The organism is Streptomyces sp. NPDC052299 (genome assembly GCF_040679335.1).
In the GTDB taxonomy this organism is placed as follows: Bacteria; Actinomycetota; Actinomycetes; order Streptomycetales; family Streptomycetaceae; genus Streptomyces.
Genome location: NZ_JBFAUP010000010.1, coordinates 1 through 57517, shown reverse-complemented (window position 1 = coordinate 57517; position 57517 = coordinate 1). Strand labels below are relative to the sequence as shown.

Genomic DNA, 57517 nt, shown 5'->3' with positions numbered 1-57517 from the left:
ACCCCTCGCCCTGGCACGTCTCGCACCGCCCGCCGGCCACGTTGAACGAGAACCGGCCCGCCCGGTACCCCCGCTCCCGGGCCAGGGGAGTGGCCGCGAAGAGCTTGCGCACCACGTCGAAGAGACCGGTGTACGTGGCCAGGTTGGAACGGGGCGTACGCCCGATGGGTCGCTGGTCCACCTGCACCAGCCGGTCCACCGCGTCCAGCCCCTCGGCGCGGGCGTATCCGGCGGCCGGCTGCTCGTCGCCCCGGTCCTCCTCGGCGCCGCGCCGGTCCGCCAGAGCCCCCGCGAGGACCTGCCCCACCAGCGTCGACTTGCCCGAGCCGGAGACCCCGGTCACCGCGGTGAACACCCCCAGCGGGAACGCCGCGTCCACCCCGCGCACGTTGTGCCGCTCCACCCCGTACAGCCGCAGCCACCCCGAGGGTGCGCGGACGCCGCGCGGCGCGGGCGGCGCGTCCGGGAACAGGAAGCGCCGGGTGGCCGACTCCGTGACCCCGGCGAGCCCGGCGGGCGGCCCGCTGTGCAGCACCCGGCCACCGTGCTCACCGGCCAGCGGCCCCACATCCACCAGCCAGTCCGCCCGCCGCACCACGTCCATCTGGTGCTCCACCACGAAGACCGTGTTCCCGGCCTCCTTCAGCCGCCCCAGCACCGCGAGCAGCGCCTCGGTGTCCGCCGGATGCAGACCGGCGGACGGCTCGTCCAGGACGTACACCACACCGAAGAGCCCCGCGCGCAACTGGGTCGCCAGCCGCAGCCGCTGGAGCTCACCGGAGGAAAGCGTGGGAGCCGTGCGGTCCAGGCTCAGGTAGCCGAGGCCCAGTTCGGTGACGGTCCCGATGCGGGCCAGGAGGTCCGCCGTGAGCACCCGGGCGGTTTCGTCACCGCCCGCCGCCGCGAGCACACCGGCGAGCTCGGTGAGCGCCAGGCCCGCGAGCTCCGCGATGGTGTGCCCCGCGAACGTGACGGCCATCGCCTCCGGCCGCAGTCTGCTGCCCCCGCACACCGGGCAGGGTTCGCTGCTCAGGAAGCGTTCGGCCTTCGCCCGCAGGGTGGCGCTCTTCGAGTCCGCGAACGTGTGCATCACATAGCGCCGCGCGCTCATGTACGTGCCCTGGTAGGGCCGTTGGATGCGCCCCGCCTCGCGCACCGGATGGACGGTCACCACCGGCTGCTCGTCGGTGAACAGAATCCATTCCCGGTCGGCCGGGGCCAGCTCCCGCCAGGGCCGGTCCACGTCGTAGCCGAGGGCGTCCAGCACATCGCGCAGGTTCTTGCCCTGCCAGGCGCCCGGCCAGGCGGCGATCGCGCCCTCCCTGACCGACAGCTCCGGGTCCGGGACCAGCAGCTCCTCGCTGGTGCGGTGGACCCGGCCGAGGCCGTGGCAGCGCGGGCACGCCCCGACGGCGGTGTTCGGCGAGAACGCGTCCGAGTCCAGCCGCTCGGCCCCCTCCGGATAGTCCCCGGCCCGCGAGAACAGCATCCGCAGCGAGTTGGACAGCGTCGTCACCGTGCCCACGGACGACCGGGCGCCCGGCGCCGATCTGCGCTGCTCCAGCGAGACGGCCGGCGGCAGCCCGGTGACCTCCCCGACGGCGGGCGCGCCGACCTGGTGGATCAGCCGCCGGGCGTACGGGGCGACGGACTCGAAGTATCGGCGCTGGGCCTCCGCGTAGATCGTGCCGAAGGCCAGCGAGGACTTGCCGGACCCGGAGACGCCGGTGAAGACGGTGAGGGTGTCGCGGGGGATGTCGACGTCGGCGTTCCGCAGATTGTGCTCGCGGGCGCCTCGGACCCGTACGTACGGATCGTGGGGCGAGGTCATGGGGGAGAGGTCTCCGTGCTCGGTGCGGTCTGCCGGGGCCGGCCGGTGGTCGTGCCGGTTGGCCGGACGGGGCGGCCGCTTGGTTTGCTGGCCGCATGACAAACGACGTCCGGCCAGTGGCCGTGTTCGATCTCGACGGTACGCTCGCCGACACCGCGCACCGCCAGCACTTCCTGGAGGGCCGCCGGGACTGGGCCGCCTTCTTCGCCGCCGCCGTGGACGACCCGCCGCTGGACGAAGGCGTGCGGCTGGCGCTGAGCAGCGCCGAGGAGTGCGAGATCGTCTACCTCACCGGCCGGCCGGAGCGGTGCCGCAAGGACACCGTGGCCTGGCTCGCCCGCCAGGGGCTGCCCGAGGGGCGGCTGTACATGCGGCGCAACGACGACCGCAGGCCGGCCCGCCGGACCAAGCTGGAGATCCTGGAGCGGCTCGGCCGTGACCGCACCGTACGCATGCTCGTGGACGACGACGAACTCGTCTGCGACGCCGCCGAGCTGGCCGGATTCACCGTGGTGCGGGCCCGCTGGACGTCGGCCTCGCCGGCGCTGAAGGACGCGCAGGAGCGCGAGGGGCGCACCTGAACGGGCCGCGCACCCGTGGGGCGGCGGGCGGTCGCGTCACTTCGGGTCGTCGAGCCGGAAGCCCACTTTCAGGCCGACCTGGTAGTGCGCGATTCGGCCATCCTCGATCTGCCCGCGCACCTGGGTGATCTCGAACCAGTCGAGATTGTGCAACGTTTCCGAGGCTCTTGCGACGCCGTTTCGGATCGCCTCGTCCACGCCTTCCTGGGAGGTTCCTACGATTTCGGTGACGCGATACGTGTGATTTGACACGGTTTGTCTCCTCTCGTCCCTACCAAGGTGCCCTACCTCGGCCCGGTTCGCGAGGGAACGCGGACATCGCGCATGTCCGTGACGGAGCTTGACCAAAGTATTGGTCCATACCAAAATCCAGCCACGCCCGTGCGAGCGCAGCCCGCAGTCCCCCACACCGGGTCCGCAAATTTCGTCCTGCCGTTCCGCAGAAGGTGAATCGTGAAAAACCGCATGCTCGTCGGAGCTGTCGCCCTTATTTCCACTGCTGCGCTGGGTGGCTGCGGTGTGATCCCCGGGACCGGCGGCTCCGGCGGCGAGAAGGTAACGATCTGGCTGATGAAGGACAGCGTTACCGCCGACTTCCTGGACCGTTTCAAGAAGTCGTACGAGGACGAGCACTCCTCGGTCGATCTGGAGTTCAAGATCCAGGAATGGGGCGGCATCGGCCCCAAGGTCCTGGAGGCGCTGGCCGGCAAGGACACGCCCGACGTCATCGAGGTCGGCAACACCCAGGTCGCCCAGTACGCCGAGAGCGGCAACCTGCGCGACCTCACCCTCGAATCCATGCGTGACCTGGGCAGGGAGGACTGGCTGCCCGGTCTCGCCGAGCCGGGGAGCATCGGCGGCGTCCAGTACGGAATCCCGTGGTACGCGGCCAACCGCGTGGTGATCTACAACAAGGACATCTTCGAGGAAGCGGGCATCAAGAACCCCCCGAAGACGCGTGCGCAGTGGCTCGAGGACACCGGGAAACTGAACCGCGACGGAATCCAGGGCATGTATCTGCCGGGGCAGAACTGGTACGTGCTCGCCGGCTTCATCTGGGACGAGGGCGGGCAACTCGCCAGCGATGGGGAAGGCGACTGGGAGGGCACTCTCGACACGCCCGCCGCGCTCAGGGGCATGGAGTTCTATTCCAAGCTCCAGGCGCTGGGCGACGGACCCAAGGACGCCGACGAGGAAAAGCCCCCGCAGGCCAATGTGTTCGCCAAGGGGAATGTCGCACAGATCATCTCCACCCCCAGCACGGCGACCCTGATCGAGAAGAAGAACCCCGAACTCAAGGGCAAGCTCGGCTACTTCCCCATTCCCGGCAAGACCGCAAAGGCGCCCGGCTCGGTGTTCACCGGCGGCTCCGACCTGATCGTGCCGCAGAAGTCCGACCAGCGCGCCGCCGCCTACGAGGTCATCAAGGCGCTGGCCGGGGCCAAGTGGCAGGAGGACCTGGCCAAGACGATGAGCTACGTGCCCAACAAACCCTCCCTGGCCCATGTCATCGAGGGCGAGGAGAGCACCGCCGCGATGGCCGAGGGCGCGGCGCAGGGCCACGCCACGCCCAACTCCCCGCAGTGGGCGGCGGTCGAGGCCGACAACCCCATCAAGAGCTACATGACCGCGGTTCTCCAGGGCGGTGACCCGGCGACCGAGGCGAAGACCGCCTCCGAGAAGATCACCGCGGTGCTCGCCGGCAGCTGACGCCCGGCGCGGGTACGGGACCGGACACCGCCGGCCCCGTGCCCGTCCCCGGTCAGTTCACCGTCGACAGGGAGAGCGCGAACCGGTCCGCGGAGTCCGTCCACCAGTGGGCCAGCCGGAGACCGGCCGCGGCCAGCTCACCGCGCACCCCGTCCTCGCGGAACTTCGCCGACACCTCGGTGCGCAGCTCCTCACCCGCCTCGAACGGCACCACCAGATCCAGCTCCGGAATCTTCACCGTCAGCGACCTGCGGGCCCGCAGCCGCATCTCGATCCACTCCTCGCGCGGATTCCACCGCGCCACGTGCGCGAAATCCTCCGGCACGAAGTCCGCGCCCAGCTCCCGGTCGACGACCGACAGCACGTTGCGGTTGAACGCCGCCGTCACCCCCGCCGCGTCGTCGTACGCCGCGACCAGCACCTCCTCGTCCTTCACGAGATCCGTGCCGAGCAGCAGAGCGTCCCCGGGCACCAGCAGATCGCGTACCGACTTCAGGAACACCGACCGCTCGCCCGGCAGCAGATTGCCCAGGGTGCCGCCGAGGAACGCCACCAGCCGGGGCCCCGGCGTCTCCGGCAGCGAGAGCCCGGCCGTGAAGTCGGCGATCAGCGCGTGCACGGACAGCCCGGGCCGCTCCGTCAGCAGGGCCTCGGCCGCCCCGCGCAACGCGCTCTCGCTGACGTCGACCGGCACGTAACTGTGCAGGTCCGGCAGCGCGTCCAGCAGATGGCGGGTCTTCTCCGACGAGCCGGACCCCAGCTCCACCAGTGTGCGGGCGCCGGACGCGGCGGCGATCTCGCCCGCCCGGTCGATCAGGATCTCCCGCTCGGCGCGCGTCGGGTAGTACTCGGGGAGCCGGGTGATCTCCTCGAACAGTTCGCTGCCCCGGGCGTCGTAGAACCACTTGGGCGGCAGCGTCTTCGGGCGCCGCGACAGGCCGTGCAGCACATCGGCGCGCAGCGCCGCGTCCGTCGCGTCCTCGGGCAGGGTGCGGGTCAGCAGGAAGGGACTCAACGGCGGGGCTCCTTCAGCGGGGTCAGCAGGACGTCGCCGGCGGTCGCGGTCAGCAGGGTGCGGTCGGGCACCTCGGACCAGCGGGGATCGTCGTCGTACGGCTCCGAGGCGACGACCGTGTGGCGGCCGGGCTCGGTGAGATGCCACAGGGTGTCGCCCCAGGCGGTGGCCACGATGGTGCGGCCGTCGGTGAGCAGCAGGTTGAGCCGGGAGCCCGGCGCGGCCTCCGCCACCTCGGGCACGGTGTCGGCCACGGCCTGCGCGAGTGCGTCGCCGGTCGCGAGCCGGTGCCGCACCAGCGCCCACACCAGGGCGGAGTCGCAGCGCGCCGCGAGCCGCAGCAGCTCGGCCGGGGGCAGGGTCGCCGCCAAGGAGGCCATCGAGCCGGGCCAGCCCCGCACCGCGCCGTTGTGGCTGAACAGCACCCGGTCCGCGGCGAACGGCGCAGCGGCCGCCTCGCCGTCCGGATCGGCGCCGGTCGCGTCCCGGACCGCGGCGAGCAGGGCGTGGCTCCGGACCACCCGGACCAGATCGGCGAAGGTCTGATCGCCCCAGACGGGGCCCTGGCGGCGGTAACGCCCCGGCACGGGGTCGCCCTCCGCGTACCAGCCGACCCCGAAACCGTCGGCGTTGACCGTGCCGTGGCGTTGGCGGCGGGGCGCCCAGGACTGCCGTACCAAGGAGTGCGCCGGGCGCGACAGCAGCTCGCCCAGGGCGACCGGCGGCCCCAGGTAGGCGATGTGCCGGCACATCAGAGGTCCCTCGCGGTGCGGAACCCCGCGAAGATCTGCCGCCGGACCGGCAGGTCCCAGTTGCGGAACGTACCCCGGCAGGCCACCGCGTCCACCGCGAACGAGCCGCCCCGCAGCACCTTGTGCTCCGGGCCGAAGAACACCTCCGAGTACTCGCGGTACGGGAACGGCGCGAACCCCGGGTACGGCAGGAAATCGCTCGCCGTCCACTCCCACACGTCACCGATCAGCTGACCCGCCCCGCACGGCGCACGCCCGGCCGGGTACGCCCCGGCGGGCGCGGGCCGCAGATGGCGCTGGCCCAGATTGGCCCGCTCCGGCGTCGGGTCCTCGTCGCCCCACGGATAGCGGCGCGAGCGCCCGGAGACGGGATCGTGGCGCGCCGCCTTCTCCCACTCCGCCTCGGTCGGCAGCCTGCGGCCCGCCCAGCGCGCGTACGCGTCGGCCTCGTACCAGCTGACGTGCAGCACCGGCTCGTCGTCCGGCACCGGCTCGGTCACCCCGAAACGCCGCCGCAGCCACTGCCCGGCGTCCCGGTGCCAGAACAGCGGGGCGCGCAACTCGTGCTCCCGGACCATCGCCCAGCCCTCGGGCGCCCACCAGCGCCGCTCGCCGTAACCGCCGTCTTCGATGAACGCCCGGTAGGCGCCGCACGTCACCGGAGCCGTGTCGATGACGAACCCGGGGACGTCCCGCCGGTGCGCGGGGCGTTCGTTGTCCAGGGCCCACGGCTCGGCCGACGTGCCCATCGTGAAGGGGCCGCCGGGCACCAGGACCTCGGCGGGCAGCGCGGTGGCGTCGCCCGCCGGGCGCGGCGGCTCCGGGGCCGTCAGCGCGGCCGGCCCCGAACGCAGCTGATGCGTGATCAGCATCGTCTCGTCGTGCTGCTGCTCGTGTTGCGCGATCATCCCGAAGGCGAACCCCGACCTGACCAGCGCGGGCCCGTCACCGAGCGGGGTGGACTCCAGCACGTCCAGCGCCCTGCCGCGCACCTCGGAGGCGTACGAGCGGGCCTCATCGGGCGCCAGCAGCGGCAACGAGGGCCGGGTGGCGCGCGGATGCTCGAAGGCGTCGTACAGCCCGTCGATCTCCGGGCGCATCGCCTCCCGCCCCGCCACACCGCGCAGCAGCCACAGCTCCTCCTGGTTGCCGATGTGCGCCAGGTCCCAGACCAGCGGCGACATCAGCGGCGAGTGCTGGGCGGTCAGCTCGTGGTCGTCCACGCTGTCCGTCAGCAGCGCGGTGCGCCTGCGGGCGGTCAGCAGCGCGGCGAGCGCCCGCTCGCGCAGCGCCTCGGCGTCCCCGGTGTGCGGGGGCGCGGGGGATTCGGTCATGACAGGGTCCCCTTCGGATGGGCGGCGCGGCGCGCCCCGCCCGTGGTGAGCAGGTCCCGCAGGTCGTCGGCCGGGCATCTGCCCCGGGCGACATAGCGGTCGTGGAAGCCGGCGACCGCGTCCCGCACCGCGACGCCCGCGCCCAGCCGGGGCAGCGCCTCCAGGGCGAGCCGGAAGCAGACGTCCGCCGCCTGGCGCAGCTCGGGGTCGGTCAGGCCGTCGCGGGCGGCCGCGGTCCACAGCGGATTGCGTGGTGCGGAGCCCGCCCCGGCCGTCTCGGCGAGCGGCTTCACGGTCCGGTACACGGTCTCGGCGGCCTCCGGGTCGTCGAACAGGGCCGTCGTGACGGCGAGGGGCACGATCCAGCCGTCGTCACCGGACTGCGCGTCGATCATGCGCAGCTCCAGATGCCCGCGCGGCCGGGCCGGCGGGAACAGCGTGGTGAGGTGGTAGTCGAGGTCGCTCCGGTCCGGGGGCCGGGGCACCCCGGACCGGATCCAGTCGCGGAACGTGAGCCCGTCCGGCACCTGCCACGGCCCCTCGCCCCGTACGCACAGCACGGGCGTGTCCAGGACGTGCGCGGCCCAGGCGTCCCGGGGCGGCAGCAGCCCGTCGGGCGCCAGCGTCCGCTTCGGGTCGAGGTCGGCCCACAGCGCCTGGCGGGTGGACCGCCAGGGCGTCGGCGCGCCCGTCCGGAACGGCGAGTTGGCGAAGGCCGCCACCAGGACGGCGCCCAGCAGATGGGCGAGCTGCCAGCGCCGCGCGTAGCCGAGCGGGCCGGGCTCCTCCTCCCCGGCGTCCAGGCAGACCTGGACGGAGGCGGTGGTGCACATCATGGCGCGGCCGGCCGGGCCCCACCGGTCGAGGGCCTTCTCCATGGCCTCGTACCGGGGCTCGCGCAGGAGCCGGCGCGGTGCCTGCCAGGGATCGACGCCCAGACCGGCCGGAGCGAGGCCCAGCGCTCCGAGGGCATCGCGTACGGCGGTGAGATCGGCGGCGGTGTCCTCGACACACGCCATCAGGGAAGCGGCGGGCCGCGAGCTGAGTTCCAGCTGGCCGCCGGGTTCGAAGGTGAGCGCCGCGCTCAGCGGCAGCGCCCGGACGGCCGTCGCGGCCGCCTCCAGCAGGTGGGGCGGGACGGTGCGATGCGGGTGGTCACGGTCCTGCAGGAGCCATTCCAGCTCGACGCCCACCGTGCGCGGCGGCCCCGTCTTGAAGCAGATGCCGCGCAGTAAATCCTCCGCCTCGCCCTCACCGAGGGGCGGGGTCTGACCGGGTGGCGGACCGTGGCCGCCGGGTGTCTCGGATGACATGCCGGGCCTCCTTGTTCCGGTGCGTCCGTCCTACCCAAACCGCTGCCGAGGCATCGCACAAGAGTGCCTTCTTCGCCGGAAATTCGATTGCGTGTCCGGGAGAAGAACGCCGATCATGCCCCGTATGCACCATAAGGGGGAGGGCCCGTGAGCGCCCGGCTGCGCGGAATCGCGCGTGAAACGGAGGCCATCGTCCGGGCGGGTTCCTACCGCGCCGGAAACGGTCGCGACATCAGCATCGAGCAGGGTGTGGCGGCCGCCCTCGCGGGTACGCGGCTGTTCGGCCCCGAGCCGGTGCGGGTCGTGCCCGACCGGGACCGAACCCCGGTCATCGAGGTCACCGGCGAGAGCAGCCTCCAGGCGGCCGCCCGGATGACCCGCGAACGCCCCGGCGAGGTCGCCGTCCTGAACTACGCCTCCGCCCGCAACCCCGGCGGCGGCTTCCTCAACGGCGCCCAGGCGCAGGAAGAGGCCCTGTGCCGGGGCTCCGCGCTGTACGCCACGCTGCTGCGGGCGCCCGGCTTCTACGCCCACCACCGCGGCGAACGCGACGCGTTCTACACCGACCGGGTCATCCACTCGCCCGGGGTGCCGGTCTTCCGCGACGACCGCGGCCGGCTGCTCGACGCCCCGTACGCGGCCGGTTTCCTCACCTCGCCGGCCCCCAACGCCGGGGTCATCCGCACCCGGACCCCGCAGGAGGCGCACCGCATCCCGGCCGCGCTGGCCGCCCGGGCCGAACGGGTGCTGGAGGTCGCGGCGGTGTGCGGCTACCGCAGGCTCGTCCTGGGTGCCTGGGGCTGCGGCGTCTTCCGCAACGACCCGGCGGAGGTGGCGGGCGCCTTCCGCGCGCTGCTCACCGGGGAGGGGCGGTTCGCGGGCCACTTCGAGGAGGTCGTCTTCGGCATCCTCGGCCGCGACGAGAACGCGCCCACCCGGGTGGCGTTCGACCGGGTGTTCGCCGACCGGGGCTCACCCTCACCCTGAAGTCGAGGGTGAGGGCCGGGTGCGCCGTGCGCCCTCACGCCCAGCCGTAGCGCTCCCGCAGCCGCCCGACGACCAGGTCGAACCTGGCCCGGTCCAGGGCGCACGCCTCGCGCCGCATCCCGTCCTCGTGGACCCGCAGGACCCGGTCCAGATCCACCCAGGACGGACGCCCGGAGCTGTCCCAGGGGCCCGCGCCCAGCGACACCCACTCCCGGTCCATGTCGTGCTGCTTGCTGGACAGCTGCACGGCCAGCAGGGTGCCCCTGGCCTCCCGCGCCACGACCAGGACCGGCCGGTCCTTGCCGCGCCCGTCGTTCTCCTCGAACGGCACCCACGTCCAGACGATCTCCCCGGGGTCGGGCGCGCCGTCCCGGTCGGGCGCGTACGAGGTGCGGACCGGGCCCACCTCGCGCGGATCGGCCTCGGCGGTGGCCGCGGAACCGGTCCGGCCCGGGAACGCGGCCGGCTCGTCGTAACTGTCACGGTGCTGGATCGTCATCGGAACACCCTAGGCGGTCCGCCCGTACAGCCTGCGCGCCGGTGCTGCGCGGCGGTCTGGAAGACTGCGCGGAGCCATGAGTCAGTTACCCGATCAGCCCGCAGAAGGCCCCGTCCCGACCAGCGCCGACGTGGCGCGGCTCGCCGGTGTCTCCCGGGCCACCGTGTCCTACGTCCTCAACAACAACGCGCAGGTGCGGATCAGTGATGAGACCCGCCGCCGGGTACGGGAGGCCGCCGACGAACTCGGCTACGTCCCCCACGCCGCGGCCCGCACCCTGCGCGCCGGCCACTCGCGCATGGTGCTGCTGCCCACGGGCAACCTGCCGACCGGCCCGCTGCACCTGCGCTTCCTGCGCGACCTCGAGGCGGGGCTCCGGCGCCTCGACTACACGGTCGTCCAGTACGGCTCGCTCGGCCTCGGCGCCGACGACGCGGCCCGCGCCTGGGCGGAACTCCGCCCCGCCGCCGTCATCGTGCCCGGCTCCGTCCCCCTCGCCCCGCGCGGAACCGCCGTTCTCCGGCGCTCCGGGGCCAAGGCCGTCATCACCCTCGGCCCCCACCCGGTGGAGGGTGCCCACGCCCTGATCATGGATCAGCGGGAGGTCGGCGCCTGCGCGGTGCGCCATCTGCTGGAACGCGGCAGACGCCGCATCGGCGTCGTGATGCCGGAGGACCCCGCCACCGCGCTCTTCGCCGCCCCGCGCCTGGCCGGGGCCCGGGAGGCCGCGCTGAACGGCGGCGCCCGCGTCGAAGTGCTGCCGCTGCGCTACGAGGAGGACTCGGCCGCCGCCCTGGCCGCCCGCTGGCCCGGCCTCGGCCTGGACGCCGTGTTCGCGTACGACGACACCTACGCCATGCTGCTGATGCGGGCGCTCCAGGACGCCGGGATCGGGATACCCGCCGAGACCGCCGTGGTGGGCGCCGACGACTCCATGCTCGGGCGGCTGCTGCGCCCGAGGCTCAGCAGCGTACGGATGGAGCTGGCGACCGCCCAGCCGCTGGCCGACCTGGTGGACCGGCTCGTCCGGCACCCCCGGACCCCGCCGGAACGGCACGACCTGCTGCGCGCCCTCGCCGTACGACGGGAGTCCAGCTGAACGCGGCCCGACGACGTGCGGGGCGCACCACCCGTGCCTAGCGTCATGACCATGAGCCATCCGCAGAGCTACGAAATCCTCATCGTTCCCGAGTTCACCGACGACCGGGCCCCCGCGGCCGGAGAAGGCGCGACGGGGGCCAGTGTCAGGGGCGCGGCCGCCAAGGGCTCCGACGCCGGGGGGCCGGGCGCCGCCATCCGGTCGGCCGTGGTCACCGCCACGGGCGAGACGGGCGAGACGGGCTACCCCCGGTACGCGGGCGACGGCATGGTCGCCGACATCGACCCCAGGACCAAGGCCGTCGAGGGCCTGCTCGTGGACGGCTCGGAACTCCCGTACGGGCTCTCGGCCCGGGTCGCGGAGCGCGCCGCGGAGGCCTGAAGCCCGCTGGGCGGGGGAGGGGCGGTGCTACTGCTGCTGCCCCTCCGCCTTGCCCTTCTGCTCGGCCTCGACGGCCTTGCGGACCTCGTCCATGTCCAGCTTCCTGGCCTGGCCGATGACGTCCTCCAGGGCCGCCTCCGGCAGCGCGCCGGGCTGCGCGAAGACCGCCACGTTGTCCCGGACGATCATCAGCGTGGGGATCGACCGGATGTCGAAGGCCGCCGCCAGTTCCTGCTGCGCCTCCGTGTCGACCTTGGCGAAGACCAGGTCCGTGTGGCGCTCGGACGCCGCGTCGTACACCGGGGCGAACTGCCGGCACGGGCCGCACCAGGAAGCCCAGAAGTCGATCAGGACGAACTCGTTGTCGCTGACGACCTGGTCGAAGTTTTCCTTGGTGAGCTCTACGGTGCTCATGCGTTGCTACCTCTTCCTGTGCCCGTATGAGACGTGTCCGGGTCAACGGTGCCCGATCTCGTGCTATTCCGTGCCTGCCCATGTGGCCGACGCCCACACCCCCCGCCAGAATGGGGCGCATGACACATGCAGCGGAGCCTGTCGCGTACGACGTCGTGGTCATCGGAGCCGGTCCGGTGGGTGAGAACGTGGCCGACCGGGCGCGGGCCGCCGGGCTGACCACCGCCGTGGTCGAATCGGAACTGATTGGCGGCGAGTGCTCCTACTGGGCGTGCATGCCGAGCAAGGCGCTCCTGCGCCCCGTCGTCGCCCGCGCCGACGCCCGCCGTGTCCCCGGACTGAGCGGCGCCGTCCAGGGACCGCTGGACGCGGCCGCCGTCCTCGCCCACCGCGACGAGTACGCCTCGCACTGGAAGGACGACGGCCAGGCCGCCTGGCTCGACGGGATCGGGGCCGACGTCTTCCGCGGCCACGGCCGGCTGACCGGCCCCAAGCAGGTCACCGTCACCGCGCCGGACGGCACGGAACACCGGCTCACCGCCCGGCACGCCGTCGCCGTCTGCACGGGCAGCAGGGCCGTCGTACCCGGCCTCCCCGGCATCGCGGACGCCCGCCCCTGGACGAGCCGCGAGGCGACGAGCGCCAAGGAGGTGCCCGGCCGGCTCGTCGTGGTCGGCGGGGGAGTCGTCGGCGTCGAGATGGCCACCGTGTGGAACGCGCTCGGCGCGAAGGTCACCGTGCTGGTGCGCGGCAAGGGGCTGCTGCCCCGGATGGAGCCGTTCGCCGGCGAGCTGGTAGCCGAGGCGCTGACCGAGGCCGGAGCGGAGATCCGTGCGGGCGTCTCGGCCACCGCCGTGCGCCGCGCGGCCGGCGGAGGACCGGTCACCGTGGAACTCGACAACGGCGAGAGCGTGGAGGCCGACGAGGTCCTCTTCGCCACCGGACGCGCCCCGCGCACCGACGACCTGGGCCTGGAGACGGTCGGCCTGGAACCCGGCTCCTGGCTCACCGTGGACGACACCTGCCGGGTCGAGGGCACGGACTGGCTCTACGCGGCCGGTGACGTCAACCACCGCGCGCTCCTGACCCACCAGGGCAAGTACCAGGCACGCATCACCGGCGACGCGATCGGTGCCCGCGCGCAGGGCAAGCCGCTGGACACCGCCCGCTGGGGCGCCCACGCGGCGACCGCCGACCACGGGGCCGTCCCGCAGGTCGTCTTCACCGACCCGGAGGCCGCGTCGGTGGGCCTCTCCCTGGCCGAGGCGGAACAGGCCGGCCACCGCGTCCGCGCCGTCGACTACGACCTCGCCTCGGTGGCGGGGGCCGGGCTGTACGCGGACGGCTACCGGGGCCGTGCCCGCATGGTCGTGGACCTGGACCGCGAAGTCCTGCTGGGCGTCACCTTCGTCGGCCCCGGCATCGGCGAACTGCTCCACTCGGCGACGATGGCGGTCGTGGGCGAGATCCCCGTCGACCGGCTGTGGCACGTGGTGCCGTCGTACCCGACGATCAGCGAGGTGTGGCTGCGGCTGCTGGAGACGTACCGGGGGTAGGGCCCGCCTCGTCGCTGACCGCCCGGTCGCGGCGGGGGCCCCGGCGATCAATCCGGCTCAGGCCGCGCCCCGGCGTCCGCCTAGCGGCCGCCGGGCCCGTCGGCGAGCGGGCGCCCGGCACGGAGGTTCCAGCGCCCCGCGCGCCCGGTCAGCTCCGTCAGCGTGAGCGGGGCGACGTCGAGGCGCCAGAACGCCTGCGGCGGCAATGCCAGCGCGTGGACCACCGCCGCGCGGACCAGGGACGGTTCGGCGACGGCCAGCACCCGTCCGGCGCCGCTCAGCGAGTCGAGCCAGGACCCCGCCCTGGCGCACAGTCCGAGCAGTGACTCGCCGCCGTGCGGGGCGGCCGACGGGTCGGCCAGCCAGGCCGCGACCCCCTCCGGCTCCCGCGCGCTCACCTCGTCCAGCCGGGCACCCGCCCAGCGACCCAACTCCCAGTCCCGCAGGGCAGGTTCAACTGCCGAGCGCAGACCCAGCTCCTCCGCCGTCCGAGCGCAGCGCTCGGACGGCGCGTGCACCGTCCGGTCCGCGTCCGGAACGTGCGCCGCGGCCAGCCGGGCCGCCCGCGCGCCCGCCGCGTCGAGCGCGGCGTCACCGGCGAACCGGGCCTCGCGCAGCGCCCCGTTCATCGCCGGTGCGACCCACATCACCCGTATCGTCACTACCGCCCTCACCTCCCCGAACATCGGCCCCACGGCCAAGCACACCATGGCATCCGGGACCCGCGGACCGCTGAGACGCGGCATGGCGGTGCCCGGTGTCCAGGGGGTATGGTCGCGGCGACATGACGAGGGTGTGACGGAAGTCCGGTGAGAATCCGGCACGGTCGCGCCACTGTGTACCCGCGAACGCGGGAAGTCAGACCCGGCACCTTCGTCTCAGGCACCACGATCGGGACGCGTGTTCCCACAGGAGGTTCTGCCATGGCACAGAGCGCTGCCCCCACCACCGGCGCATCCGCCATCACCCCCATCTCCCTGAAGGCCATTGCCCCTTGGGCGGTCTTCTTCGGCATCCTCATGCTGGTCCTGCTCTACTTCGTCGGCGCCGAACAGGGCGCCACGGCCGTCATCTCGGGCGAAGGCGTCCACGAGTGGGTCCACGACGGCCGCCACCTCCTCGGCTTCCCCTGCCACTGACCGACCGGCCGATCCAGGGGAATCCCTCATGAACTCCATATCCGTCAGAGCCCTGCTGGTCCGAGGCATGCTGGCCGGACTGGTCGCGGGCGCCCTCGCGCTGCTCGTCGCCTATTTCCTCGGTGAGTCACGGGTCGACGCGGCCATCGCGCTCGAAGAGACGGCGCACCGCGCCCACGGCCACGACCACGGAGCCGCCGAGGAACTGGTCAGTCGCGGCGTGCAGTCCACCGCGGGCCTGGCCACCGGTGTGCTCGTCTTCGGCGTCGCGGCCGGCGGCATCGCCGCGCTCGTCTTCTGTTACGCGCTGGGCCGCATCGGCCGGTTCGGCCCGCGCGCCACGGCCGCGCTGATCGCGGGCGGGGCGCTGGTGAGCGTGTACATCGTGCCGTTCCTGAAGTACCCGGCGAACCCGCCGGCCGTCGGAAACCCCGACACCATCGGCCAACGCACCGCGCTGTTCTTCCTGATGGTCGCCCTGAGCGTGCTGCTCGCCGTCGCCGCGGTCATCGTCGGCAAGCGGCTGGCACCCCGCCTGGGCAACTGGAACGCCACGGTCACGGCTGCGGCCGGCTACGTAGTGCTCATCGCCCTCGCCTATGTGTTCCTGCCCTCGTTCAACGAGGTCGGCAAGGGCTTCCCGGCCACGCTGCTCTGGCAGTTCCGGCTGGCCACGCTCGCCGTGCAGGCCACGCTGTGGACCGCCTTCGGCCTGTTCTTCGGCCACCTCACCGAACGGCTGCTGGTGCCGAGGGCCGGCCTGCTCGCGGGCGGCCGGACGGCCACCGCCACGGGCTGACGCCCGCGCACGCGCCGCAATGCGGCGGAGCCCGCCGGGGATGACACCGGCGGGCTCCGCCCCTTCGCATGTACGCGGTCCACCCGGCCAGGGGCCGGGCCCCTGGAACACGGCGGGTACGCGTACCCGGTTACGCCTGCCCGAGGTCACCGGACAGCGCGGCGGCCAGCCGGAGCTGCGTGTCCGCCTCGGCCTGCCGGCCCTGGCGCTCCAGGGTCCGGCCGAGCATCAGGCGGGCGTAGTGCTCCACCGGGTCGCGCTCCAGCACGGCACGGAGTTCCGTCTCGGCCCGCCCGAGGCTCGCCGAGTGGTAGTAGGCGCGGGCCAGCAGCAGGCGGGGCGCGACCTGCTCCGGGACCTCAGCGACGAGACCGTTCAGGATGCGGGCCGCGGTCGTGTACTCCTTCGCGTCGAAGAAGAACCCCGCGCGCTCCCAGCGCTCGGCCGGGGTGCCGAACTCGTAGTAGGTGTCGCTCATGCCGTCTCCTCGGTCGGGCGGGTGTCCGATCCGCACAACACCCACAGGTGGTTTAACATTCCACTAATTGTCCGGCGTGGGCGTCACCCGCCCCCACCCGCAGCGGAATAGGTTGAGCGCCATGAGCAATCTCGATCGCCAGGCCGTCCCCAGCGTCTGCGGGGGCCGCGGGTTCGTCGTCGCGGAGCCCGTACGTGAGCTGCTGGCCCCGCGCAAGGTGCGGCTCGGTGAATCCACCGAGGTCCGCAGGCTGCTGCCCAACCTGGGCCGCCGGATGGTCGGCGCCTGGGCCTTCGTGGACCACTACGGCCCCGACGACATCGCAGACGAACCCGGCATGCAGGTCCCGCCGCACCCGCACATGGGCCTCCAGACCGTCAGCTGGCTGCACGAGGGCGAGGTCTTGCACCGCGACAGCCTCGGCAGCCTCCGGACGATCCGCCCGCGCGAACTGGGCCTGATGACCTCGGGCCGCGCGATCAGCCACTCCGAGGAGAGCCCCAAGCAGCACGCCGCGCTGCTCCACGGCGCCCAGCTCTGGGTGGCGCTCCCGGACGCGCACCGCTTCACCGAACCCCACTTCCAGCACCACAGCGACCTGCCCACGGTCACCGCTCCCGGCCTCACGGCCACGGTGATCCTGGGCGACCTCGACGGCGCCACCTCGCCCGGCACCGCGTACACCCCGATCGTGGGCGCCGACCTCTCCCTGACCCGGGGCGCCCAGGCGCGGCTCCCCCTGGACCCCGACTTCGAGTACGCCGTGCTCTCGATGTCCGGCGAGGCCGAGGTGGACGGCGTCCCGGTCCTCCCGGGCTCCATGCTCTACCTCGGCTGCGGCCGCACGGAGCTCCCGCTGCGCGCGGAGTCCGACGCGGGCCTGATGCTCCTGGGCGGCGAGCCGTTCGAGGAGGAGCTGATCATGTGGTGGAACTTCGTGGGCAGGACCCAGGACGATATCACGAAGGCCCGCGAGGACTGGATGAACGCTGATCGGTTCGGCACCGTACACGGCTACGACGGCCCGCGGATCCCTGCCCCGGTGCTGCCGGACGTGGCTTTGAAACCTCGTGGTCGCGTGCGCTGAGCTGCGACTCTTCGTTTGCACGGGGTGCGGCCTCCTTCTGGGAGGTGAGCCCTGTGGGGGCAGGCGCGCAAGCAGGGCGAGACCGCTCTGGACGGCGCTTGCTGCTGGGCGGGGCTACCTCATCTATGACAGCGTATTTCCGCGTGTGCCAGGACGGATGCTGACTCAATGCTGACCTTCCTGATGGGGCGTCAGTCGGTTACGTCCGATCGCCGGCCGGGATGCTAGCCCCGGGCGCTCCCCGGTGGGCGTGGCTGCGGCCCAGCAACGTCAGGCGCTTGCTCCTCGGGCTGCCATCGTCGCAACGGGCGCCGTGTTCGAGGGCTGGGCCACCGTTGTGACCATACGCATCGGCTAAGTCGTTGTTCCGCTCGTCAGCGCAGGTCTCAATAAGCTGCCGTATAAACTCGGATTCGAATGCTCCTACGTAAAGCCGTTGTGACCTGCCCAGGAGATGTTCTCCTTGCCTCTTCGGGCGCTGAAGACACTCAAGGACTGCAGCGTCTTGGCCGACCGGCTCGGGCAAGTGGGCTGGCCGCTCACCGAGTAGCTCTGTCAGTGCGGTTCTTCGATTTCCGAGATCGATTGCCCAGTACTACGGCGGCGGTTACCGTCCTGACATGGACGATTCGCTCTCATTCGGCAGTTTCTACAGGGGCGCGGTGAAGGCCGCCCACCGAGCCATGGAAGACCATGGGCGCCGAGAGTACGACGAGTTCGCCCTCCATGGTGGAGTCGCTGCCGAGCGGCTCGCCAAGGCCGTTTTGGTCTCAAAACACCCCACCTACCTTCTTGAGACTCGCAACGCCAGCTCGGACATGCTGCTGTACCTCGGTGGCCACTTGGAACTCGAAAGCAAGAAGGTCCGGACGGTGGGCGCGCTCGACGCCGTTAAGCGGGTTCGGCGCCTGGGCGTACTTGGGGCGGACCAGGACCTGGACCAGTTGATCGAGCTGCGAAACGGTACGGCCCACTCGACTGTGGGGGACGAGGCCAAGGCGCTGTTGCCATCCCTTGCTCAGAACATCGAGACGATGTTGCAGCACCTCGGAAAGCCGGTGGACGCCTTCTGGGGCCGCTGGGCCAGTGCCGTGAATGCAGCCGTCGACAGACAACGGAGCGACGTCGAGCGAGACGTCCAGCTACGCGTCCGACAGGCTCGGCATCTCTTCGAGGACCGGTTCAAGGGGTGGCCGGGAGCCACGCAGTCAAAGGCGAAGATCCTCGGAAGCGGACCCAGTTTCTCCTTCTACCTCGACACGACCGCTCCTGACGCGGACCCGGAGATCGTGACCGTATTTGGGACTGCGGGATGCCCAGGGTGCCGAGGTACAGCAACGGTGATGGTCGCGCCGGATCCGACTGCTAATGCTACGGATGCTGCTCTGGCACTCAGCTCTCTTCGCTGCTCCTGGTGCCAGCTTGAGCTGAATGGGCCAGAGGAGATAAGCGCGTCGGGCCTTGACGTCGAGGGGCTTCTAGAGGTTGCGACCTTTGCTCTTGATGCTCCCCTGAGCCCACTCTTCGAGGTGGACGACGACAAGCAAGTGGGGTGACCCCGTCTCTACCGAAGTCCTGGCGGACCCAGTCGGGGCTTCGGTACCTCTTGGCCCGCGCACACGCACCGTACCGCGTACCCGCGCAAGAAGGCTCCGTGATAAACGAGCTGAACATGGTGCTGCCGGAGAGCGTGCGACTGACGGACACGAGGAGGCCGTCCAGCGGCTGGCGGAATCCCTGGAGGAGCACGACGACGTCGAGGGTGCGACCGCGGCAGGCAGCAGACGAAGGCCGCCCCCACGTCCGGCGAATTCCCAGGCGAGCGAACCCGGTCGATGCACCGTTCGAGGTCGTGGCACCATGTACGGCATGACGACCAACCGAAAGGTCCATGCCGCGTAGACGGCCAGGACGCATCCGGGCCGAAGTCCCGGACCGGCAGCAGCCACAGCATTCAAGCCTGGCCATCGACCGCCTCTCCCCGCGAGCACTGTCTGAGATCGTCCGCCTTGAACGCACGCGGAACTACCTCCAGCCGGGAGACACCAGCGCGGCATTGCGCCTGTGGAGGGACTACGTCCACGGCCCCGAACGCGAGCTTTGGCACGACGACGAGTTCGGCAACGTGCACTGGTATTGCTGCGGCAACCCACTCGAAAGTCGTGCCCTAATCGACGGCGTGATCCAAGCAATGTCGCCTCGCAGAGCCCGCGAACTCCGCAAGATCATCGAAGAGCTTGACGCCTTCATGGGCCCGCCCGACCCAGCCACGGACCGCCGAAGATAAAGAACAAGCTAACCGCATCACCCCGATCGGGCCGGGCTGTTCTCGTCCTTCAGCACGCGTCAGCGTGAGGTTGGAACGGGCCCCGTGGCCTGGGCTCTGTCGTCGCGCCTACTTTCACACTAGATCCGCTGCTGCGTCCGTCGACCCCGAGACGCCGGCTCCGGTGTCGCCTGTCTGCCCTTCACGCGGAGCTGGAATAAGAGCATCTGGAAGGTACGGAAGGTGGGAGTGACGCAGGTAGTCGATTGCCTGCTCCACCGACGGGTCATGGAGCCTTTTCCAACCTCACGCTGACGCGTGGTGAAGGACGAGGATGGCCTGGACGATCGCGTTGATGCGGTTGGTGCTGCAGCGGAGCTTCCGCAGAAGGCGCCAACTCTTCAGAGTGGCCATGGCCTGCTCGCCGAGGCAGCGGATCTTGGCGTGCGTGCTGTTGTGTCGACGCTGCCACTGTTTGAGGCGTCGGCCGCGGAACGGGACGCGTACGGGGTGGCCGGCCCCCTGGTATGCCTTGTCCGCCCAGCACTTCAGCTCGGCCGCGGCGAGCGCGTCGATGATCCCGTGAGTGCGTGCGGCGGTCAGGTCGTGGGCGGAGCCGGGCAGGGCGGGTGACGCCCACAGCAGCCGGCCGGACGGATCGGTGAGGACCTGGACGTTCATGCCGTGGCGCTTGTGTTTCCCGGAGTAGTACGGGGTGTCGGCGGCGATCCGGTCGATCGGCAGGAGGGTGCCGTCCAGGATCACGAACGCCTTGGTCCGGATGGTCTTCATTGCCTCGGTCAGGGTCGGGGCGAGGGCGGCCAGGACGTCGATGACCTCGCGTATCTAGCGGTAGACCGTGGCGATGCCGATGCGGAACCCGGCGGCGAGCTGGGCGTAGGTATCACCGCATCGCAGGTGAGCCAAGGCGAGCAGGGCCTGCCGGCCTGCGGGTAGACGCCGCCAGCGCGTCCCGACCTCCCGCCGCCGAGCATGCAGCCGAGCGCTCAGATAGAGCAGTGTGCGGCTGGACAGATCAATCGACGACGGGTGGACAAGCACGCGAAGCTCCTGGTGGGGCACGGTGGATCTTGGTCGTGACACCTCCTACCAGGAGCTTCATCGCGTTGCAGACCGCCCAACTGGCGGACGCCGCAGACAGGTTGGAATCAGCTCACGATACCGAGTCAGGGCGGGGTGCGGATGGTTCTCCAGCTGTCATCGCAAGATCGATCCTTGCAACTTCTCAAGCCGGAGGGCTGGGGGCACGTCAGCACGTGCTGGCTGTCGTAACTGCTTTCGTTGGCTGGACTGTCAACGTGGTGAAGGCCGGTGAGGGTGCGGAGAGACGTACGCGCGCCTGGTCGGCTGACACACCCGCCATCGTGGCTGGACTGCCGGCGGCTGAGGTTCAGACGGGGTGCATCGAGGGTGTCAGCGTCAAGCGAGTGCTGCAGAGCTGGGCCGTCCCAGGGTCGTCCGACACCGCTCGTAACACACTCAGGGGTGATGGGTGTGGTCGCGCCTTCGGACAGGCAGGCGGCAGGCCCCTACGGTCAAAATCGGTGCGTCCCGACAGCGACCCTGAGGGTCTGGTCCCCGGCGTCAAAAGATCATTGGGTTCGGTGAGTTGATTCGGGCGGCGGCTGCGTCCCAGGCTGCGCTGTTGCCCTGGGGGGTGTAGTGCCGTAGATGCTGGGTGCGGTCCACGAGGCGGCGCATGTCGGAGAGGCCGCCCACCAGGCCAGCTGCCCGGGCTTGGACGAGGATGTTGCCGAGTGCGGTGGCTTCGGTGGGGCCGGCGACGACTGGCAGGCCGGTGGCGTCGGCTGTGAGTTGGCATAGGAGTTCGTTGCGCGCTCCGCCGCCGACGAGGTGGATGCGGGTGATGTCGCGGCCGGCGAGCTCGGCGGCTTGGCGCAGGGTGCGGCGGTGGGCGAGGGCCAGGCTCTCCAGGATGCAGCGGACGGTGGCGCCCTGGCCGCCGGGGAGGTGTTGCCCGGTGCGGGCGCAGTACTCCCGGATGCGGGCGGGCATGTCGCCCGGGGCGAGGAACTCCGGGGTGTCGGGGTCGAGGATCGCGGCGAACGGTTGCGCCTCGGCGGCTTCGGCGAGCAGCGTCGGGATGTGGGTGGGGAGGTCTTCCTTGTCCCAGGTGCGCCGGCATTCTTCCAGGAGCCACATCCCCATGATGTTGCGCAGGTAGCGCACGGTGCCGTCGATGCCGCGTTCGTTGGTGAAGTTCGCCGCTCGGGAGGCGGTGCTGAGGACGGGGGCGTCGAGTTCGAGGCCGGCCAGGGACCACGTTCCGCAGGAGATGTACGCGAAGTCGGGTTCGGTTGCAGGTACGGCGACGACTGCGGAAGCCGTGTCGTGGGAGGCGACCGTTGTTACCGGCGTATGTGTGGGGAGTCCGGTGTAGGCGGCTACGTGGGGGAACAGGGTACCCGCCGCGTCTCCGGCCCTGCGCAAGGGAGGGAAGAGGCCCGCGTCGAGGGAGAGCCGCTTCATGAGGTGGTCGGACCAGGTGCCGGTTCGTGCGTCGAAGAGACCGGTGGTGGAGGCATTGGTCTCCTCGGCGCCGACCGACCCCGTCAGCCAGTAGATCAGGAGATCCGGGATGAGCAGCAGGGTGCGGGCGGCGTCCCTTTGAACGGCACCCGTGTCGGCTGCGAGCTGGAAGACCGTGTTGAAGGGGAGGTGCTGGAGGCCCGTGATGCTGTAGAGCGTCTCGGCGGATACCTCGGCCAAGACGCCCGGGGCGATGCCTTTGGTTCGCGCGTCACGGTAGTGGAAGGGGTTGCCGAGGAGGGCGTTGTCGCTGTCCAGGAGGCCGTAGTCCACGGCCCAGGTGTCGACGCCGATGGAGGCGACGCCGCCGGAGCGGGCGCATGTGCGCAGTCCGTCGAGGATCTCTTGGAACAGGGCCAGGACGTTCCAGCGCAGGCCGTCCGGCAGCCGCACGGGGGTATTGCCGAAGCGGTGCACTTCGGTGAGGTCGAGACGGTCCGGGCCCACACGGCCGACGATCACCCGTCCGCTGGTGGCGCCGAGATCGACCGCGGCGAACGCGGAGGGCGGGGGAGTGTTGGTCACGGGGGTGCAACCTCTGCGATGCGGGGGCTATTCATCGGGAAGTGGAAAGGGCGGACCGGCGGCGCCGTGAGGGCCTGGTGTCAGGGCCGGGCCTTGGCCGGCATCGTGCCGCCGGTCCGCGGTGCACCGGGGCGGGTGCGTCAGTCACTCGCCCCAGGCGATCGAGGGGGTGCTCAGCGGAGGAAGGCCGCGGCGACACCGGCGTCGACAGGGATGTGCAGGCCGGTGGTGTGGGTGAGGTCACCGCCCGTGAGGGCGAACACCGCGTTCGCGACGTGCTCGGGCAGGACCTCCCGCTTCAGCAGCGTGCGCTGGGCATAGAACTCACCGAGCTTGTCCTCCTCGATGCCGTACGTCGCGGCGCGCTGCGCCCCCCATCCCGCCGCGAAGATGCCCGAACCGCGGACGACACCGTCGGGGTTGACCCCGTTGACGCGGATGCCGTGCTCGCCGAGTTCCGCGGCGAGAAGGCGGACTTGGTGGGCCTGGTCTGCCTTGGTGGCGGAATAGGCGATGTTGTTCGGTCCGGCGAAGACGGCGTTCTTGGAGGCGATGTACACGATGTCGCCTCCCAGGCCCTGCTCGATCATGATTCCGGCGGCCGTGCGGGAGACGAGGAAGGATCCCCGGGCCATGATGTCGTGCTGGAGGTCCCAGTCCTTCGCGGTCGTGGCCAGCAGCGGCTTCGAGATTGAGATCCCGGCGTTGTTGACCACGAGATCGACGCCCCCGAACGCGAGGACGGCCTCACGGAACGCGGCGCTGATCTGCTCTTCGGACGTGACGTCCACGGTGGCAGCGACGGCCGTGTCAGGGCCACCCAATTCTTCCGCCACGGCAGCGGCGTTCTCGCCGTTCAGGTCGGCGACGACCACGCAGGCGCCCTCGGCGACCAGCCGGTGCGCGATGGCCTTCCCGATGCCCGAGCCCGCACCCGTCACCAGCGCCACCCGTGTCGCCAGGGGCTTCGGCTTCGGCATACGACGCAGCTTGGCCTCCTCCAGGTCCCAGTACTCGATGCGGAACTTCTCCGCTTCATCGATGGGGGCGTAGGAGGAGACGGCCTCGGCGCCGCGCATGACGTTGATCGCGTTGACGTAGAACTCGCCCGCCACCCGCGCGGTCTGCTTGTCCTTGCCGAAGGAGAACATCCCGACACCCGGCACCAGCACGATCGCGGGATCCGCGCCGCGCATGGCCGGCGAGTCGGCGGTGGCATGCCGCGCGTAGTAGGCGGCGTACTCCTCCCGGTACTCGACATGCAGTTCCTTCAGCCGAGCCACGGCCTCATCCAACGGGGCCGTCGGCGGCAGATCCAGAACGAGCGGGCGGACCTTGGTGCGCAGGAAATGGTCCGGGCACGAGGTGCCCAAAGAGGCGAGACGCGGGTGCTGGTCGTGCGCGAGGAAGTCGAGGACGACCTCAGTGTCCGTGAAGTGGCCGACCTGCGGCCGGTCCTGCGAGGCCAGGGAGCGGATGACAGGCGCGAGCTCGGCGGCCCGTTTCTGACGCGCCATCGGGTTCAGCGCCCCGTAGCCGGCCAGCGGCGCGCCGAACGGCTGTTCCTTACCGTGAACCGTAAGGAAGGTCTCCGCGGTGCGGATCATCCACAGCGCGTTGGCCTCGCACTCCTCCGCGCTGACGCCCCAGGCGGTTATCCCGTGACCACCCAGGACCACCCCGACAGCCTCGGGGTGAGCTTCCTTGATCGCCACGATGTCCAGGCCGAGCTGGAAGCCGGGACGCCGCCACGGCACCCAGGCCACCTTCTCCCCATAACACTGTGCCGTCAGCTTCTCCCCGTCGGCGGCACAGGCGAGCGCTATGCCGGAGTCCGGGTGGAGGTGATCGACGTGAGCGGCGTCCACCAGGCCGTGCATGGCGGTGTCGATGGACGGCGCCGCTCCGCCCTTGCCGTGCAGGCAGTAGTCGAACGCGGCGACCATCTCGTCCTCGCGCCCGATCCCCGGATACACCTCCCGCAACGCACGCAGCCGGTCGAGCCGCAGGACGGCGAGACCGTCCTCGGTGAGGGTGCCGAGGTCGCCTCCCGACCCCTTCACCCACATCAGCTCGGTGTCGGAGCCGGTGACGGGGTCGGTGACGGTGCCCTTGGCGGAGGCGTTGCCGCCTGCGTAGTTGGTGTTGCGCGGGTCGGAGCCCAGCCGGTGAGCACGGGCGAGGAGGGCGGCGACTTCGGGGTGGGTGGCCATAGGAGATCGGTCCTTCAGATGCGGAGTGTGCGGAGAAAGAAGAACAGGGGGACGCTTGCTCGGCGCGGAAACAGGTCGGACCGGCCGGGCCGGACGACCGGCGCGCTCAGGCGCCCCAGCCGGCCTGCCGGCCGCCGACACGCTCGGATGCGATCTGTTCCTGCCAACCGGACGCCGCGTACGCGGCGACGGGGTCGGGGTGGAGCCCTTGTTCCTCGCGCACCTCCCGCAGCAGGGGGCGTACATCGGTGTTGTAGGCGTCCATCAGCACGGCATTCGCGGCGAGGACGTCACCGGAGAGCTGCGCGGCGGCGAGCGCGTCGAGGTTGACGAGGAGAGCCTTGGCGGTGGCCTCCTGGACGTTCATCACGGACCGGATGACAGCGGGGACCTTGGCCTCGATGTTGTGGCACTGGTCGAGCATGAAGGCCACGTTCCCGGAGGCTCCCAGACCGCCGTTCTTGGCGACCTCGTGCATGATCCGGAACAACTGGAAGGGATCGGCGGACCCGACCATCAAGTCGTCGTCGGCATAGAACCGCGAGTTGAAGTCGAAGCCGCCGAGCTTCCCCTCGCGCAGGAGAAAAGCGACGATGAACTCGATGTTGGTGCCCGGCGCGTGGTGGCCGGTGTCCACCACGACCTGTGCCTTGGGGCCCAGCTTGAGGCAGTGGGCGTACGACGTCCCCCAGTCGGGCACATCGGTGGTGTAGAAGGCCGGCTCGAAGAACTTGTACTCCAGCAGGAGCCGCTGGCCTTCGCCGAGCCGCTCGTACACCTCGGCCAGGGACTCCGCGAGCCGGTCCTGGCGGCCGGTGATGTCGTCCTGGCCGGGGTAGTTGGTGCCGTCGGCAAACCACAGCTTCAGATCCGTGGATCCGGTTGCGTCCATGATGCCGACGCACTCCAGGAGGTGATCGACGGCCCTGCGGCGAACCTTCGCCTCCGGGTGACAGACGCTGCCGAGCCGGTAGCCGTCGTCCTGGAAGGTATTGGAGTTGATCGCGCCCAGCTCCAGACCGCGCTCCTTGGCATAGGCGTCAAGGGCCGCGTAGTCATCGACCCGGTCCCACGGGATGTGCAAGGACACCTTCGGCGCGACACCGGTGAACTCGTGCACCTTCGCGGCATCGTCCAGCTTCTCCCACGGCGTTCTCGGGACACCGGGCTGGGCGAACACCTTGAAGCGGGTGCCGGAGTTCCCGTAGCCCCAGGACGGGGTCTCGATTCTCTGGGACTTGAGCGCGGCCTTCACAGCGTCCCGTACGACAGTCATTGGCAACCTCAAAACCAGAGCCGTGCTCTACGCATCAGTATTTGAATCGTTTCATCGACAATGAACCACGGGATCTTCTGGTAGTCAAGAGACTGCGTCTGCAGTGTATGAAAGGATTCAATCCGGCGCGAAGTGCTGGCATAGGATGGCGTCCATACGGACTCGAGGAGAACGGACGTCGTCAGTGGTGGGCATCAAGGAGGTGGCACGCCAGGCAGGCGTTTCTGTGGGGACGGTCTCCAATGTCCTGAATAGGCCCGACCGTGTCTCCCACGAGGTCCGGACCCGCGTCCACGCCGCGATCGACCTGCTGGGGTATGTGCGCAGCGAGTCGGCGCGGCAACTGCGTGCCGGTCGGAGCCGCATGCTCGGACTGCTGGTCATGGACACTGGGAACCCCTTCTTCGCCGTCCTCGCCCGGGGCACCGAGCGCGTCGCCGCCGAGGCGGACCTCGGCGTGATGGTGTGCAACAGCGCCGAGAGCGCGTCGGCCGAACAGGCATACCTGTCGCTCTTCGTGGAGCAGCGCCTCCGCGGGGTCCTGTTCGCGCCCGTTGCCTCACACGGGGAGCCATGGGGGGCGCTGCGGCGTGCGAACATTCCGTTCGTCGTCGTCGACCGGGCGGTCGATGAGCAGACGGCCTGTTCAGTGGCGGCCGACGATGTACTGGGGGGCCTGCTCGCGGGCAGGCATCTGATTGCCGGTGGTCACCGGCGCATCGCCTATGTGTGCGGCCCCGAGCATCTGCAGCAGGTCAGGGACCGGCGACAGGGGCTTGCCCGCGCGGTTGAGGAGGCGGGCCTCGACGCCGACGCGATCGTGGACATCCCGGCCGACAGGCTCGACGTCGCCGCCGGCAGGGACGCAGGGGCCCGTCTCATCGGCCTCGCGCCCCGCCCGACGGCCGTTTTCTGCGTGAATGACCTTATGGCCTTGGGCGTCATGCAGACTGCCTTCGACACGGGCGTGCGCGTCCCGGACGACCTTGCTGTCGTCGGCTACGACGACATCGAGTTCGCCGAGGCGAGCCTGATCCCGCTGACCTCGGTACGCCATCCCGCAGCGGAGATCGGCCGTCTCGCAGCAAAGCTCCTGCTGCAGGAGATCGAGGGGTCCGACGCCGCGCCCGAGCACCAGCACACCGGCATCATGCTTCAGCCGGAGCTGGTCGTACGCAGGTCGAGCACGCCGCGGTCCTGAGCCCACGGGGCGCCCGTGGGCCCGCCGTACGCCCCATGCTTTGCCCTCTTCGTGGACGTGCTGTCGTTGATCGGCCCGGGTCGGAACACTGCTCACGCCCCCTACTCCGCAGGGAAAGGGAGCAGCAGCTCACCACTGACCCATTTGCGGAAGGTACCCGTGATCAGCCGGCCGACTCGTTGGTTGCCTCCCTGGCGGTCCGTCTGCCCTCCGCCGGAGGGTGCCGGTACGGCCAGCGGCAGCGCTGTTCACCAGCGGACGGGGAGACGGAGGCTGAGAGGGCCGGCATGGCTGCGCTCTGCCACCGGCCCCGCGCGGCGACCCTTCGGCGACGTCCTGGGGCCGCCTCGCACGGGGTACGGGCGGGTCAGCCGCGGCGGTGCCCCGGCCGCGACGAGTACGGCGATGCTTGGGATCCGTCCACGCCTACTTCGAGGCGGCCGATCTTCTCGATCTCGACTACGACGCGGTCTCCGTGGCTGAGCGGGCCGACTCCGGCCGGTGTTCCCGTGGCGATCACGTCGCCGGGGTGCAGAGTCATCACGGAGGAGGCGTAGGCGACCAGTTCCCGCACGCCGAAGATGAGGTACTCGGTGTTGGTGTTCTGCCGGGTCTCGCCGGCCACGTGGCAGCGCAGGTCCAGCTGATCGGGGTCGGTGATTTCGTCGGCGGTGACGATCCAGGGGCCGATGGGGGTGAAGGTGTCGAAGGACTTTCGGGTGGAGCGGTCCTCGCCGGAGCGGACGGTGATGTCCAGCAGGCAGGTGTAGCCGAAGACGTGGTCGAGGGCCTTCTCGGCACTGACGTGCGAGGCGGTCCGGCCGATGACGACGGCCAGTTCGCCTTCCTGGTCGGTGCGGATGTCGGAGTAAGGCAGGACGATGTCCTGGTCCGGGCCGATCACGGATGAGTTGGCCTTCAGGAAGACGCCCAGGTCGGCGATGGAGGTGGGGTAGTCCATCTCGGCCTTGTGGTCGAGGTAGTTGACCGGGGCACCGATGATCTTGCCGGGCCGGGGCAGTGGGGCCTGCAACTGCACGTCGGTGAGCGCCACGCGGCGCCCGTCTGCCGGGGCGAGTACGGGGCCGGAGGCGTCGGACAGTGCTTCGATGTACTGCTGAAGTGCGCCGGCCGGGCCGGCGGAGGAGCGGGTGACCTGGTCGGACACGTCGGTGATGGTGTCGCCGTCGACGATGCCGAGGCGCCCCTTGTCGAACAGGGCCAGACGCATCGTGGCCTCCTTGGTGGTGTGGGAAGAGCGGGGGAGTGATCAGGCGTGGGGGTCGGCGCTCTCGCTGCGGTAGAGGCCCAGGGACCGCATCACGGGTTCGTCGCTGTATGAGAACAGGACCGCGTCGCCGGACGTCGAGGTGTTCAGGTGCCGGTAGGAGGCCCAGCCCGGGATGGCGAAGGTGTCGTTCTCCGTCCAGTCCAGGCGCTTGCCGTCCACGATGGTGGCGCCTTCGCCGCGGACGACGCTGAAGATGGTGGAGGCGGTGTGGCGGCGGCCTGCCCCCTTGAAGCCTGGCCGCAGCCGTTGGATCCGGCAGCTGATGGTGGGCATGACCGGGCCGCCGGTCCAGGGGTTGGTGTACTCCAGGACGATCCCTTCGACGTCGCTGCCCTCGGCAGTGTCGGCGATGGCCTCCAGGGCCCGGCTGGTCTCCTGCCAGGTGTAGCGGGTGACGGGCGAGTTCGGCCCGTCGGGGGTGATCCAGGTGGGAGTCAGTCGGCCGTGGAGGAACTGCCGGCTGCCTGCGTCGTCGGGACGGTTCACGGGCTGGAGCCGCTGCGGGTACTTCTCGTAGAAGCCCGCTTCCAAGGCGTTGACCAGGGGATAGTCCAGGGCGTCGAGCCAGATCATCGGCGCGTCACCCTCGTGGGTGTGGTCGTGCCAGTGCCATCCGGGGGTGAGGAGCAGGTCGCCGGGGGCCATGAAGACGCGCTCGCCGTTGACGGTTGTCCAGGCGCCGTCGCCTTCCAGGATGAAACGGAAGGCGTTGGAGGTGTGGCGGTGGGCCTGGGCGGTTTCGCCGGGCAGGATGATCTGCAGGCCGGCGTAGAGGGTGTTGACCGTGGCGGGCGGATCGGTGAGCCCGGGGTTGACCAGCATGAGGACCCGGCGTTCGGCCTCGTCCAGAGACAGCGTCCGGGAGAAGTGCAGCAGGTGAGGCCGCAGCTCCTTCCAGCTCCACCGGTAGGGGAGGGCCCTGCTGCGGGGCTGGGCCGGGAACAGGTTGCCGTAATAACGCCACAGCGGTGCGGCGCCGAGCTCATCGAGAGCCTTGTAAACGGGGTCGTCGGTCATGGTGTCTCCTCGCGGGTGGTTGCTCACAGGGTGGTTGCCGACGGGCGATCGCCGGCGGGGGTCCATACCCAAGCAATGTCGTCGAAGTCCTCGGGAGTGCGGTCGGAAAGGAGCTGGTTACGGAGAAAGGCGCCAGTGCCGTCCATGTGGCAGATCTCGCCGAAGCGTCGCGCGTTCGTCTGGATCGATGCAGCCCGCTCGGTACGCAGGGCGGCATACGACGCGAACGCGTCCTCCGGGCGGTCGTGATCGCGCAGAGCGTGGCCGAGGGCCACAGCGTCCTCCAGCGCCTGACAGGCGCCCTGGGCCAGGTACTGCAGCATCGGGTGGGCGGCGTCGCCCAGCAGCACGATGCGTCCATGCACCCAGTCGGTGATCGGGAGCCGGTCGAACAGTGGCCAGCGCCGGTCCCGGGCGACCAGAGGCAAGGCGTCACGCACGGCGTCGCAGGCCCCGGCGAACCGCTCCTCCAGTTCGGCCTCGGTTCCCCAGTCGTCGGAGTCGGGGTCGTAGTGGTCGCTCTCGAAGACGGCGACCTGGTTGTACAGCTCGCCGCGTCGCACGGGGTACTGAACGAGGTGCATGCGCGGTCCGGCCCACACGATGACCGACTCCGTCGTGGCGTGCTGCGCCATCGCCCCCGTCATGCTGGTGACGGGCAGGGCGCCGCGGTAGGCGACGTACCTGGAGCAGACGGGCGCGCCGTCGTTCACGAGGATCTGCCGGAGCCGGGAATGCAGGCCGTCAGCGGCCACCACTGCGTCCGCAGTGAGCTGTTGGGGCGACTCGGCGAAGTGCAGGCGTACCTTGGCCTGCGTCTGAACCGCGTCGGTGACGGTCCGCCCGGTGTGCAGGGTGATCGACGGGTGTTCCTCGCAGGCGGCCAGGAGGGCGCCGTGGAGGTCGGTGCGGTGGGTGACGAGATAGGGGTGCTTGAAACGGCTGCGGTAGGCGTCGCTGCGCAGGTCGAGAGCGGTGACCTGCTTGCCGGTGAGCGCGTCCATCATGACGAGTTGGGGCGGGGCGACGGCGGAGCGCCGCACGGCATCGAGGACGCCGAGTTCTTCCAGTGCCAGCGAGGCGTTCGGAGCCAGTTGGAGACCGGCTCCGATCTCGCCGAACCGGGCGGCGCGCTCCACCACGCTCACGCGGTGGCCGGAGCGGGCGATGGCGAGGGCGGCGGCCAGGCCGCCGATGCCACCGCCGACGACAGCGATGTGCAGGGGCGAAGTCGTCACGACAGGTGCCTCCTTGGGGCAGGGCCCGTCTCCCGACCTGGGGGTCTGTGTCGGGATCTTGGGTGTACGGGCCATCGGAGCAGGAGCGGGAATTCTCGGCGCGGGCCCACGCGGGGACCGGCGGGGGAGGGAGGGCGGTCAGCAGGCAGCGGCGGTGCTGTCGACGTGAATCAGGGCGCCCGTGCGGGCGCGGAGATGTTCGACGGTGACACCCGGGGCGGTCTCGACCAGGGCAAGGCCGCGGTCGGTGACGTCGAGGACGCCGAGATCGGTGATGATCCGGTCGACGCACCCGCGGCCGGTGAGCGGGAGGGAGCACTCCCGGATGATCTTCGGGGTGCCGTCCTTGGCGGTGTGCTCCGTCAGAACGATGACCCTGCGCGCGCCATGGACGAGGTCCATGGCGCCGCCCATCCCCTTGACCATCTTCCCCGGGATCATCCAGTTCGCCAGATCACCGGTGGCGGAAACCTGCATGGCGCCGAGGACGGCGGTATCGATGTGTCCCCCGCGGATCATGCCGAAGGAGAGGGCGGAGTCGAAGAACGAGGCACCGGGCAGGACGGTGACGGTCTCCTTGCCGGCGTTGATGAGGTCAGGGTCGACCTCGTGTTCCTCGGGGTAGGGGCCGGTGCCGAGGATGCCGTTCTCGGAGTGCAGCACTACGTGCACACCCGCCGGAACGTGGGCGGGGATGAGGGTGGGCAGGCCGATGCCGAGGTTGACGTACGAGCCGTCCGTCAGTTCGGCAGCGGCTCGCGCTGCCATCTGGTTGCGGGTCCAGGCCATCAGGCGCGCACCGTCCTCTTCTCGATGAGCTTGTCGGCCGCTTGGGCGGTGGTCAGGGGTACGACGCGCTGGACGAAGACGCCGGGGAGGTGCACCTCGTCAGGGTCCAGGCTGCCGGGTTCGACGAGTTCCTCGACCTCGGCGACGGTGATGCGCCCGGCCATGGCAGCGAGCGGGTTGAAGTTGGCGGAGGCGCGGCGGAAGACGAGATTGCCGTGCCGGTCGCCCCGCCAGGCCCGTACCAGGGCGAAGTCGGTGGTGATTGCGTGCTCCAGGACGTGGGTCCGGCCCTCGTACTCCCGGGTCTCCTTGACGGGCGAGGCGACGGCGATGGCGCCGTCGGGGGCGTACCTCCAGGGAAGGCCGCCGTTGGCGACCTGGGTGCCGACACCGGCTGGGGTGTAGAAGGCGGGGATGCCGCAGCCGCCGGCGCGGAGCCGTTCGGCGAGTGTGCCCTGGGGGACGAGTTCGACTTCGAGCTCTCCGCTCAGGTACTGGCGGGCGAACTCCTTGTTCTCGCCGACGTAGGAGCCGGTGACTCGGCAGATGCGCCGCGCCGCCAGCAGGATGCCGAGGCCGCGGTCGTCGACGCCACAGTTGTTGGAGACGACCCGCAGGCCGGTCGCACCTTGGGCGTACAGCGCACGGATCAGGGTCTCGGGGATGCCGTTGAGCCCGAAACCGCCGACGGCGAGTGAGGCACCGTCGGGGATGTCGGCGACGGCATCGGCAGGTTTCCGGATGACCTTGTCCACGGTTCCGGGTGTCCTTTCAGGTGAGGGGGCCGGGCAGCACGGAGGACCAGCCGCCGTCGAAGACGAGATGGGCGCCAGAGACGCAGGAGGCTTTCTCGGAGGCGAGGAAGGCCGCGATCCGGGCGATGTCCCGAGGGGTTCCGGGAAGGGTGCGCCGGGCCGCACCGATGCGGGGATGGGCCGCACCCAGCAGGTCCTCGCGAGAACCCTCGGCATCGGCCGGGCCCGGACTGATGCAGTTGGCTCGGATGCCATGCGGGAAGCCCTCGGTGGCGAGCCGGCGGGTCAGTGCACACACCCCTTCCCCTGCGGCGGAAGAGCTGCGGTGGTGGGACAGCGTGTTCCTGACCCCGCCCACTGGAGCGATGGCGACGAGGCATCCGCGGCTGCGGGTCAGATGAGGCCACGCGACACGGGCTACGAGCCGCACCGCATCCAACTCGGAGCGGACGGCGGCACCGGGCTGGTCGGGCAGGCACCCGCACCCCGTCGAGCCGGCGTTGGTGAGGACGATATCCACGCCGCCGAACGCCTCAGCCGCCTCCGCCACCCAGTTCCCGACGGAATCGGGCCGGGTGAGGTCCAAGGGACCCGGAGTGAGGGCGGTGCCGCCCTCGCGGCCGATCTGCCGTTGCGTCTCCACCGCCTCGTCGTGCAGGAGATCGCCGCCGACGACCAGAGCGCCCTCAGCGGCGAAGTGGAGAGCCGCGGCCCTCCCCAGTCCGCGGGCGGTGCCCGAGATCAGGGCGACCTTGCCCTCCAACCGCTTCACCGGTCTGTCCCGTCGAGGAGGGCGTCGGACACTGACTTCACTCCGCCGTGAGAGGTGAGGCCGCCGTCGACCGGGATGTCCGCGCCGGTGATGAAGGACGATTCGTCGGCGAGCAGGAACACCACCAGCGGCGTCACCTCCTCGACCGTGCCCACACGGCCCAGGGGCGTCTCGCGAATGTTGCTCTCCCGGAAGGCGGGAGCAGCGGAGGCCGTCATTTCGGTGTCGATGAACCCGGGATGAATGGTGTTGACCCGGATCCCCCGCCGGCCGAGCTCCAGGGCGGCGGTCTTCGACAGTCCACGCAATGCCCACTTGCTCGTCGTGTACGCCACCGGATAGTGGGCGGTCAGCGCGGCCGAAGAGCCGACGTTCACGACGGAGGAGCCAGGAGGCATCAGCGGGGCCAGGTGCTGCATCCCGAGGAGCGGACCGTTGACGTTGACGGCGTGGACGCGGCTCATGTCCTCGGTGGTGACCTCGTCGAGCCGGGCCCGCCAGGTGATGCCGGCGTTGTTGACCAGGCCGTGGACCGCCCCGTAGGTGTCACGGAGGAAGTCGGCCAAAGCCGCCCAGTCGCCGGCCCGGGTCACGTCGTGCCTCCGGACACCCTCCGCACTGTTCACGTCCGTGGCGATGACCGTGGCACCCTCACCCTCCAGGGCCACCACCTCGGCGGCGCCCTGGCCGCGGGCGGCGCCGGTGACGACGACAACCTTGCCTGCCAGACGTCCGCCGTTCACGGACGCTCCCGATCGCGGCGACGGCCCTGGGGCAGGGCTATGGGCTCGGTGCCGGACACCACACGGGTGGTGAGGGACCCGAGGGCTTCCACGGTGAGAGTGACGGTGTCGCCGGGCTTGAGAGGCGGTGGGACCTGTTCGCCGTTGCGGCCCCACAGCTCGGCGAGGCAGCCGCCGTTGCCGCATGTGCCGGAGCCCAGGACGTCGCCGGCGACGATCCGGGTCCCGCGCGAGGCGTAGGCGGCCATCTCCTCGAATGTCCAGCTCATGTTGGACAGCAGGTCGCTGCCCACACGGTCACCGTTGACCTCGGCCGTCAGGGCCAGACGCAGGAAACCGTCGGCGTCGCGGTAGGGCTCCAACTCGTCGGCGGTCACCAGATAGGGGCCGAGGGTGGTGGCGGAGTCCTTGCCCTTGCACGGGCCGAGACCGACCTGCATCTCGGCGGACTGCAGGTCCCGCGCGGACCAGTCGTTGAACACGGTGTAGCCGATGATGTGCTCCCGAGCCTGCTCCGGCGTCAGGTCCCGGCCCTCGCGGCCGATGACCGCCGCCACCTCCAGCTCGAAGTCGAACGCCGACGACCCAGGCGGCACGGGGACGTCGTCGTGGGGGCCGAAAACGGCGTGCGGGTTGGTGAAGTAGTAGGTCGGCGCCTCGTACCACTGGGCGGGTACTCCGGACTCGCCGCTGACGGAGCGGCGAACCCCCTCGACATGCTCCTCGAAGGTGACGAAGTCCCTGACGGATGAAGGCTGGAGCGGCGGGAGCAGCCGGACCTCGGAGGCGTGTGGTCCGGCCGGCACGTCCAGGGCCTCGGCTCCGGCGGCGAGAAGGCCGGGCAGGCCGTCGGTGTCGCGGATCAGGTCCGTCAGTGAGGTGACGCCGGGCAGCGGGAACAGCGTGCCGTCGTCCTCGACGACGGCTACACGGTTCCGGTGCCGGTGTGCGTAAGCGGCGAAGCGCATGGTGCGGCTCCCATATGGAAGAACGGGGGACACGGGACCGGGCCGTACGGTGTGGGGAGACGGCCCGTTGACGGCCCGGGCCCGTGGGTCGGGGCCGGGAACGCGGCGGTGGCGGTCCGGGCAGACCTGTGCCGGTCGCGTCCCCGGGTATCTGGTGGCCGGAGGCTAGACCGGCGGGGCGAGGAAGCAGCCGCGGTCGGGGTCGTTGAACGACTCCTTCGCGACGAGTTCGTTCATCGGGTTGGCGGTGCCCCACTGGTCGGTGACTTCGGGCTGGGAGAAGTCGTAGACGTGGGGGTGCCAGGTGTCCTCGTCGAGGTTCTCCAGCTCGGTGGTGTACTCGACGGTGTTGCCGTGCGGGTCGAGGAAGTACGTGAAGGTGTTGTCACCGGCCATGTGACGGCCCGGCCCCCAGAGCTTCGTGTGGCCGGCCCGCAGGACCCGGCCCGTGCCGCGCATGTACTCGTCGATGCCGCGCATCTCGAAGGAGACATGGTGCAGCGAGGTGTGCGGGCCCTTCGCCAGCGCCATGGAGTGGTGCTGCGAGCTGATCCGCATGAAGTGCATGACCTCGCCCATGTGGGGCGAGCTCAGTGTGTCCGACAGTCGGAAGCCGAGGTGCTGCTCGTACCAGGCGCGAGTCCGGTCGAGGTCGGGGGAGTTAAGCACGACGTGGGAGAGCTTGACCGGGATCGACTCCTTCTCCTCGATCTTGCGGTGCTCGCGGACCGCCACGTCGGCGGAGACCTCGATGGTGCGTCCGTCGACGTCGAAGAACCGGAATCCGTAGCCGCCGCCCGGTGTATCGACCGAACCGGGCCGTGAGATCAGCTGTACGCCGCCGGCCAGGAGCTGCTCGGCGAGCGTGTCCACGTCGGCCGGGCTCGCAGCACCGTAGGAGACGAGGTCGAGGCGCTTGTCGTCGGCCTTGCGCAGCCGCACGACGTACTGTTCGGGGCTGCCCTCGGCGGCCAGGAAGGAGATGCCGGAGTCCTCGGCGACCTTGGTGAGGCCCCACACACCGGCGTAGAAGTCGAGTTGCTTGTCGTAATCGGGCACGGCGAGGTCGACGTGCCGCAGGTGGGTGAGCAAGCGGTTGTTCGTCATGGGATGCCTCCTCAGGCGGGGGACAGGTTGAGCAGGGCGGCGGCGTTGGCGCCACGGACGGCGTCGAAGTCGCCCTCGGACAGGGCCGCCGCGCGCAGCGAGCCCAGGGGGTCGTCGGACCCCATGTCGAAGGGGAAGTCGGAACCGAGCAGCACCCGGTCCGCTCCCGCCGCATTCACCAGCGACCGCAGCACGGCCGGGTCGTGCACGAGCGAGTCGAAGTAGAGGCGCCGCAGATAGCTGCTGGGCGGTTCGGCGCAGCCGGCCGACGCGTCCGTCCGCGCCCGCCAGGCGTGGTCGCTGCGCCCGATGTGGGTGGGCAGGTAGCCGCCGCCGTGAGCCGCGACGATCTTCAGGCCGGGGTGGCGGTCGAGGACTCCGGAGAAGATCAGGTGCGAGAGGGCGACGGCGTTCTCGGTGGGCTGACCGACGGTGTTGGACAGGTACCACCGGTCCAGGCGCTCGTCGAGCGTGCAGCCGAACGGGTGCAGGAACACGACCGCACCCGTCTCCTCGGCGCGCGCCCACAACGGTTCGTACGCCGGGTCCGACAGCTCACGGCCGGGCGCGTGGCTGGAGATCTCCACTCCGGAGAGACCCTGCTCCAGGGCATGATCCAGGGCGGGTGCGAGCAGTCCGGGGTGCTGCAGAGGGACGAGCCCCAGGCCCCGCAGGCGGTCCGGCGCCGCCGCACAGTGCGCGGCGGTCGCTTCGTTGGCCAGTCGGTAGACCTTCTCGGCTGTGTCCGCGTCGGCCCAGTAGTGGTAGTGGGAGGGCGAGGGGCTGACGAGCTGGACGTCGACGCCCTGAGCGTCCATCCGGGCGAGCCGGACGGCGGGATCGGTCAGGGCCGGGATCCGGTCGCGGACCATAGGGCCGCTGACGGCGAGTGCTTCGGGCCCGTTGCGGCGGGCATCCAGCATCTTGGCATCGGCGTGTCCGGGAAGACCGGCGACGAGCGCCTCGACCTGCGGCAGCAGGACGTGGGCGTGCACGTCCACGGTGGGCGCGGTCACGGCAGCTCCCGCAGCATCGTCATCGTGCGGGCCATCAGACCGGGGACATCGGCGTCCCGGACGCCGTCGAGCTGCCACTGACCGATCTGCACCGATGCCTCCACGACCGGCCGAACACGTGCGATCCGCCGCTCGTAGTAGCCCTGGAGCAGCTCGTCGTCCCAGACGTCCGTGGCTGTGAGCATCTGGGCCAGGACCCAGGCGTCCTCCAGCGACAGTGCCGCGCCCTGCGCCAGCGTGGGCGGACAGCAGTGCGCGGCGTCCCCAACCAGCACGACACGTCCCCGGTGCCAGGCTCCTTCGACGAGCAGCCGGTCGAACCAGGTGTAGTTGACCTTCGACGGGTCGGTGATCGTCGCGGTGATCTCCGGCCAGGCACCCCCGTATGCCGATGCGAGGCGCACCATCTCCTCGGCGTACGACTCGACCGGTATGGACGCGCGGTCGCGGTTCTTCTCGACCACATACGCGTAGAGCGTGATGTCGCTGGTCGGGCAGTAGCCGGCGATGAACGCCGGGCCACCGTAGGCGAGGTCGGTGTGCTGGACCCCGGCGGGCCGGGGCGCCGCGACGCGCCAGATGGCCATGCCGGTCGGTTCGGGCTTTTCGGCGATGCCGATCTGCGCGCGGGTGGCAGAGCCGAGGCCGTCGGCGGCGATCACCAGGTCGTAACGGTGCTCGCTGCCGTCACTGAACCGGACTGTGACGCCGGAAGCGTCCTGGCCCAGGACCACGGCGGTCGTACCCAGCCGCACGGTCGCACCGCTCGCGCGGACGGCGTCGATGAGGATCTGCTGGAGCCGGGGGCGCTGCATACCGAGGGTGGCGGGCAGGTCGTCGCCACCGGTGCGCAGGTCGCGCTGGACGTGCAGCACGGTGCCGTCGGGCGCGGTGATTCCGACGGACCCGAAGGGGAAGCCGGACGCCTTAACCTCTTCCCAGACGCCGAGTTCGCGTAGGACGCGCAGGGCGTTGCCCTGGAGGGTGATGCCGGATCCTGCGGTGGCGTTCCAGTCGTCCTTCGCCTCGACGAGGTCGACGTCGATTCCGGCGCGGCGCAGCAGGATCGTGGCGGCGTTGCCGGCCGCGCCGCCGCCGACGACCAGGACCTTGCGGGGTGTGCTCATGGGGAACTCCCTTGTTCCTCGGGCCGTTGGCCCCGGGACTACTTGACGGCGACGGGATTGACGGGGGAGCCGACGGCGCCGGTGATGGGCAGAGGGGCGGCGGTCAGCCAGAACTCGTACACACCGTCGGCCGCGCAGTCCTCGGCAAGGGCGTCGAGGTCCCACATCTCACCGATCAGCAGACCGATGTGCGGGATGGCGACCTGGTGGAGCGGCTGGAAGGCATGGTCGAACTCATTGGGCCGCACCTCGAAGCCCCAGGTGTCGGTCGCGATCGCGGCGATCTCGCTGCCGTGTAGCCACGACGCGGTGGTGAACGACAGACCAGGGGCGGCACCGCCCGCGTAATCGCCCCACCCCTCCCGGCGCACCCGCGTGAGCTGCCCGGTGCGCACGAGGACGATGTCCCCGCGCCCGACACTGACACCATGGGCGTCGGCGGCGGCCGTCAGGTGCTCCTCGGTGATCGCGAAACCGTCGGGCAGCTCGCCGTCCTCGCCGATGGTGCGGCCGATGTCGAGGAGCACGGCGCGCCCCGCCACGTACGGAGCCATGTGCTCGATGCCGGTCACCTGGTCGCCGTCGGAGGTCACGACCTGCTCCGCGGGACGGCCGTTCCACGCCTTGCCGTGGTCGAAGATGTGGCCGAGCCCGTCCCACTGCGTGGAGCACTGCAGCGGCATGGCGATCACGTCGTCGGCGCCACCGATGCCATGGGGGAGGCCCTGGTTGCCCAGGGCGGCGTCCGTTCCGGTGTCGAGCATGGTGTGGACCGGGTTGGTACGGCGGCGCCAGCCCTTCTGCGGTCCGTCGATGTCGAAACGCTGGGACAGGGAGAAGCTCACCCCCCGGCGGATGAGCGCGGCGCCTTCCCGTCGCTTGCCCTCGTCGAGGAAGTTCACGGTGCCCAGGCGGTCGTCCTGGCCCCAGCGGCCCCAGTTCGAGCATTCATGGGCCGCTGCGGCGATCGCGCCGGCGGGATCGCTACGGTTCACGCTTCCTCCGCGATGCAACGGGTGCGTTGGGCACCGAGGCCGGTGATGGACGCGTCCATGACGTCGCCGTCGCGCAGCAGCCGGCCCCAGTGCATGCCGTTGCCCGCCGGGGAACCGGTGAGCACGAGGTCGCCCGGCAGAAGCTGTGCGCTCTGGGAGGCGTACGACACCATGCGCGCTACGTCGAAGATCATGTCCTTGGTCGACTCGTCCTGCATGACCTCGCCGTTGAGTTTCAGGGTCAGCTGCAGGTCACCGGTGTCACCGACGGCCTCGGCCGGCACGATCCACGGCCCGAGCGGCGTGAAGCCGGGAGCGTTCTTGCTGCGCAGCCAGTCGGTACCAATCTGCGGCATGTCCCTGCGGAACACGGTCGCCCGGTCGGTCAGGTCGTTCGCGATCGTGTAGCCGGCCACGTACTCCAGCGCTTCGGCGGGCGACACCCGGTGGGCCGGACGGCCGATGACCGCGGCGAGCTCCAGCTCCCAGTCCGGCTTCGCCGCCCACTGGGGAAGCGTGACGTCGTCGTAGGGGCCGGTGACCGAGCTCGGCAGACCGATGAACATGTACGGAAGGTCCTGGGCGGCCCGCCGGTCCATGATCTCGGCAGCCTCGGCGCGCGCCTCCTCATCGGAACGGCCGTCGGACGGGTCCCGGTGCGCGACGTGCAGATCGATGACGTGCTGGCGGTAGTTTGCACCGGACTGGAAGATCTGCCGCGGCTCGACGGGGGCGAGCACACGGAACTCCGACAGAGGGCGGCGGGGGAGACCCGTCTCGACGGCGAGGTCCCTCAGCCGCGGGAGCGTCGCCTGCCACTGCTCCAGCAGTCCCCGCATGGTCAGACCCGGGTCGGTGAGAGCCGCCCGCAGATCGAGAACCTGTCCCGCACGGTCGACGAGAGCGGGAAAAGCCGTGCCGTCGTCTGTCGAAAGCGTGCCGAGCGCGAAAGGCCCGGAGAAGAGCTCATTAGCTGTTTCAGGTTTCACCGACATGTCCTCCTGATTGCGATGCACCTAATCTGGACCCGCACCAGCAATCAGGGAAATCGATTCTATGGATCGCTACCATCTGCCTTACGAATAGTCGATGGTGCATCCCTCCGGACAAGGACATGCGACGTGAACTTGGCAAGTCTCGACCTCAATCTCGTCGTCGCACTCCGTGCCCTCCTCGAAGAGCGCAACGTGACGAGAGCCGGACTGCGCGTTGGACTCAGCCAGCCGGCGATGAGCGCCGCTCTGGCGCGGCTTCGCCGGCATTTCGGCGACGAACTCCTCTCCCGCGTCGGAAGTCAGTACGAGCTCACCGCCCTCGGCCAGGTTCTCCTGGACCGCACCGCCACGGCCTACGACGTCCTCGAACGGCTCTTCGCCAGCCAGGCGGCCTTCGACCCCGCGACCGAGACCCGGGAGTTCCGCATCGTCGCCTCCGACTACGCCGTCGACGTCTTCGGGGTCGAGCTCGCCCGCGTCATCCACGAGGAGGCTCCGGGCATTCGGCTGCGCTTCACCCGCACCCCCATCACCGTCGTCGATGACACCACCAGCCTGCTCAGCGCCACCGACGGACTGCTCATGCCCCACGGCGTCATCAGTGACTTTCCCGCCACCGACCTCTACGACGACCGATGGGTATTCGTCGTCTCCAAGGACCACCCCAGTGTCGAGGACCGGCTCACCCGACAGGACCTGGCGAGACTTCCGTGGGTCACGTATCAGCGCACCTACGACGCGCCCGCCGTACGGCAACTGGGCATGCTGGGCATCGAACCGCACGTCGAAGTCTCTGTGGACAGCTTCCACGCCCTGCCCGCGCTCGTCGCCGGCACCCGCCGCATCGCTCTGATCCAGGCCCGCCTGGCTCGGCTACTCGCGCCCGTGGCCGCCGTACGCGTGCTCGATCCTCCCTACGAAGCCGTCCCGCTGCGCGAAGCTCTCTGGTGGCATCCCGTCCATACTCACGACGCCGCGCACATCTGGTTGCGCGAAACCGCAGCCAGGGTCGGCCGGCGGATCGCCGACTCGGACAGGTGAGCGCCGCAGCTCAGCGCTGCCACCGGGAAGCCATCCACGGGGTGGATCGAATCCATTCCGGACTTCGATGACGCAAGGGGTGGGCAGGCCCCTCGCTGGTGCGCATAGTCGAAGATGTCCCGACTCGGGCGACGCCGTGCGCGGGCGGATGCCCAGGCATGGGCCCTTCTCCGTCCTCGCTTTTCCGGAGCGCTTGCATGCCCGCGGTGCTGTCTTTTGTCCCCCACGTCGCGTGGCTGCGACCGATACGCGGGGAGCGCGCCGGTTCCGGGAATCGGTGTCTAGGAGCCCTGCGGCGCGGCGGTGCTCCGTCGCACGACCAGCCGTGGAGTCATCGTGGTCCGCATGGCGCGGTCGCGTCGTCCCTCGACACGCTCGATCAGCATCCTGGCCGCTGTCGCTCCCATGTCATGACCGGCTTGGTCGACGCTGGTCAGCTGGACGGGGGCGAGCGAGGCGATCGCGGTGTTGTTGTAGCCCACGAGCGAAACGTCGTCGGGGACGGACAGGCCCAAGTCGTCGGCGGCGCGGTAGACGCCCAGTGCCGCGACGTCGGCTCCGGTGAGGATGGCTGTGGGCCGTTGGGCGCCGGACAGCAGCGCCAGGCCGGCAGCGTGGCCGCCGTCGTCGGAGTAGGCGGCGTGGTGCACGCAAGCGTGGTGACCGAGACCGTGTCGGTCCATGGCCTGAAGATACCCGTCGGCCAGTGCGATCTCAGGAGGCCGCTGCCAACGGCCGGTCTTGCTTCCGGCGGCCGAGACCAGCGCGATGTCCTGGTGCCCGAGCGAAACGAGGTGATCCACGACCAGGCCCGCGCCGAGATCGTCAGCGTCGACGACCGAATCATGCACGTCGGACGTGTCATGGTGGCCGATGACCACCGTGGGTGTGGCGGCTGCCGTGGCCAGTACCTCGGCCCGCGGCGTCCCCGGAGCGATGAGGATCAAGCCGTCCATCTGACGATCCACCATCGACCGAATAGTGCGCGACTGCTCATCCGCCCCGAATCCGGCCGCTCCGATCAGCACGGTGTACTCGCTTTCCTTCAGCGCGTCACGGATGCCGTCGAGGATGTCGGCGAAGAAGGCGTTCCGGACGTTGTCGAGCAGCACTCCGATCGTGTACGTGCGGCCGCGCATGCCGCGGGCGGCGGCATGGGGGCGGTAACCCAGCTCTTCCATGGCCGTCCGAACGCGCTCCTGCATCGCGGGACTCACGCCGTAGGCATTGCGCATGACCTTGGACACAGCCGCGGTCGAGACGCCGGCATGGCGGGCCACGTCGGTGATCGTCACCCGCTTGGGGTTCTTGGGCGAACTGCTCGCGGACAAGGGAACCGGATCTCCTCGACTCTAGTGCAACGTTCTACGGCAGCGACTCCAGAGACATGTCATCCGGTCGGCTGCGGCATGGCGATGTTACGCGTCTGTGTCTTGACGATGCCAGTGGGATGGGGTCAAGGTGTTGCCGAACCCGGATGGAGAACGTTCTACAACTCTCCGTCCCGTCGTGGCGCTTCGGCCACCCGGCGTCTGTCTCGTCGCCCTCTCTCTTCTCGCACCCTCTCTGGGAGTCACCCGTGCCCCACCGCATGAACCGCGCTCGCCGCGCGCGACTGACCCTCTTCTCGGCCGGTGTCACGTCCCTGGCCGTACTCGCCACCGCCTGCGGCGGCAGCGGCGGTGGCGCTTCCGCTGCGCCGAAGAACTTCAAGTACCTCAGCGTGACGGAGAACACCACCACCCGTGCGGCACTGACCACTCTCTCCAAGGGAGCCTGCAAGGCGGAGAACGACGCTCTGCCGCTCAAGGTCGAGACCGTCCCGCAGTCGCAGCTCGACCAGAAGCTGCAGCTGCTTGCCGGCCAGAAAGCCCTGCCCAGCCAGTTCGCCGCCGGCAACGCCCCTGCGCTGACCAAGCAACTCGCCAAGTCGGGCCAGGTCGCCGACCTCGATGTCGAACTGGAGCGCCTCGGCGTGGCCGACCAGCTCGAGCCGGCCGCTGTTTCGACGATCAAGGCGCTGTACGGCGGCAAGCTGCAGGTGCTGCCGTACGAGTACAACATCGAGGGAATCTTCTACAACAAGAAGATCTTCAAGGAGAACGGCATAGCGGTCCCCGGCACATGGGACGAGCTGGTGGCCGCGTCGGGCAAGCTGAACTCCAAGGGCATCCAGCCGTTCTCCGCCTCCGGCGCCCAGGGCTGGCCGCTCACCCGCCTCATCAGCGGCTACCTGTACCGCAGCCTCGGCCCCGAGGCGCTCGACGCCGTCGACCTCGGCAACGCCCAGCTGACCGATCCCGAGTACGTGAAGGCGGCCGAAGAGATCGCCGCCCTCGGGAAGAAGGGGTACTTCGGCAAGGGCGTCGGCTCCATCGACTACGACACCGCGATGAACCAGTTCCTCACCGGCAAGTCCGCCATGTTCTACATGGGCAGCTGGGCCCTGGCCAACATCTCCGACCCGAAGCAGAACAAGGTCGGCGCCGAGAACGTCGGGTTCATGCCTTTCCCGGCTGTCAAGGGCGGAGCCGGGTCCGTCGACCAGTACCCGTCCAACGTGGGCCTGGCCATCGCGCTCAACTCCAAGCACTTCGACAAGCAGACAGACGCCTGGGTCAGCTGCATCACCAAGAACTACGGCAGCACCGCGCTGAAGGACAACGGCTCGATCTCGGGCTTCAAGGTCAACACCCCGGTCAAGGACGCCAACGCTGTCACCAGCACCGTCCGCAAGACGATCAGCTCGTCCAAGCAGAACGTCCTGTGGTTCGAGGCGCTCTTCAGCACCAAGGCGACCACCGTCAGCCAGACCAACGCCGCGGGTCTCGTCAACGGAAGCATGAGCCCCAAGCAGTTCATGGAGACCGTCCAGGCCGCTCTCAGCAGTAAGTGACCTGCAACCGGCGGCCTGCCGCATACGGCGGGCCGCCGGCCGCTACTGGCCGGCCCTCCACCAGAAACGAAGTGGACACCACTCATGCACCGCGTACTCGGTGACCGCAGAGCAATCATGATCCTGCTCGGTCCCGCACTCCTCGTCTACACACTCATCATGCTCGTCCCGATGGCGTGGTCGCTCGGGTACTCCTTCACCAAGGGCAACTCCATCGACGGCTTCACCGGCAACGGTCTGGCCAACTTCACCCGGCTCCTCGACGACCAAGCTGTCCACGACGCCCTGTGGTTCACCCTGAAGTACGCGGTCGTCGTCACCGCCGGCCAGATCATCGCCGGCTACCTCCTCGCACTTCTGTACGTCTTCTTCCTCAAGAAAGCCTCCGCGCTCATCCGGACCCTGGCCTTCTTCCCCGTCGTACTGCCCACCGTCGCCGTCGGCCTGCTGTTCCAGAAGTTCTTCCAGGTCGCCCCCCAGACTGGCCCGGTCAACTCGCTGCTCAACGCCGTGGGAATCGACTCCATCGACTTCTTCGGCAGCGCCGGAAGCGCCTTCTGGGTCCTGATCATCATGGACATCTGGCGCTCCATGGGCTTCTACGCCGTGCTCCTCTTCGCCGGTCTCGTCGACATCCCGGACGAGGTCCTCGAATCAGCTCGCCTCGACGGCGCCTCCGGCCTCCGCCTCATCCGCCACATCGTCCTGCCGCTGTCCCTGCCCGTCCTCATGTCATCACTCATATTCAGCATCAACGGCACCCTCAAGGTCTTCGACTCCGTCGTCGCCCTCACCAACGGCGGCCCCGGCAGCGGCACCACCCCGCTGACCCTCTACATGTTCCAGACATCGTTCACCTACAGCGACTACGGATACGGCAGCACCATCGCGCTGCTCCTCACCGTGGTCTGCCTTCTCGTGAGCCTGGCGGTCTACCGCGTCTCGCGACGCGACATCACGGAGGTCTGAACAACATGACCGTCGACACCCCGCTGAAGACCACCAGGGCCGGACACCGGCGTACTGGAGCACGTGTGCTCCCCGGGCGCAGGGCAGGCAGCCGTCTGTGGATCCGCCTCGCCGTGACGCTCCTGCTGGTCATTGAGATCTACCCGCTGCTCTGGATGTTCCTGACCTCACTGAAGTCCAACAGCGACTACCTCAACAACTCCACCTGGAGCCTCCCCACCACCTGGGAATGGGGCAACTACACAGAAGCCTGGACCACCGGGAACATCGGCCTCTACATCAAGAACAGCGTCCTGGCCGTCGTACCCGCCCTGCTCCTCATCCTGCTCCTCGGCACCGCAGCCGGCTTCGCCCTGCAGATCATGGTCTGGAAGGGCCGCAGCCTGACCCTCCTCGTCTTTCTCGCCGGCATGATGGTCCCGCCGCAGATGATCCTGCTGCCCCTATTCACCGTCTACTTCCAGACCGGCCTTTCGAGCACCCTGTGGCCGCTTATCCTCACCTATACCGGGACCGGACTGCCCCTGACCGTCTTCATGATGGCCACCTACTACAGAACCGTTCCCCGCGAGCTCTTTGAGGCGGCCACCATCGACGGCGCCGGCATCCTGCGCGCCTTCTGGACGATCAGTGTGCCCGTGGTCCGCAACGCGCTCCTGACCGTCGGCCTGGTGCAGTTCTTCTTCATCTGGAACGACCTGCTCATCGCCCTGACCTTCACCAACAGCCAGGACCTGCGCACCATTCAGGTCGGTCTCCTCAACTTCACCGGCGAATTCGGTGCCACCCAGTACGGGCCGCTCTTCGCCGCCATCTGCATCAACGTCTTCGGCACACTCGTGATCTACCTCTTCCTCAATCAGAAGGTCATGAAGGGCCTCACCTCCGGAGCGGTCAAGGGCTGACTCGCCCGCACGCACGCCCCGAGCACATGAAAGGCCCCCATGCACCCCCTCCAGCCCTCTCCCGTGCGTTTCGAGCACCTCGCCGACGGTCTGGGAATGGGAACCGGCACTCCCCGCCTCTCCTGGACCCCGGCCGCCGAAAGCGGCAATCAGCAGGCGTACGAACTCGAGATCCGCCGCAACGGACTCACGCATCGGTCAGGCCGCCTCACCGGCCCCGATCACGTCCTCGTCCCCTGGCCGGGCGAACCGCTCACTTCGCGCGAGCAGGCCGCCGTACGCGTACGGACATGGGCCACGGCCCACAGCGAGCCCTCCCCGTGGAGCGCGCCCCGCACCGTCGAGGCAGGTCTCCTCGAACCCGGTGACTGGACTGCCGTCCCCGTCGGCGCGGGCTGGGAAGAGGACCCGGCAGCCGAACGCCGCCCGGCCCGCGTCCGCCGGGACTTCCTGACCGACGCCAAGCCGATCGCACACGCACGGCTCTACATCACCGCCCACGGTCTGTACGAAGCTGAACTCAACGGCCACCGGGTCGGAGACGAAGCCCTGGCCCCCGGCTGGACCGTCTACCACCATCGCCTGCGCTACCGCACTCACGACGTCACCTCACTCCTCACCCCCGGAGCCAACACCATCGGCGCCTGGCTGGCAGACGGCTGGTACCGCGGCAAGTACGGATTCGACGGCGGCACCCGCAACATCTACGGCACCGACCAGTCCCTCATCGCCCAGCTCGAGATCACCTACACCGACGGCACCGTCACCGTGATCGCGACCGACCCCACCTGGAAAGCATCAGTCGGCCCCATCCTCAGCAGCGGACTGTACGAGGGCGAGAACTTCGACGCCCGCCTCGACAATCCGCACTGGGCCACCCCGGCCGCCCCGCTGGACGGCTGGACGCCTGTACGCACCGGAAGCCGAAACACCGGCACCCTCGTCGCTCCCGAAGGCCCACCCGTCCGGTGCACCGAAGAGATCACCCCTGTATCCATCACCCGCACCCCCGACGGCCGCCACCTGCTCGACTTCGGCCAGAACCTCGTGGGCCGCCTCCGCGTCACCGCCGACGGACCCGCCGGCACCACCCTCACCCTCCGGCACGCCGAAGTCCTCCAGAACGGAGAGCTCGCCACCCGCCCCCTGCGCGAAGCGCACTCCACGGACACACTGGTGCTGCCCGGCAACGGCCCCTACACCTGGGAACCGCGCTTCACCCTCCACGGCTTCCGATACGCCGAAATAAGTGGCTGGCCCGGACAACTCGCCCCCCACGCCGTGACCGCACGCGTCTACCACACGGACATGCGCCGCACCGGCTGGTTCGAATGCAGCAACCCGATGATCAACCGCCTCCACGAAAACGTCCTGTGGAGCATGCGAGGCAACTTCGTCGACATCCCCACCGACTGCCCGCAGCGCGACGAACGCCTCGGCTGGACCGGAGACCTCCAAGTCTTCGCCCCCACAGCCGGCTTCCTCTACGACTGCGCCGGCATGCTCAACTCCTGGCTCACCGACGTCGGCCTCGAACAACTCCCCGACGGCACCATCCCCTGGTACGTCCCCGTCATCCCCGGCGAACCCATGTGGACACCCATCCAGCCAGGCGCCGCCTGGGGAGACGTCGCCACACTCACCCCCTGGGTCCTCTACCACCGATTCGGCGACCTGGACCTCCTACGCCGCCACTACCCCATGGCCCAGGCGTGGGTCGACCTCGTCGAAAAGCTCGCCGGACCGGACCGCCTGTGGGACACAGGCTTCCAACTCGGCGACTGGCTCGACCCCGCCGCCCCGCCCGACGACCCCGCAGCCGGCCGCACCGACCGCTACCTCGTCGCCACCGCCTACTTCGCCCACTCCGCCCGGCACCTCAGCCACGCCGCGTGCGAACTCGGTCACAGCAGCGACGCCACCCGCTACGGCACACTCGCCGACGAAATCACCGCAGCGTTCCGGGCGCGCTACGTCCACAAGGACGGCCGCATGGTCAGCGACAGCCCCACGGCCTACTGCCTCGCCATCGCCTTCGACCTCCTAGACCCTTCCCTACGCCAGGCCGCCGGCGACCGCCTCGCCGAACTCGTCCACCAGGACGAAGCGCGTATCGCCACCGGTTTCGTCGGCACCCCCCTCATCTGTGACGCCCTCACCGACACGGGGCACCTGGACACCGCGTACCGCCTGCTGCTGCAGACGGACTGCCCCTCATGGCTCTACCCCCTCACCAAGGGCGCCACGACCATCTGGGAACGGTGGGACAGCCTGCGCCCCGACGGAAACCTCAACCCCGGCGGCATGACCTCGTTCAACCACTACGCCCTAGGCGCCGTAGCCGACTGGCTCCACCGAGTCGTCGGAGGCATAGAAGTCACAGCCCCGGGCGCCACCGCCCTCACCTTCCGGCCCCGTCCCGGAGGCGGCATCACCTGGGCACGAACCCGCCACGAAACCCCCCACGGAACAGCTGCCCTGTTCTGGAAGAGCGGCCCCAACGGCATGGAAGCGCACATCACCGTGCCCCCGAACTGCACCGCCAACGTCGACCTGCCCGGCACCAGCCCGGTAACGGTCGACGCCGGAACACACGTTCTCAATACGGCGAACGGTAGCCGAATAAAGCCCTGAAATATCAAAAAACGCGACCCTGCGAATGTCCGGCACGAATGCGAAGCGCAACGTGCCGGGCATCCGCATGCTTAAAAGGTGCACGCAGTGCTATCCGTGCGATGGATGACGGTCATCGAAATTCCGTATGCGAGCTCCGGGGCAACCCCCGAGTCTCACGGAAAAGGCGCTCTCACCAGGCCCGATCGATCAGCGGTGGAGCGGGTGCGAGGGGCTGGATCCTGAATGGTGAGTCGCAGGGGTTGACCGGAGTAATGCGAAGCCATAACTTCCCAATTCACGCAAGGCGCTTCACTGAGCATCGTCTGAAAAACCCTGGGCGGGACGCCGCAGGCAACTAAATCCCCCAGACGGAAACGCTCACGGAATTGAGCTCCGAGTACTCGCCTCGGATGCTCAGCATCTGACTCCGGCGGGCACCACCCGCCGCCCCACCGTTCGGAGAGCCGCTGTGAACCGACGAACCTTCCTGTCCTCCGCCATAGCCACAGCTGTCGCTGTCAGCATCGCCCCGGCCAACGCCCGCCAAGCCACAGCTGCGACAGACCCCCGCACGCTCGCACGAGTCGACGAGTTGCTCGCCCGCATGACAGCCGCCGAAAAGGAAGCGCTGATCCGCTGCGACTTCGCGACCATCGCCCATCTCGGAATCCCCGCACTGACCATGGTCGACGCCTCCGCCGGACTGCGCGGCGAGGAGAACGTGACCGCCTTCCCCGTCCCCCTCGCACAGTCCGCCACCTTCGACGAAGACCTCGCCCGGCGCATCGGCGCCGCCATCGGAACCGAAGGACGAGCCAAGGGCTACAACACCCTTCTCGGCCCCACCGTTGATCTCACCCGCACCTGGCACTTTGGCCGCCAGGCCGAAAGCCTCGGAGAAGACCCCCTCCTCGCCGGCCGCCTGGGCACCGCCCTCACTACCGGCATCCAAAGCCGCCAGGTCACCGCCACCGTCAAGCACTTCACCGCCTACACCCAGGAAGCCAACCGCTTCTTCATCAACACCCTCATCCCCGAACGCGCGAAGCACGAGATCTACCAGGCACCATTCCGACGGGTCATCGCCGCCGCACCCACCACCTCCGTCATGATGGCCTACCCGAAGATCAACGGAACCTTCGCCACCCAGAGTCCCGCTCTCTTCGACGACGTGAAGAAGCGCCTCGGACTCCAGGGATACACCGTCCCCGACTTCTGGGCCGGGGATGACCAAGTCGCCGCCGCCAAGGCAGGCATGGACCTCGCGGGACTCGGCACCGGCGGAGTCAAGCTCGCTCCCGGCGCACTCACCGGCGGCGCCGTACCCACAGCGCGCCTCGACGACGCCGCCCGTCGCATTCTGCTCACCATGTTCGCCAACGGCCTCGTCGACAACCCGCTTCCGACCCCGGCCCAGAACGTCAGTACCACGGCGCACAAGAGCCTCGCGCAGGAAGCCGCTCTCGCGTCAACCGTCCTGCTCACCAACCGGTCAACGACCCTGCCGCTGCCCGCCTCACTCACATCCCTCGCCGTCATCGGCCCCGCGGGAACCGACGCCCTCACCGGCGTCGCCGGCTCGACCTACGTCGACCCCGGTGACTGGACCACCCCCCTACAGGCCATCAAGACCCGCGCCGGCCGCGGCATCACGGTCACCCACTCCCAGGGAACCGTCGGCGACATCCCGCTCACACCCGTCCCCACCACCGCGCTGCGCACACCCGCCGGAGCCCCCGGTCTGACCGGCCGCTATTACGCGAATCCCGCGCCGACTGGGACGCCGGCTGCCACCCGCACCGACAGCGTCGTCGACTTCACCACCGCCCCGGTCGACACGCTCCCGCAGGTGTGGTCCGCAACCTGGTCGGGCAGCCTCACGCCGACCCACTCGGGCCTGCACCGCTTCTCGCTCCTGCCCGCCGGAACCGCAACGCTCAAGGTCAACGGCACCACCGTCGTCTCAGGATCCCGTGGCACCAGGCGCTTCTTCCTCGGCACCTACGACTACCCCCTCCAAGGCGCCATCGAGCTGACCGCCGGCAAGCCCGTGCCCATCGAACTGACCTACAGCAACGCCACCGCCGATTCGGGAACCTGCGGCCTCACCCTCGGCTGGCAGCCCGTCTCCCTCATCCCGGCCGCCGTGAAAGCCGCCGCCGACGCCGACGCCGCGGTCGTCTTCGTCAACCGCATAGCCGGCGAAGCCATGGACCACGAACAGCTCGCTCTCCCCGCCGACCAGAACCAGCTCATCACCGAGGTTGCTGCGGCCAACTCGCGCACGATCGTCGTCCTGAACACCGACGGCCCCGTGGCCATGCCCTGGCTCGACGACGTCGAAGCGGTCATCCAAGCCTGGTACGGAGGCCAGGGCATGGGCACAGCACTCGCCGCCGTCCTCTTCGGCGACGAAGACCCCTCCGGGCGCCTGCCCGTCACCTTCCCCGCCACCCCCTCCCAGGGGCCGGGCACCACGACTGCGACCTACCCGGGCAAGGACGGCACCGTCTCGTACGACGAGGGAACCGCGATCGGGTACCGCTATTACGACACCAACGAGCAGCAGCCGCTGTTTCCTTTCGGCCACGGCCTGTCGTACACCACCTTCGCCCACGGCTCCGTCGAGGCGGCCTACAACCCGACCGCCAAGACCGTCACCCTGTCTGTGACCGTCGCCAACAAGGGCAAACGCCAGGGCACTGAGACCGTGCAGGTCTACGCCACACTCCCTGCCGCGGCGGCCGCCGAGCGCCGCAGGCTCGTCGACTTCCGCAAGCTCACCCTCGCCCCCGCTGCCAGCCAGCGCATCACCTTCACCATCCCGGCCGACGACCTGACCATATGGAACTCCGGAACCTGGAAGCTCGTGCCCGGCCTCTACACCCTCGCCACCGCACACGACTCCCGCACCATGACAGCGCAAAGGGCTCTCTCCATCAACTGATCCCTGCGCGCCGATGACCCGCGCGGACAGGTGCACATAGTGTTGGCCATCAGCGATCGTGCTCGTGGCCACGTCTGGCTGTACCAGGCAGCAGCTGCTCTCGGCGTCGTTCGGCCCGTTCGGAGCGACTGCCGACCGGTGGTTCCCGGAGTCGTCGAAGGCCAGGGCGTGGGCCAAGCTCCACCGCCTGACCCTCGACGAACCCGGGGCCGCAGCGAGTTGGACTGGTCGCTGTGCGCGGGTCGACTCGGCGAACATGCGGGCCCTGAAGATGGGGGGGCCTGGCGGGTCCGAATCCTGTCGACCGGGCATGTACGGCTCGAAGGTCCACCTGTTCACGGAACGGTCGGTCCGCGTCTCGGAGATAGCCGGAAGGCAGCCCAGATTTCTCGAAGGAGTAGCGCCCATCCATGTCGCAGTGTGCGTACTTGTACGGGTTGAGGACAGCGGCGACCTTGCTGGCCCCCGGCCGATCACCGCGATCCCGCTCCTTGACGAACTGGTCAATCTGACGGTGCTGTAGAGGGCGATCACGTTTTCGATCACTTGGAGTGCGCCGAGTTTGACCACCTGGAACTGGAGATGCTCAGCGACGTCGCGCAGGCGGATGGCGTGCTGCAGCTCGGTCGGCTGGCCGAGGTTCGCCCAGGAGTCGGCCGCCGCGCCGAGAATCTCCACCACACGCCGGAGCACGCCGTCGACCGGGTCGGTCACCTCGCTCAGGGACGCGAGGACCGCACGCGGGTCCGCCGCCGCCCCGATGGACTCGGCCAGTTCACCGAGCCGGTCGCCGAGGCAGGGTTCGTCCGTCCAGGCCGTCTCGGGTGACCGGAGCAGCGAGTCGTCGTACGACGTCGGGACGTACACCTCGTCCAGCCGGTCAAGGGCCCACGCCACCGCCCGCCGCTCCTCGACCGCATCGAGGGTTGAAGGCAGTCGGTAGTGCTGTTCGCCGTCGTGGACTTCACCAGGGAGAAACCCTGCCTGCTGAAGGAACGTGTGGGCGGCGCGCTGCTTGGACAGCCGCTCCTGTTCGAGGCTCGGTGGCGCCCCGGCGAGGTCCAGACGCTCGTTGATGAAGGCGAGGAGCTTGGGAACGGATCCGCCGTTGTGAGCGTGCGGGCCGTCGGGACCGGAGTCGTAGATGACTTTCGGGTGGGAGTTCGCGGGGCTGTGCAGCACGGTCCAGCTGTCGGGCTGGCCCGGTGGGTGATCGGTGGAAGGTTCCTGAGGCGGCGAGATGATCAGTTCGCCACCTTCCGGGAGGTCGGCGTGGACGTAGTAGTCGCTGAGGCCGAACTCGGCGGTGCACTCGACCCAACGCCCCCTCAAGGAGGCGGTGATCGGCGAGAGGCCGTGCTCCAGCCGCGGGTCGGGAGAAGCGACAGGCTCCGGCGCGGACCAGTCCAGGCGTGCTTTCACGCGCAAGCCTTCGCGGTGGATGGTGACCAGGGGGTTATCGACGTGCATACGGGGCTCCGGTGTACGGCGCCCAGGCTCCGGGCCTGGGCGGGTGTGGCGCTCGCTGGACCAGCGGCGTGTCACGAGGATCCGGCGCTCGCCCGCTTTGGACGTGCCGCCAGTCGGTGGTAGGGACCGAGGGTCAGCGTCCCCGCCGCGGTGCTGGTGGTGACGTCGGCGGCACCGCCGGGGAGGCGGTTGGGACTGTGTATGCGTCGGGCGCTGATCGATGCAGGGCTGCGGCCTGGCGCAGGTTCTCGGCCCGGTGCTCGGCGTCGGCCCGGTCTGCGAAATGGCCGGCGACCCGGACGAGCGCCGGACCCTGCTCGCGAAGTTCGTCGGCGTAGTGCCAGCCCTCCGAGTTGCGGACCTCCAGAGCCTCGTCCTCGTACAGGGCGCGGGAGCCGGGCAGCGAGCCGTCCATGAGGGATATGACCTGTTCCCACTCGGTCTGGATGCGCTGCGCCTCCTCCAGAGTCGTGTCGATCATTCCTATCCGGCGCAGGTCCGTGCTGACGGGACCGCACTCGAAGTCGCGTTGCGTCACGGTCGACCGGATGTGGGCAAGGACATGGGGGCCGTGGGCGAGGAAGGTCTCGACGTGCGTCCAGGCGGCGGTGTCGCGGGCGACCTTTCCGTCGGCGTAGACCGTGTCATCGATGGGCCATCCCGCGGCGTCGCACAGGGTGCCGGAGATGTCGTCCCAGTCAGCCGTAACTCGGGCGAGCCCGGCTGCCGCTTTCCCCAGGGCCTGAATCTGGATGCGCCGCAGTGACCTCTCGTAGTCGGGGAGGTACTTCTCCTTGACGTCTGCCACGGCGCGTACGGGGTCGGGGTCGAGGCCCTTAAGAGTGGGCGCGGTGAGATGGGTGATGTCGAGCGTCTCGGTCGGGTCCGGCGGCCGGAGGGCCCCAAGGAGCAAGGCGGCGTCCCCGGGGACGGCTATGAAGCGGTCGTGGTCGGGCCCGGTGAGAACGACGATGTCGGTGACGGCGCTGTCCTTGAGGAGGCCGTCGAGTACGAGCTGGTCCCAGAGCTGTGCTCGGAAGGCGTTCGGCTTGGTGAGCGTGTGGACTTGGGCGCTCCATCCGGGCATCTGGCCGGGTACGGCCTGGGCGAACGCGATGAGGTCCGAGGAGAGGTTCTTCGGCATCGGCTACGCCCCCATTCGGGCGTCGGTGTCGAACAGGTCGCGCTCGGTAGGGTGGAGGAGGTGTTGCGTGATGAAGCTGCGGCCCGCGACCTTCCACAGCCCTCGTCCCTTGGTGAGGGCGGAGACGGCCTGGGTCTCGACGCCCGTCAGCCCGAGCAGGGAAGCGGCGTCGGCGAGCTGGTCGGGTTCCTGGCGGTAGATGATGCGGGTGGAGCAGTCGGCGAGGAGGCCCTCGGCCAGGACTCGGCCGCGCGAGCCGGCGTCCCCGGCGCTGAGGAGGTCGCTGAGGCGGTGGATGATCATGAGGTTGGCGATGCCGAGTCCGCGCGAGAGTTTCCACTGGGACTGCATGCGCTCCAGCAGGCCGATGTGCCGCATGACGCGCCAGGCTTCGTCGTAGATGACCCAGCGCCGCCCGCCGTCCGGGTCGGCGAGCGCGGCCTCCATCCAGGCGCTCGCGCAGGTCATGGCGAGGACCAGGGCGATGTCGTCGCCGCTGCTGCCCAGGCGTGAGAGGTCGATGGTCAGCATCGGAGTGGCCGGGTCGAAGTGCACGGTGGTGGGGGCGTCGACCATGTCGCTGAGGTCACCGTGGACGAGCCGGCGCAGGGCGTGGGCGAGGTCCTGAGCAGCTGTGCCCATGCGTCCGCTCTCGTCGCCGAGGGCCCGTTCGAGGCGCTCGGGCGAGCTGAGCGTGTGCGCGATGCCGCCGAGCAGCGGCACCGTCCCGGTGGCGGCGGCCTCGGCGACGACGAGGTCGAGCGCGTCCAGGGCGGTGTGTTCCATGGGCAGGAGGTCGCGGTTGAGTACGGTGCGCGCGAGGGCGGCCAGGAGCAGGAGCCGGCGCTTGCGTACCTCGGTCGCCCAGTCGTCCTCGCTCACGGAAGCAGGCCGGGCCGGTGCATCAAGGGGGTTGAGGCGTCCGGGGAGTCCGGGGCCGAGCGCGATGGTGGTGCCGCCGAGCGCCTTCGCGACGGCCGTCCACTCGCCCTTGGGGTCGCTGGGGACGTAGATGCGGTAGCCGTGGGCTATGGCGCGGGTGGCGATCGACTTGGCCAGCGCGGACTTGCCCATCCCGATGATCCCGGCCAGGACCGCGTTCGGGTTGGTGAAGCCTTCGACCCGGCCGTTGCTGTACAGCGAGAAGGGGTCGTAGCAGAAGGCGGCCTCGGCGTGGACGTCGCGGCCGATGAAGATGCCCTCGGCTCCGAGGCCGCCTTCGGCGAGGAAGGGGTAGGCGCCGGAGACGGTGGCGGTGGTCATGCGGTGGGCGGGGAGGCGGAGCTTGCCGCCCCGGGCGGAGGCGGGGCCGGGGCGGCCGGCGGGCGGGTAGACCGGCCGCGCCTGCGGATCGAGCGCTTCCTCGGCGCGGACCGTGGGCGTGGCGTTGGCGTTGCGGGCCTTGCGGCGGGCTTCGGCGAACCCGGCGCGGGCGGCGCGCTGCTGGGAGCGGGAGGACTTGCGCGGGACGAAGAGGTGGGAGGCGCTGGCGCGCGTGCGCATGAACGTTTCTCCAGACGAGGCGGCGGGTCAGTGGCGGGTGAGGCCGGTGAACGGGGTGTGCAGGTCTGCGGGGGTGGTGCGGCGCCGGACCAGGTGTGCGGCGCGCTGATGGCGCTGGCAGATGGTCAGCGCCGGAGCACCCTCGGGCAGGCCGGCCCGGCAGGACTCCGGCTCGGGCACCTCACCGGTGTCCGGCCTGGGGGAGGCGTGGTAGGCGTGGTGAAGGTGCTCGGCGGTCTGCCAGATCCGGGTCCGGGCGGCGTGCAGGTGATCGCCCTCGACCGCGATGAGCGGGCCGGTGCGGTGGGCGTGGGCGTCGAGGAGCCCGTGCAGGGAGATGAGGTGCTCGTGCAAGGTGTCCAGCTCGGCCCGGCTGGCGACGAGGGGGCCCGCGGGGATGTTGATCGAGCGGTGGAAGTCGAGCGCGGCGGTGGCGAAGGGCACGAAGTCCTGCGCGGTACGAGGGGTGCGGGACATGAAGGTGCTCTCTCGGACAAGGATGGATGCCAGGGTCAGACGGCGAGGGCGAGCGGCATCGAGGCAGCAGTGAACGCCTCGGCCTGCTGCCAGGTCAGCAGCCGCAAGTCGAGCTGGGCGCCGACCGCCGCGGTCTCCACGACCGCGCACGCCGAGCGCAACTCCTCCTCGGAGTCGGCCGAGACAGTCAGCAGACCGGTCAGGGCCACATCCGCGTGCCCGGCGATGAGCTGCCGCTCACGGGCCTTGATGTCCTGGTACTCGATCGAGTCCGCCTCGGACTCGACCCGGCCCCGCCGGGCGCGCTCGGCAGAGTCGGCGATCACGCTGGCCTTCTTGCGCTGAACGTCCCGCAAAGCGGCATCCAGCCCCTTCGGCTCGTACGACAGCGAAAGCGTCCGCCGTACCCCGGCGGTGAACAGGACCTGGTGCATGAAACCGGCGCTGGTCTCGACGCGGGGCCAGTTCTCGACCCAGTACGTAGCGTGGACGGCCGAGTCCGTCGCGATGTGGTCCGCCTTCTCCACCACCACGACCGGCCCGCCCGCAGAGGGATCGGCCTCCGGCCGAGAGCCGCCGGACCAACGGTCGAGCGCGGTCAGGGCCTTGGGGTCGTAGGCGGTGCGTACGACGGCGGCGATCTCCCCGGCGGTGAGCCAGCCGCTCGGATTGAGCCCGGCACCACGGGCGGCCTGGTCGAACGTCGAGACGAGCTGCGACAGGACACTGAAGGACCCGGCCAGCCCACCGCCGGCCTGATTGACCAGGCGCCGCGTGGCCTTGGCGTCCAGCGACAGGGCGACATACGCCTCGTGCGGAGCTGCCGCAGGACCGGCGCTCTGGATCAGTTCGCTGTAGATCGTCCCGGCGAGGGGAGCGTCGGGGTGGCCGTGCTGCTCCCAGTAGCGGCGAAGGGCGTCTCCGGAGTCGGGGACGGTGCGCTCGATCACCTGGATCCGGGCGACGTGTCCCGTACGCGCGAGGGCGGCGAGGGCACGTCCCCAGCCGTTGACGTTGGCGTTCTGGGTGCCCGGGTCGAGGAGCGCGTAGGCGCGGGAGGTGACCTTGACGACGGCGGTCAGGTTGCCGGTGTGGGGGTTGTGGACAGCGGCGTACCGGCCGTCGGGGGCGGTGACGACCCGCAGGCTGGCGGCGGTACCGGGCAGGTGAAGGAGCCCTTCGCGCACCGGGCGCCGGGAGGGGCGGGTGAGCCAGACCAGTTGTCCCCGCAGGCGCCGGGTCAGGTAGCGGGTGAGGATCGGCGTCCAGTCGGCCAGGGTGCGGCCTCGGTGGCGGACGAAGACCAGGAGGGCGATGACGGCCCACAGGGGGATGAGTTCGAGGGCGCCGACCACGCCGCGGGCGAGGATCACGGCGAGCAGGAGAAGACCGGCGAGGCCGGCGGTGATCAGCTGCGGGGCGGTCAGGCCGAGCAGGACCCCGCGCCTGCTGCGGTGCGGGAACTTCACGGTGGGCGTAGCGACCTGTGGGGTGCGAGACATGCTGGTTCCAGACGGTGAGAGCGGGCGGAAAGCGAGAAGGTCAGGGCTCTTCTGGAAGTCACGACAGGTCTCCGATCGAAGGAACGTGGTGGGGGTGGGGCGGGGCGCGGGGGGGGCCCCCCCCCCCCCCTGATAGGGCACGCGCCCCCGGGGGGGCCGCCCCGGCCCCACCAAAAACACCGGGCGGGGGAACACGCAGCCCAAAGC

Annotated in this window: 49 protein-coding genes and 1 pseudogene (1 of these 50 cut by a window edge); 18 read left to right on the top strand and 32 right to left on the bottom strand. The window is 69.9% G+C overall.

The features are described from left to right. Positions 1 to 1831, bottom strand: the 5' portion of a protein-coding gene (locus AB0L33_RS18650) for an excinuclease ABC subunit UvrA (RefSeq protein WP_365682669.1). Its footprint begins 590 nt before the window's first position; 1831 of the gene's 2421 nt are visible here — the first part of the coding sequence; it begins with the start codon at positions 1829 to 1831; the stop codon falls past the left edge of the window. A 95-nt stretch (positions 1832 to 1926) separates the two neighbouring features. On the opposite strand from AB0L33_RS18650, the gene AB0L33_RS18645 reads away from it, so the two are divergent. Further along, a complete protein-coding gene (locus AB0L33_RS18645) occupies positions 1927 to 2412 on the top strand; it encodes a hypothetical protein (protein ID WP_365682667.1) in 486 nt (161 codons plus the stop codon). A gap of 36 nt (positions 2413 to 2448) precedes the next feature. Here AB0L33_RS18645 and AB0L33_RS18640 read toward each other — a convergent pair whose 3' ends face one another. Then, positions 2449 to 2664 (bottom strand): dodecin, encoded by a 216-nt coding sequence (locus tag AB0L33_RS18640; protein ID WP_143622752.1) that lies wholly within the window; start codon positions 2662 to 2664, stop codon positions 2449 to 2451. Positions 2665 to 2865: 201 nt separating this feature from the next. Here AB0L33_RS18640 and AB0L33_RS18635 point away from each other — a divergent pair, with 201 nt between their 5' ends. Next, positions 2866 to 4122 carry an extracellular solute-binding protein gene (locus AB0L33_RS18635; protein WP_365682665.1) on the top strand — a complete coding sequence of 419 codons (1257 nt, stop codon included), beginning with the start codon at positions 2866 to 2868 and terminating at the stop codon, positions 4120 to 4122. A gap of 52 nt (positions 4123 to 4174) precedes the next feature. Here AB0L33_RS18635 and egtD read toward each other — a convergent pair whose 3' ends face one another. Genes egtD through egtA form a run of 4 tightly spaced genes read right to left on the bottom strand, consistent with a single transcriptional unit; the run spans position 4175 to position 8536 of the window. Continuing rightward, a complete protein-coding gene (egtD, locus tag AB0L33_RS18630) occupies positions 4175 to 5137 on the bottom strand; it encodes an L-histidine N(alpha)-methyltransferase (RefSeq protein WP_365682663.1) in 963 nt (320 codons plus the stop codon). After that, positions 5134 to 5889, bottom strand: a complete 756-nt coding sequence (gene egtC / locus AB0L33_RS18625; RefSeq protein ID WP_365682661.1) for an ergothioneine biosynthesis protein EgtC — start codon at positions 5887 to 5889, stop codon at positions 5134 to 5136. Before egtC ends, egtD begins: the two co-directional genes overlap by 4 nt. Continuing rightward, on the bottom strand, positions 5889 to 7223 hold the full coding sequence (gene egtB / locus AB0L33_RS18620) for an ergothioneine biosynthesis protein EgtB (protein WP_365682659.1): 1335 nt from the start codon (positions 7221 to 7223) through the stop codon (positions 5889 to 5891). The genes egtC and egtB overlap by 1 nt, the downstream gene beginning before the upstream one ends. After that, positions 7220 to 8536, bottom strand: a complete 1317-nt coding sequence (gene egtA / locus AB0L33_RS18615; protein WP_365682657.1) for an ergothioneine biosynthesis glutamate--cysteine ligase EgtA — start codon at positions 8534 to 8536, stop codon at positions 7220 to 7222. Before egtA ends, egtB begins: the two co-directional genes overlap by 4 nt. A 147-nt stretch (positions 8537 to 8683) precedes the next feature. Between egtA and AB0L33_RS18610 the strand changes: the two genes are divergently transcribed. Beyond that, positions 8684 to 9523: a TIGR02452 family protein gene (locus tag AB0L33_RS18610; protein WP_365682655.1), complete on the top strand. Its 840-nt coding sequence runs from the start codon at positions 8684 to 8686 to the stop codon at positions 9521 to 9523. Between the two features lie 34 nt (positions 9524 to 9557). On the opposite strand, the gene AB0L33_RS18605 is transcribed toward AB0L33_RS18610, so the two are convergent. Continuing rightward, the gene (locus AB0L33_RS18605; protein ID WP_365682653.1) at positions 9558 to 10022 is read right to left on the bottom strand and encodes a type II toxin-antitoxin system PemK/MazF family toxin; all 465 of its coding nucleotides are present in this window, start codon (positions 10020 to 10022) and stop codon (positions 9558 to 9560) included. Positions 10023 to 10098: 76 nt separating this feature from the next. Here AB0L33_RS18605 and AB0L33_RS18600 point away from each other — a divergent pair, with 76 nt between their 5' ends. Continuing rightward, positions 10099 to 11121, top strand: coding sequence for a LacI family DNA-binding transcriptional regulator (locus AB0L33_RS18600; RefSeq protein ID WP_365682651.1), 1023 nt, complete (start codon positions 10099 to 10101; stop codon positions 11119 to 11121). A gap of 51 nt (positions 11122 to 11172) precedes the next feature. After that, on the top strand, positions 11173 to 11502 hold the full coding sequence (locus AB0L33_RS18595; protein ID WP_365682649.1) for a hypothetical protein: 330 nt from the start codon (positions 11173 to 11175) through the stop codon (positions 11500 to 11502). A 27-nt stretch (positions 11503 to 11529) separates the two neighbouring features. On the opposite strand, the gene trxA is transcribed toward AB0L33_RS18595, so the two are convergent. Beyond that, positions 11530 to 11916 (bottom strand): thioredoxin, encoded by a 387-nt coding sequence (trxA, locus tag AB0L33_RS18590; protein WP_365682647.1) that lies wholly within the window; start codon positions 11914 to 11916, stop codon positions 11530 to 11532. Positions 11917 to 12035: 119 nt separating this feature from the next. On the opposite strand from trxA, the gene AB0L33_RS18585 reads away from it, so the two are divergent. After that, positions 12036 to 13472 carry an NAD(P)/FAD-dependent oxidoreductase gene (locus AB0L33_RS18585; protein WP_365682645.1) on the top strand — a complete coding sequence of 479 codons (1437 nt, stop codon included), beginning with the start codon at positions 12036 to 12038 and terminating at the stop codon, positions 13470 to 13472. An 80-nt stretch (positions 13473 to 13552) separates the two neighbouring features. Here the strand turns inward: AB0L33_RS18585 and AB0L33_RS18580 are convergent, their stop codons facing one another. Further along, positions 13553 to 14119 carry a histidine phosphatase family protein gene (locus tag AB0L33_RS18580; RefSeq protein WP_365683047.1) on the bottom strand — a complete coding sequence of 189 codons (567 nt, stop codon included), beginning with the start codon at positions 14117 to 14119 and terminating at the stop codon, positions 13553 to 13555. 276 nt (positions 14120 to 14395) lie between these two features. Between AB0L33_RS18580 and AB0L33_RS18575 the strand changes: the two genes are divergently transcribed. Together AB0L33_RS18575 and AB0L33_RS18570 are read left to right on the top strand one after the other, a co-directional pair. Beyond that, entirely contained in the window at positions 14396 to 14611 is a 216-nt protein-coding gene (locus tag AB0L33_RS18575; RefSeq protein ID WP_365682643.1) for a CbtB-domain containing protein, read from the top strand. A gap of 28 nt (positions 14612 to 14639) precedes the next feature. Beyond that, positions 14640 to 15410, top strand: a complete 771-nt coding sequence (locus AB0L33_RS18570; RefSeq protein ID WP_365682641.1) for a CbtA family protein — start codon at positions 14640 to 14642, stop codon at positions 15408 to 15410. 130 nt (positions 15411 to 15540) lie between these two features. On the opposite strand, the gene AB0L33_RS18565 is transcribed toward AB0L33_RS18570, so the two are convergent. Continuing rightward, positions 15541 to 15888 (bottom strand): tetratricopeptide repeat protein, encoded by a 348-nt coding sequence (locus AB0L33_RS18565; RefSeq protein ID WP_365682639.1) that lies wholly within the window; start codon positions 15886 to 15888, stop codon positions 15541 to 15543. Positions 15889 to 16087: 199 nt separating this feature from the next. Here AB0L33_RS18565 and AB0L33_RS18560 point away from each other — a divergent pair, with 199 nt between their 5' ends. Beyond that, the gene (locus AB0L33_RS18560) at positions 16088 to 16975 is read left to right on the top strand and encodes a pirin family protein (protein WP_365683045.1); all 888 of its coding nucleotides are present in this window, start codon (positions 16088 to 16090) and stop codon (positions 16973 to 16975) included. 620 nt (positions 16976 to 17595) lie between these two features. Next, entirely contained in the window at positions 17596 to 18531 is a 936-nt protein-coding gene (locus tag AB0L33_RS18555; protein WP_365682637.1) for a hypothetical protein, read from the top strand. Between the two features lie 1016 nt (positions 18532 to 19547). Here the strand turns inward: AB0L33_RS18555 and AB0L33_RS18550 are convergent. The 4 genes and pseudogenes from AB0L33_RS18550 to rhaI all read right to left on the bottom strand — a co-directional run bounded on the left by AB0L33_RS18550 (position 19548) and on the right by rhaI (position 25826). Further along, positions 19548 to 20303, bottom strand: a pseudogene (locus AB0L33_RS18550) (transposase family protein). A gap of 543 nt (positions 20304 to 20846) precedes the next feature. Beyond that, positions 20847 to 22337 (bottom strand): rhamnulokinase family protein, encoded by a 1491-nt coding sequence (locus AB0L33_RS18545; protein WP_365682635.1) that lies wholly within the window; start codon positions 22335 to 22337, stop codon positions 20847 to 20849. 173 nt (positions 22338 to 22510) lie between these two features. Continuing rightward, a complete protein-coding gene (locus tag AB0L33_RS18540; protein WP_365682633.1) occupies positions 22511 to 24550 on the bottom strand; it encodes a bifunctional aldolase/short-chain dehydrogenase in 2040 nt (679 codons plus the stop codon). Between the two features lie 106 nt (positions 24551 to 24656). Further along, positions 24657 to 25826 carry an L-rhamnose isomerase gene (rhaI, locus tag AB0L33_RS18535; protein ID WP_365682632.1) on the bottom strand — a complete coding sequence of 390 codons (1170 nt, stop codon included), beginning with the start codon at positions 25824 to 25826 and terminating at the stop codon, positions 24657 to 24659. 184 nt (positions 25827 to 26010) lie between these two features. On the opposite strand from rhaI, the gene AB0L33_RS18530 reads away from it, so the two are divergent. Next, positions 26011 to 27027, top strand: coding sequence for a LacI family DNA-binding transcriptional regulator (locus AB0L33_RS18530; protein ID WP_365682630.1), 1017 nt, complete (start codon positions 26011 to 26013; stop codon positions 27025 to 27027). Between the two features lie 367 nt (positions 27028 to 27394). Here the strand turns inward: AB0L33_RS18530 and AB0L33_RS18525 are convergent, their stop codons facing one another. From AB0L33_RS18525 to AB0L33_RS18465, 13 genes are all read right to left on the bottom strand, one after another. After that, positions 27395 to 28258 (bottom strand): fumarylacetoacetate hydrolase family protein, encoded by an 864-nt coding sequence (locus AB0L33_RS18525; RefSeq protein WP_365682628.1) that lies wholly within the window; start codon positions 28256 to 28258, stop codon positions 27395 to 27397. Between the two features lie 39 nt (positions 28259 to 28297). Next, positions 28298 to 29335: a cupin domain-containing protein gene (locus tag AB0L33_RS18520; protein WP_365682627.1), complete on the bottom strand. Its 1038-nt coding sequence runs from the start codon at positions 29333 to 29335 to the stop codon at positions 28298 to 28300. Positions 29336 to 29358: 23 nt separating this feature from the next. Beyond that, the gene (locus tag AB0L33_RS18515) at positions 29359 to 30573 is read right to left on the bottom strand and encodes an FAD-dependent monooxygenase (RefSeq protein WP_365682625.1); all 1215 of its coding nucleotides are present in this window, start codon (positions 30571 to 30573) and stop codon (positions 29359 to 29361) included. A gap of 138 nt (positions 30574 to 30711) precedes the next feature. Then, positions 30712 to 31362, bottom strand: coding sequence for a CoA transferase subunit B (locus AB0L33_RS18510; RefSeq protein ID WP_365682623.1), 651 nt, complete (start codon positions 31360 to 31362; stop codon positions 30712 to 30714). Then, on the bottom strand, positions 31362 to 32117 hold the full coding sequence (locus AB0L33_RS18505) for a CoA transferase subunit A (protein ID WP_365682621.1): 756 nt from the start codon (positions 32115 to 32117) through the stop codon (positions 31362 to 31364). Before AB0L33_RS18505 ends, AB0L33_RS18510 begins: the two co-directional genes overlap by 1 nt. Before the next feature lie 16 nt (positions 32118 to 32133). Continuing rightward, positions 32134 to 32889, bottom strand: a complete 756-nt coding sequence (locus tag AB0L33_RS18500) for an SDR family oxidoreductase (protein WP_365682619.1) — start codon at positions 32887 to 32889, stop codon at positions 32134 to 32136. Further along, the gene (locus tag AB0L33_RS18495) at positions 32886 to 33632 is read right to left on the bottom strand and encodes an SDR family oxidoreductase (RefSeq protein ID WP_365682617.1); all 747 of its coding nucleotides are present in this window, start codon (positions 33630 to 33632) and stop codon (positions 32886 to 32888) included. Before AB0L33_RS18495 ends, AB0L33_RS18500 begins: the two co-directional genes overlap by 4 nt. Next, positions 33629 to 34600: a fumarylacetoacetate hydrolase family protein gene (locus tag AB0L33_RS18490; RefSeq protein WP_365682615.1), complete on the bottom strand. Its 972-nt coding sequence runs from the start codon at positions 34598 to 34600 to the stop codon at positions 33629 to 33631. The genes AB0L33_RS18495 and AB0L33_RS18490 overlap by 4 nt, the downstream gene beginning before the upstream one ends. Positions 34601 to 34765: 165 nt before the next feature. Continuing rightward, positions 34766 to 35707 carry a VOC family protein gene (locus tag AB0L33_RS18485; RefSeq protein ID WP_365682613.1) on the bottom strand — a complete coding sequence of 314 codons (942 nt, stop codon included), beginning with the start codon at positions 35705 to 35707 and terminating at the stop codon, positions 34766 to 34768. Between the two features lie 11 nt (positions 35708 to 35718). Continuing rightward, on the bottom strand, positions 35719 to 36723 hold the full coding sequence (locus AB0L33_RS18480) for an amidohydrolase family protein (protein ID WP_365682611.1): 1005 nt from the start codon (positions 36721 to 36723) through the stop codon (positions 35719 to 35721). Further along, positions 36720 to 37850, bottom strand: coding sequence for an FAD-dependent oxidoreductase (locus AB0L33_RS18475; protein ID WP_365682609.1), 1131 nt, complete (start codon positions 37848 to 37850; stop codon positions 36720 to 36722). The genes AB0L33_RS18480 and AB0L33_RS18475 overlap by 4 nt, the downstream gene beginning before the upstream one ends. 38 nt (positions 37851 to 37888) lie before the next feature. After that, positions 37889 to 38845, bottom strand: coding sequence for a cyclase family protein (locus AB0L33_RS18470; RefSeq protein WP_365682607.1), 957 nt, complete (start codon positions 38843 to 38845; stop codon positions 37889 to 37891). After that, positions 38842 to 39840: a fumarylacetoacetate hydrolase family protein gene (locus AB0L33_RS18465; protein ID WP_365682605.1), complete on the bottom strand. Its 999-nt coding sequence runs from the start codon at positions 39838 to 39840 to the stop codon at positions 38842 to 38844. Before AB0L33_RS18465 ends, AB0L33_RS18470 begins: the two co-directional genes overlap by 4 nt. A gap of 126 nt (positions 39841 to 39966) precedes the next feature. Between AB0L33_RS18465 and AB0L33_RS18460 the strand changes: the two genes are divergently transcribed. Then, complete coding sequence (locus AB0L33_RS18460) at positions 39967 to 40881, top strand: LysR family transcriptional regulator (RefSeq protein WP_365682603.1); 915 nt, start codon at positions 39967 to 39969, stop codon at positions 40879 to 40881. A gap of 281 nt (positions 40882 to 41162) precedes the next feature. Here AB0L33_RS18460 and AB0L33_RS18455 read toward each other — a convergent pair whose 3' ends face one another. Beyond that, positions 41163 to 42176: a LacI family DNA-binding transcriptional regulator gene (locus AB0L33_RS18455; protein WP_365682601.1), complete on the bottom strand. Its 1014-nt coding sequence runs from the start codon at positions 42174 to 42176 to the stop codon at positions 41163 to 41165. Positions 42177 to 42460: 284 nt separating this feature from the next. Between AB0L33_RS18455 and AB0L33_RS18450 the strand changes: the two genes are divergently transcribed. The 6 genes from AB0L33_RS18450 to AB0L33_RS18425 all read left to right on the top strand — a co-directional run bounded on the left by AB0L33_RS18450 (position 42461) and on the right by AB0L33_RS18425 (position 52042). Continuing rightward, positions 42461 to 43777, top strand: a complete 1317-nt coding sequence (locus tag AB0L33_RS18450) for an extracellular solute-binding protein (protein ID WP_365682599.1) — start codon at positions 42461 to 42463, stop codon at positions 43775 to 43777. 84 nt (positions 43778 to 43861) lie between these two features. Continuing rightward, positions 43862 to 44746: a sugar ABC transporter permease gene (locus tag AB0L33_RS18445; protein ID WP_365682597.1), complete on the top strand. Its 885-nt coding sequence runs from the start codon at positions 43862 to 43864 to the stop codon at positions 44744 to 44746. A 5-nt stretch (positions 44747 to 44751) separates the two neighbouring features. After that, the gene (locus AB0L33_RS18440; protein ID WP_365682595.1) at positions 44752 to 45651 is read left to right on the top strand and encodes a carbohydrate ABC transporter permease; all 900 of its coding nucleotides are present in this window, start codon (positions 44752 to 44754) and stop codon (positions 45649 to 45651) included. A 96-nt stretch (positions 45652 to 45747) separates the two neighbouring features. Next, positions 45748 to 48285: a family 78 glycoside hydrolase catalytic domain gene (locus tag AB0L33_RS18435; RefSeq protein WP_365682593.1), complete on the top strand. Its 2538-nt coding sequence runs from the start codon at positions 45748 to 45750 to the stop codon at positions 48283 to 48285. Positions 48286 to 48871: 586 nt separating this feature from the next. Continuing rightward, the gene (locus tag AB0L33_RS18430; RefSeq protein WP_365682591.1) at positions 48872 to 51214 is read left to right on the top strand and encodes a glycoside hydrolase family 3 C-terminal domain-containing protein; all 2343 of its coding nucleotides are present in this window, start codon (positions 48872 to 48874) and stop codon (positions 51212 to 51214) included. Positions 51215 to 51796: 582 nt separating this feature from the next. Further along, positions 51797 to 52042 (top strand): hypothetical protein, encoded by a 246-nt coding sequence (locus tag AB0L33_RS18425; protein WP_365682589.1) that lies wholly within the window; start codon positions 51797 to 51799, stop codon positions 52040 to 52042. A gap of 775 nt (positions 52043 to 52817) precedes the next feature. Here the strand turns inward: AB0L33_RS18425 and AB0L33_RS18420 are convergent. Genes AB0L33_RS18420 through AB0L33_RS18405 form a run of 4 tightly spaced genes read right to left on the bottom strand, consistent with a single transcriptional unit; the run spans position 52818 to position 57310 of the window. Further along, entirely contained in the window at positions 52818 to 53828 is a 1011-nt protein-coding gene (locus tag AB0L33_RS18420) for a hypothetical protein (RefSeq protein ID WP_365682587.1), read from the bottom strand. 3 nt (positions 53829 to 53831) lie between these two features. Next, on the bottom strand, positions 53832 to 55331 hold the full coding sequence (locus tag AB0L33_RS18415; protein ID WP_365682585.1) for an ATP-binding protein: 1500 nt from the start codon (positions 55329 to 55331) through the stop codon (positions 53832 to 53834). Positions 55332 to 55358: 27 nt separating this feature from the next. Further along, entirely contained in the window at positions 55359 to 55808 is a 450-nt protein-coding gene (locus AB0L33_RS18410; protein ID WP_365682583.1) for a DUF6238 family protein, read from the bottom strand. Between the two features lie 35 nt (positions 55809 to 55843). After that, a complete protein-coding gene (locus AB0L33_RS18405) occupies positions 55844 to 57310 on the bottom strand; it encodes an SCO6880 family protein (RefSeq protein ID WP_365682582.1) in 1467 nt (488 codons plus the stop codon). Positions 57311 to 57517 lie beyond the last annotated feature (207 nt).

Excerpts from the sequence above, each read along its gene's own strand:
- AB0L33_RS18645 (WP_365682667.1), top strand. The coding sequence starts at position 1,927 with ATGACAAACGACGTCCGGCCAGTGGCCGTGTTCGATCTCGACGGTACG.
- egtC (WP_365682661.1), bottom strand. The coding sequence starts at position 5,889 with ATGTGCCGGCACATCGCCTACCTGGGGCCGCCGGTCGCCCTGGGCGAG.
- egtB (WP_365682659.1), bottom strand. The coding sequence starts at position 7,223 with ATGACCGAATCCCCCGCGCCCCCGCACACCGGGGACGCCGAGGCGCTG.
- egtA (WP_365682657.1), bottom strand. The coding sequence starts at position 8,536 with ATGTCATCCGAGACACCCGGCGGCCACGGTCCGCCACCCGGTCAGACC.
- AB0L33_RS18605 (WP_365682653.1), bottom strand. The coding sequence starts at position 10,022 with ATGACGATCCAGCACCGTGACAGTTACGACGAGCCGGCCGCGTTCCCG.
- AB0L33_RS18600 (WP_365682651.1), top strand. The coding sequence starts at position 10,099 with ATGAGTCAGTTACCCGATCAGCCCGCAGAAGGCCCCGTCCCGACCAGC.
- AB0L33_RS18595 (WP_365682649.1), top strand. The coding sequence starts at position 11,173 with ATGAGCCATCCGCAGAGCTACGAAATCCTCATCGTTCCCGAGTTCACC.
- trxA (WP_365682647.1), bottom strand. The coding sequence starts at position 11,916 with ATGAGCACCGTAGAGCTCACCAAGGAAAACTTCGACCAGGTCGTCAGC.
- AB0L33_RS18585 (WP_365682645.1), top strand. The coding sequence starts at position 12,036 with ATGACACATGCAGCGGAGCCTGTCGCGTACGACGTCGTGGTCATCGGA.
- AB0L33_RS18580 (WP_365683047.1), bottom strand. The coding sequence starts at position 14,119 with ATGTGGGTCGCACCGGCGATGAACGGGGCGCTGCGCGAGGCCCGGTTC.
- AB0L33_RS18575 (WP_365682643.1), top strand. The coding sequence starts at position 14,396 with ATGGCACAGAGCGCTGCCCCCACCACCGGCGCATCCGCCATCACCCCC.
- AB0L33_RS18570 (WP_365682641.1), top strand. The coding sequence starts at position 14,640 with ATGAACTCCATATCCGTCAGAGCCCTGCTGGTCCGAGGCATGCTGGCC.
- AB0L33_RS18565 (WP_365682639.1), bottom strand. The coding sequence starts at position 15,888 with ATGAGCGACACCTACTACGAGTTCGGCACCCCGGCCGAGCGCTGGGAG.
- AB0L33_RS18555 (WP_365682637.1), top strand. The coding sequence starts at position 17,596 with ATGGACGATTCGCTCTCATTCGGCAGTTTCTACAGGGGCGCGGTGAAG.
- AB0L33_RS18540 (WP_365682633.1), bottom strand. The coding sequence starts at position 24,550 with ATGGCCACCCACCCCGAAGTCGCCGCCCTCCTCGCCCGTGCTCACCGG.
- rhaI (WP_365682632.1), bottom strand. The coding sequence starts at position 25,826 with ATGACTGTCGTACGGGACGCTGTGAAGGCCGCGCTCAAGTCCCAGAGA.
- AB0L33_RS18525 (WP_365682628.1), bottom strand. The coding sequence starts at position 28,258 with ATGCGTCTGGCCCTGTTCGACAAGGGGCGCCTCGGCATCGTCGACGGC.
- AB0L33_RS18520 (WP_365682627.1), bottom strand. The coding sequence starts at position 29,335 with ATGACCGACGACCCCGTTTACAAGGCTCTCGATGAGCTCGGCGCCGCA.
- AB0L33_RS18510 (WP_365682623.1), bottom strand. The coding sequence starts at position 31,362 with ATGGCCTGGACCCGCAACCAGATGGCAGCGCGAGCCGCTGCCGAACTG.
- AB0L33_RS18490 (WP_365682615.1), bottom strand. The coding sequence starts at position 34,600 with ATGCGCTTCGCCGCTTACGCACACCGGCACCGGAACCGTGTAGCCGTC.
- AB0L33_RS18485 (WP_365682613.1), bottom strand. The coding sequence starts at position 35,707 with ATGACGAACAACCGCTTGCTCACCCACCTGCGGCACGTCGACCTCGCC.
- AB0L33_RS18475 (WP_365682609.1), bottom strand. The coding sequence starts at position 37,850 with ATGAGCACACCCCGCAAGGTCCTGGTCGTCGGCGGCGGCGCGGCCGGC.
- AB0L33_RS18465 (WP_365682605.1), bottom strand. The coding sequence starts at position 39,840 with ATGTCGGTGAAACCTGAAACAGCTAATGAGCTCTTCTCCGGGCCTTTC.
- AB0L33_RS18445 (WP_365682597.1), top strand. The coding sequence starts at position 43,862 with ATGCACCGCGTACTCGGTGACCGCAGAGCAATCATGATCCTGCTCGGT.
- AB0L33_RS18440 (WP_365682595.1), top strand. The coding sequence starts at position 44,752 with ATGACCGTCGACACCCCGCTGAAGACCACCAGGGCCGGACACCGGCGT.
- AB0L33_RS18435 (WP_365682593.1), top strand. The coding sequence starts at position 45,748 with ATGGGAACCGGCACTCCCCGCCTCTCCTGGACCCCGGCCGCCGAAAGC.
- AB0L33_RS18430 (WP_365682591.1), top strand. The coding sequence starts at position 48,872 with ATGACAGCCGCCGAAAAGGAAGCGCTGATCCGCTGCGACTTCGCGACC.
- AB0L33_RS18425 (WP_365682589.1), top strand. The coding sequence starts at position 51,797 with ATGCTCAGCGACGTCGCGCAGGCGGATGGCGTGCTGCAGCTCGGTCGG.
- AB0L33_RS18420 (WP_365682587.1), bottom strand. The coding sequence starts at position 53,828 with ATGCCGAAGAACCTCTCCTCGGACCTCATCGCGTTCGCCCAGGCCGTA.
- AB0L33_RS18415 (WP_365682585.1), bottom strand. The coding sequence starts at position 55,331 with ATGCGCACGCGCGCCAGCGCCTCCCACCTCTTCGTCCCGCGCAAGTCC.
- AB0L33_RS18410 (WP_365682583.1), bottom strand. The coding sequence starts at position 55,808 with ATGTCCCGCACCCCTCGTACCGCGCAGGACTTCGTGCCCTTCGCCACC.
- AB0L33_RS18405 (WP_365682582.1), bottom strand. The coding sequence starts at position 57,310 with ATGTCTCGCACCCCACAGGTCGCTACGCCCACCGTGAAGTTCCCGCAC.